The sequence below is a fragment of the Pseudomonas sp. FH1 genome, assembly GCF_000510895.2.
GTDB lineage: Bacteria > Pseudomonadota > Gammaproteobacteria > Pseudomonadales > Pseudomonadaceae > Aquipseudomonas > Aquipseudomonas azotoformans_A.
Genome location: NZ_AOHM01000046.1, coordinates 1 through 52927, shown reverse-complemented (window position 1 = coordinate 52927; position 52927 = coordinate 1). Strand labels below are relative to the sequence as shown.

The window sequence follows — 52927 nt, the reverse complement described above, 5'->3', positions numbered from 1 at the left end:
GGTGAGCACGGAAGGTGCCGCGACAATCGCGGTGGGCAGGTCACATTGATCGGGCGGCAGGCCCCAGCGGTTATCCAGGGCCAAATCCATCAGTCGGCTGGCCAGGTCGCAGGCGTCAAAGGGCGCCGAGCCACTGACGACCGTAGCCCTGAGTGAAACCGACAAGGCATGCGCCTTGCGCCCGGCAAGGGAGCGAACGCCCGGGCCATTGCGCTCCACGCTGATCACGACCCGTAGTTGTGGGAACGCGCGCTTCAGCGCGTCTCCAATCGCCACAGGCAGTTGGGAAGGTTTTTCGAGAAGTGTCATCTGCTTGCATCCTTGCAGCGGTTACTGCTGATCCGGGCGAGAGGTTGGGGTCTCGTTGACCCCGATGCGCTTGGCCGCCCAGCGTTCATAAAGGCCGATGGCCACGTCCGCACCGGCCATGGCCGTCAGGCAGCCAATGGCGCCAGCGGTCCAGATCGACATGCCGGCGGCGTAGCACAGCATCAATGCCGAGACTCCGCAGACCATGCATGCCCCGGACCGCAGCGCCAGGCGCCGGATCAGTGACCAACCACGGGCGCCCTCCTTGTCGGCGCGCCACATTTCGCCGGATACACCGCCAATCAGCGCCAGTACGATCACCAGCCAGATAGGCATTTCCGCTAACGCTTGCTGCTCGTTTGTCATGTCACGCCTCCTGGCTGAGCACTACCGGCACGGGGCCGGCTCTTGGGTAAATCCATGGGTAGGTAGGCATTCCAAAAAGCCCGGTTGCCCGGGCTTTTCAGTAATACGGTCCTCAGTCGATCTTTCGGCGCTACTGGCGCGGTACGGATCTTTCCTCGATGTTTTTCCGACCACGATCCCTGTCTGCCGGATAACTGCTTCTGGTGCTTTACGCTGCACACCCGGGTCAGTTGCCAACCCTCTGAACCGTTAAGGCCGGTTCATCGCTGCCTGCTTGTTAAGCGGTGAAACTAAAGAGCGTCGGCATCCTTGCCGGTGTTGCTGGCGTCCTTGCCATCGCTCGGATGGCGTCCTTGCCGGTGTTGCGTGCCTTCCTTGTATTGACTGGCAGCATCCTTGCCGCCTCCACCAGGCCTGGCTGGCTGGCTTGAGATGGAGAATATGCATGTATGCATATACAGTCAATGCACAAATGCATTTATTTTCAGATAGCAAATGCATGAATGCATTCTCAACCTTATGGACAGCGGGTTTGGTGATTTTTCACAGGCGAAAAAAACCCGCTCGTTGGCGGGCTTTGTCTTACAGAAGGAGGTTAACGAGCGTACATACCCCACCAGAACACATGACCCAAGATGCTGATCTGCTCATCCTGGATATCCTGGAAGCTGTAGTCTTCATCCGGGTGTTCATCGCGATTGAAACTGCGTAGGCGAATCCCGGAAGGCAGGCGGTAGAGCTGTTTCACCCGCAATTGGCCGTTGTGGTTGATGGCATACAAGTCGCCATCGACGATGTCGCCAATGCCACTCTTGCCCGCATTCACCCCGACTGTCGCGCCATCGCGCAGCACCGGCAACATGCTGTTGCCGCGTACCGTCACGCACTTGGCCTGGTCGAACTGCACACCGTTATGTCGCAGGCTGCGCTTGCCGAACCGCAGACTGGCCTTCTCGCTTTCCTCAATGACGAATCTTCCTGATCCAGCAGCCAATTCAACCTCGCGCAGAAAGGGGATCGACACCTCGTCGTCATTGACGGGCGTGTCATCGTCCCACAGGCTTATGTCCTTGAGTTCCGAATGCATCGGGTCGCGCCCGTCCTCCCGCGAAACGCCCACCGCTGCGCGCCCGCGCAGTTGATCGGTGCTCACACGGAAGTACTCGGCGATGCGGGAAATGTGCTTGTCCGACGGATCAACGATCTTGCCGCTGAGGATCCGAGACAGCGTGGATTGAGGCACGCCGGTACGCCGGTGAAGCTCCGTGGGGGAGATCCGGTCGCGGTCCAGCAGTTCGCGTAAGACGATAGAAACGTTGCGTTTTTGCATAACGGGGATAGTGACGGGAGATTTTGGGGTTGGCAAATGCTAATTTGCATTATTTATGCAAACTCGATGCATTTCCTGGGCTATTTCAAGTGGGGTGATGTGGACTGCGAACGGCAGACCTCGCGTGTTAACCTTGCGCCCATCGCAAAATCGCAGGGCGGAATGCCCCACCTTTGCCCCACTCCTTTCAACGAATTTGCCTACGACCCAATGAGTAAAACCACTTCAGACCTGTCCTCCCACACCCCAATGATGCAGCAGTATGGGCTGGAGCAGTGCGTAGGCCGCCAGCAGCTTGGCTTACAGCGATCCGCTGTCTAAAACTCTACCGTCATTTGGCCAGGGTTTTGGCCAATGAATGCGCAGTAGGTCAAGGTAGTATTAGACATCAAATTGCTCCCTCTTCCGGCGTCCTGCCGATCGAACACAGCTCCCAGAGAACTCTTAGTGCTACGCTGCTCACTCCAAGTGAGTACCAGCCATGCCTAATTCAGATTTACTACCTACCCTTTTTTCCAAGCTCAACGAAAACCAAGTCGCCCTAGGAGCCGCCATCATGGAACTCGTGCAATGGGTCGAGCGACACGGCGGCGTCGAAGCAACAGCAAACGTCCGTGGCGCACTAGAAATACTTGATTACAATGACGAATTCATCAAGCTAACTCTTGCTGTCCTGATGACTCCTGAGTGATAGGCAGACAGTTCAGCTGAAGAGCCACATAACGCCAATCACCGCAATTACCCAGCAGAGAGTCAACAAGAACGATAGCCCCGCCAGTCTTTTATCCACAAGGTCCTTCCCGTTTGGATGGATGTTGATGGCTCTCACTGTAGGCCGACCAACTCAGCGTAGCCGACTCTGTGCGCCATCATAAGCCCGGGATCCTCAGAGCGCGATCAGACCTTGATCGCCCCGCCGACCGATTACAATCTCCTATAGTCGTAGTGAAATATCCGAAAGTCGCTGGTAATCTCCCAGCCACGTTCGTCAGCCATTAAGGGATGGAGGCGAAAATAGAAGCTCTGGAGCCGCGCACTCCGGGGCTTTGCTTTCCAGCAATTCATTCGTGCAATTGGCTTTCATCAAATCATTTGCTACCGTGCGCTCACGCTCACCGACATTGAGGGATGGTGGTGGGAATAGAAGCTCCGATGGTGTGGCGAATCCGGGGCTTTGCTCTTCTACTTGGCCGCTATGTAAATGATAAGCGCAATGGCGACCATCCAGGCGATGACCAGCAGCACTCCCAGCCCTACAAAATCCTGACCCATAGCCTTTCCTTGTGCGCGATTCAATCCATTCGGTCTAGCTTAACGCAACACAGCCCTGACGTACGCCTGGCACGCCCGTAGCGCGATCAGTCCTTGGTCGCCGGCATCGGTGATGCCGATAATTCGTTGAGCATGCGCTGGGTCAAGTTGGGCTCGCGCGGCTCCATGAACCACGCCGACGGCGCCGGGGGCGGAAGGCACGTTGCAGCCACTGGCTGGATCCTCGGCAAGGAGGACTGACAGGCGCACATCAGCAGTGGCAAGGCGATCGCGCAGAAGAGCCTGGCTGCGTTGGGCATCGGATAATTCCTTGGTGTGTTGATGGTCTTGGGCGGCGAGCTTCTGCTCTGTGGCCAAGCGCTTGTCCTGCTCGGCGCGAGCCCCAGCCGCCGCGGCATTGCCGATTGAGGTCAGGTCGGCCTCAAACTGGGCGCCCTGCTGTGCCAGTACCTTTCCGAGGCGCCATTCCTGCACCTGCCAGGTGCCGGCGGCGCTGATCACCATCGCCAGCAGTATCGCAACCAGGATCTGCCCGGGCGTCATGCCAGCACCTTCAGCGCCTTGTCGTACAGCCCCAGGCGATCGGTCTGGCCGGTGAGCCCTCCATTGATTCGCCTGGTGATCTTCGCGAACTCCACCTGATCAGCGAGCGTGTTCAGTCCTCTGGTGGACCAGAACCAAGCCGCCGACATCGCCGCGTGCTGGGGCAGCTCCAGCAGCTCCGGCTTGTCGATCAAGTTCAGGCCCAGCGCTTCCCCGCACGCCGCATAGTTCGCGCGCCCGGTGATCTGGATCAGCCCACGGCCGCGATACTTGGAGCCGTCGCCCTTGACGGTGTTGCCCAGCTCGGCACGGCCTTCGTACGTGAGCTGCTGAGCCGTTGGCCCCCAGATCTCACGCACATAGCGTAACTGGCCGGACTCATGACCGACTTGGGCGATGAACGCAGCAGCGCGGGCCGTGCCAACGATCCCGTAGCGGTTCATGGCCGTATTCAGGGCGGGAACAAAAACGCCGGCATTGCGGCCGGCGTTCGGGAGGATCTGCAGCAACTGCTGCTCGGTGATCGGCATGACTTTCTCCAGGCAAAAAAATACCCGCTAATGGCGGGTGGCGGTGTTCGGGTAGCGATCAGCTCGGCGCGACTGGGCGCTTGCTGCTGTCGGGGAAGTCCGGATTGTCAGCAGTCCACTTGCGCAGGGCCAGCCAGTACTTCTGCCACTGCTGGGCAGTGCCTGGTATATCTTCCTCGCCGTACTCGATCGCGGTCACGTTCTGCTGTGCCTTCGGCATTTCTGATTCGCGCCATTCAACTTCGCGATAGCTTGCTTGGGACGGGCTTTCAGACCATCCAGGGAATAGCCACGTCTGATCTGCGTACTCGGGCGAATCTTCCGCAGGTAGCAGAATCAGGGCCGATACATCGTAAGGCGCTGCAGCCTCATCGTCAGGGGCGGCCTCACTGTCATAGTTACCAACGAAGCTGCCATTAGGGCGAACATATATAACGTTACTCATCCTAGAACCCTCAGACGCAAATCGGCCATAGCTGGAGTTACCGCGAATGTCGCGCCTGCCGCGTCGTAGCAATACAAGCCCGCTGCGCCGATTTGAATCTGGGCAGAGGTAGGCGTTAGTTTGCGTAGATCGCAACCGTAATAAGTTGAATTCACATAGTAAGCGCCGCAGCTAATAACCATGATCTGCCCCACCGCCATTCCTGCTACTGCTTGCTTAAATACCAACTCCATCGTCACAGCTTTAGGTTGACCAGAGGTATGCGTAAAGTTGACCTGACCGCCGTTTGTCCATCCCTGCCCAGCAGTCACGGTCTCTTTTGTGATTATCGATCCCTTCGCATCAAGGGCCGCCTTCAGGTCCGTCTGGTCTGCCAGCAACCCCGTAATCCCGCCCCATGCTGCACCTGTTGGCAGCGGCACCCATGTCCCTGCCCCGCTCAACACCTTCAGCCGATCGGCCACCGAGGGCGCAGGCACAAGGCCTTTAACCCCGACCGCGCTAGCAGTTGCTCCAACCATCGCCACGATGCCCTGGCGCAGGCGGTCGAATCCGTCAGCAGTGAGTGCGCGCAGCGATGTGATGTCGTTGTTATCGCCACTCGCAGCCTTGCCTTCCGTGACCTCTTCAGCTCGGTCTGCCGAATCTTTCGCTGCTGCAGCTGATACGGCGGCGGCCTGCTCCGATTGGATGATGGAATCCCTGGCCGTTTCTGATCGGTCGGCTGCCGCGCCAGATGCCTGCGCAGAGCCCTGGCTTTGCTGGGCCGCCAGTTGCGCAGCTTCCTTGATGCCGGTTGAAGCTTCAGCCGCAGCAGTTGCAATGCCTGCTTGCTCGGTGGCCACCGCTTTGGATTGTCCAGCAGATTCAGCGGCCTCTGTGGCGGCTGCAACCTGCTCTTGCATATCGGTGACGCCGCTGGCAATCACCTGAGTTGCTGCACGCAGCGCATCAGCAGACTCTTTCACGTATCCCTGCAATGGGGCGAGAGCGTATGCAGAAGGATCCCCGTAAGGTGGAGCGATCGAAAGCGCCGTGTCGCTGGCGATGTTGGTTACTTCATACCAGCCACCATCGGGACCGCGAAATCCATCCCCCACGCGCGAGTTCGCAATGAAAGCAGTGCCAGTGCCGATTACAGCATTGCTGCCAGGCGTAACCGCGACAGTACCCGTCTTGTACCAGGTCATGTGATACCCCTAAGAAATTGGTTTGGCCCAGACAACAGGCGTATATAAGGTGGTTTGAATATCCACCCCCACCACCTGCATAACTAATCTATTGTTTTCGTATTCCCATACGGCGTATTGGTTGCCCTGCCGTGAGGTGCTACCGGCAACGTCCATCGCGATATTATTGATTAGCATGTATTCGCCTGTATTAAGAGGTGTATAGGCTGTCCAGCTAAGTCGCAGCGTCCCCTGACCGGTCTGAGAGGCGCCAAGGTAGCCCCATGACGTAATAGTCTTGGTGAACTGTGCACAAGGATTAGAACTATCAAACAAAAGTGTTGCCGCCCCATCCCACAGCCTCAGCCCGTAAGTTCCAACCGGCGAAGCCCTAAACGCAGCAGCGAAGTAACTTCCTGAGTAACCCTGCCCAACGAGCCCTTTGAACGAGAAGCCAGTCCATGCCCCTGGCGACCCATTTATCAGACAGAAACACATGGTGCATGATGAGCTTGGCCTAACAAAGACAAGTGGCGGCTCAGATGAAGTAATTACTGTCGGAAATGAAACGCTTGCACCAGAGCCTCCATTTGTAAAACTTCCTTTATGGAGAACTACAAGCCTTGCAAACTCAGAGTCTAGCGTAACGACATCACTGCCGTTAACAAAGTTTAGACCGAAAGACATTACCGATACCTCGTAACAACAAGCCTTTGAGCTCCAATACCAAGTGGCGCACCTTCGTTTGTTCCAGGCTGCCCAAAATACAAAGTCACCCCACCATTACCAACTATCGGTATGTATTGAATTGATGCAAAGTTTTGAGCTGTAGTGTCATAAGCACCTACCGGAAAACAAACAGCTGAATGCGTAGCCGGAGCGATCCCAGGAATGGATATGAATCTTGTTCTACTCTCTCCCGCCGCTTTTTGGACTACGGCGGAATACACAATCCTAACGGTGAACGAATTTTCATCCATTTCTAGGAAGCCCGTAGGCCCCCAAATTCTCATCCCGAAGCTCATGCCGTCAGATCTCCGAGCTGTACGCGCTTAACGTTGTTTTCGTCATAAACCTTGATCGCGCGATTGGTCATCGTCAGGCGCCCACCACCAGGTGCGGGTCCGTTGAACTCCAGGTTGCCCGCCTTATCAAGACGCCAGCCTTTTACCCCCGCAACGTAATCGTCGGATTGCAGAGCCTGGCCGATCTTCAGCATGGTGATGCTGCCGTCCTGTATGAACGCCGAGCGCATGAAAACCTGCCCGTTATCCACCGTGAACGGCGTGAATGCCTGCCCGCCTGCCAGCGTGCTGACAATCGCGAAACGGTCAGCACTCACCAAGAACTGGCTGCGAAGAACTCCCTCTTCGTCCTGCTCGATACCCAGGCCAAACCCGGCAGCGACCAGTTGGCCGTCGGCGTTGACCTGCATCTTCACGGAGTACATCGTGGAGAACTTGCCGTCGGTGTCCGCCTGGGCCTGGCTCACGGTCTGGATGTCTGCCGAATTGTCGTCAATCTTCACGCCGATCTGCTGGATCGCCTGAGCGGTCGCTTCACGGTCGCTGACTACCACGCTTTCGAGCTCGGTTACGGTGCCGGCGACATCACCCACCGAAGCGGTGAGCTCGGTCTGCCGCTGCACCATGGCCGCGTTCTGTGAGGCGCGTGTCTTTACTTCCTGCGCGAAGCTCGCCGAAGCGTTGTAGCCCTGAAGCGCATCGGCAAGATCGCCCTCGCCGGTGTCATCCCTGTAGGCCGACTGCAAAGCCTGTAGGCTCGACGCGGCCGCCGTGACCACGCCGTCCAACTCGGTGATGCTGGTGGTGTTGATCTCGACCTGACGCGCCAGGCCATTGGCAGTGACCAACACCTGGCCGACGTCCACCCAGTAGTCCGCGTTCGGCGGCGAGGTATCCACAGGCACCAATTGCGTGGCCTGGTAGATCCGCTTGCCGACGACCACCAGGTCGCCCTCGAGGTACACCGACTCAGGGTCATAGGCCGACAGCCCATCGAGCGCATCAATCTGCGCCTGCAGCCCTGGGATCTTGTCGATCTCGTCGTTGATGTCCTGACCAAGCTCCGTGCGGCCGACTTGCCCCGCGATCAGCTCAAGCACCGGCGCCGCATCGGCACTGGCCATCCCCATCACGCCGTTACCGACGGGATAGAACGGGCCAACGTTACCGGTCCGGTCGACCAGGCGCGCCCAAAAGAAGAACTGCGCGCCTGCCTGTAGGGCCTGCATGCTGTAATCCGCCTGGGGGTAGGCCAGGTCTGCCAGTTTCGATGCCACGGACACGTCATTGGCCTGTCCGTACCACAACTCGGTGCGCTGGGTATCCTCGGCGCCAGCAGGGAAACCCCAGCGAATGCCGATGCCGAACAGTTCGCTTGTGGTGGTCAGGAACGACACCGCCGGTGGCAGACCGACCTTCCCTTCCAGGTTGGTCAGCGCAGACGTAGTAGGAATAGACGAAACGTTGAGCGCACTCACCGCCCGAACCCTAGCCATGTACTGACCGGAGTAGATCCCGCGCACGTCGACCATTTGCTCAGGGGTGCGCGGTACGGTGATCCACTCCCTTGCCCCCCACTTCCATTCGACGTCATAAGCCACGGCGCCGGGCGCCGCATCCCACGCGATCGACATGACCGTCACAGCAATGCCCTGCTCAATCACGACGTTCTGGCTGAGCATGACGCGTGCGGGTGCGTCCTGGCTTCCCACTGGAATGCCTGTGATCGGCCGAATATCCACCACCGCGCCGCCGTCGATAGCGGGAAATTTGCTCGGGGCGTGCTGGATCACCTCGAGCTGGAACTGGTGCCACTCTGGACGCGTGACGTTGCGGACGTAAAACTGCATCAGTTTCAGGTCTTCATAGTCGAGAACCCAGCCGCACTCGGCTTGGGGTTGCTCGCTGTAATCGGCCATCAGCGTGACGTTGCGGCCGACAACTGACTTCACCACCCGCCCCTCGGACTTGCCGCTGGGAAGGTTGACCATCAGCCGAGCGCCGACCGGCACAACGGTGTCGCGATCAAGCGTAACGACTCGACCCGCGGCTGCCGCTATCCGGCCACCATTGTTCCGGCCAACCAGCATAGGATCGGCCACAGCAATGACCTGGCCAGGCTTCGGGATGTCACCATCCAGGCCCACGCGAAAAACGCCGCCCTGTGTCTGCAGCTTCTCGGTGAATGCCGCCCACTGCCCGGCGCGCTGCGCCTGACCGAGAGAGGTACAGCCGATCGCGCCAACGGTGGTATCGCGGACGATGCCACCCAACTCGACCATGGCCTCATCATCAAAAACCGGCTCCTTGTCGGTCTCGAAGCCCTGGTCCGGGTTATCCCACGACACCATGTAAAGGGTGTGGCGATCACGCGCGCGGGTGCCTTCGTACTTGATGGCGCCGTTATTCAGGATCTGTGTTTGGTTGTAGGTGTACACAGGGTCGCCAGGCATATCGGCGTTGACCACGATCTGACTGCCATCCCAGTAGGCCAGGCCGTGGAAGATCGAGGCCAGGTCCTGAAGAACCGCGTAGGCCTCGGCCTGCTTCTGAAAGTACAGGTTGCAGGTGAAGCGCGGCTCCTGGCCGCCCTTCCCGTCCGGCACCATCTGGTCGCAGTACTGTGCAATGCGATACAGCGACCAGCGATCAACCATCGTGGCATCAATGCGGTCGCCGAGTCCGTAATACGGGTGCAGTACCAGGTCGTAGAAGATCCACGCCGGGTTATTGGTGTAGGCCTCTTTGAAGGTTCCATCCCAAATACCGTTGCTTGTACCGGTGCCCGATGTTGCGTAGGTGCGCGTGGCTGGGTCGTAGTTGGTCGGTACGCGAATGATGCGTCCACGCATCAACACAGCGATCTTGGCGATGTCACCGCCAAAGGTCTGGGCGTCGTACTCCAAGCAGCTGACGGCCGTGAGCGGGTATTCCTGATCGCTATCGACCACCTCGGCGATTGCCTTAACGATCATCTGATCAACGACCAGGTCGGAGTTGGCATTCGGGGTAAGGCGGCGCACACGAATCGTCCACCGGTTGCCGGCTGGCAAATCCAGGCGGTGCGCACGCTCATACTCCGTGATGTTCTTGCGATCTACGGCCGATAGCAGTACCTCTACGTAAGGTCCGTTGTCGGTGGAGATGTCCACGGCGTAATCGATACGCACGCCATTGATGTTGCCGGAGGCGTCCTGGCTGCGAAGCGTTGGCCAACTCAGGCGAATGCGCACAGCATCGATCATCGAGTTGGTGATGGTGTGCAACCACGGCGTGCCGAAGACCAACTCTTTCTTAACGTCGATCTCGTTGCTTGATTCCTGTATGCCCTCCAGGCGCTCCTGATTCAGTTCGCCATTGCGGAACTGCCACTTGGCGCTGGGGTAATTGATCGTGCCGTCCGGAGCCTGGACTGCAGTACCGTTCAGCTTGACCGAACGCAAACCATCAACCGGGCCAACGATGGGACCCCAACTCCACAGGTAGGTGATTCGCGCCGTAGAGATCGACGGCACGCTGTTGGACGCAATACTGGGCTGCTTCTGTTTCGCCTCGCCACCCTTGCTGCCGATCACTGGCCTACGCTTGCGAGGTGCTGCGCCGAGCGCCTTCTTTGCTACTGCGCCCATGCGCCCTCCAGAATGCAAAAGCCCGCCGAAGCGGGTTGGTTGTATTGGTTGAATCAGTTGTTGTCTTGGGTGTAGATCCCGCCCGACTCGACAGCGCCACCAACCTCTCGCTCGCCGTACAGCAGCGGGTAAGGGTTGCCCTGGGCGATGGTCGTGACCGCACCGCCGAAGCCGTAGCTCGGGTTGTTACCGTCGTCGTTCTTGCCCTCGGCGCTGGCCTTGGTGGTCGGTGACAGCATTTGCACCACACCGCCCAGGCCAACAGCAGCGCCGGCGGCGAGCAGCCCCATACCTAGCGTCGAGGTGGTGCCGCCGGTGAACAAGCCGGCCACGATCAAAACCACGCCGAGAAGCGTCTGGAACATGCCCGCCTGCTTACTGCCCTGAATGATTGGCTGAATTCGGATATCGCCTTCGCACCGGCCCACCAGGTCAAGCTCCTGCTCGCCAAGATTCCGCTCATCAACGAACACAGCGAATACAAGGCCGCGCTCTTCGGCGGTGCGCAGGTATTTCTCGAAACCTGGCTTCATCATGCACAGCGCGGCCATGGCATCGCGAAAGCTGTGCACGTCCAGGGTGTACTGTTTGCCGAACTTCTTGCCCAGCACGCCGCCGAGCTTGATGGTCCGCATGGTCATGGGCGGTAGTCCTTGTGCCGGAGAATGAGCTTCACTCGGTTGGCCATCGACCAGCCGTAGATTTCACGGGCTGCCAGGCGCCCGGGCATGTGGTGGTAAATGAACGGGCCAGACCCTCCAAGCTTCGGCGCCGGTTCGCTGGTGAGCGCCGGCTCATCGCCCAAATAGATCACGGCATGATTCGGGAAATAGCACTCCCGGCCAGGCGTCGGGATCTGCAACACCAGCATGTCGCCGCGTCGTGCTTCGCTGACCTGGTAGAAACCAGTGGCCGCGAAGTTGTCTTCGTAGAGGCTCGGACCGTCTTTCTGCTCCCACCAAAGGTCGGAGCGCTCGAAGTTCGGCAGCTGCAACCCAGCTTCGCGGTCGTACCAGTCGCGGCACGCCGCCCAGCAGTCCAGCAGGCCATGGGAGAAGTCGCGGCCCAGCAGCGGCGCCTGGAAGCCCGAAGGCTTGAACCACTCGAAGTCACCACCAGGCCAGCCGACAATGCCCCAGGGCAGTTCGTGCAACTCGCAACTGACGCGGTCAGCCATGCTCGGCGTCGGCGCCTTGTCAGGGTGGCTGTGGATGATCGCCAGCACCTCGCCCCGATCTTCCGCCTGGGCCATGTCCTTGTGATCGATTTGGAAGTGTTCGCGCGGCGAGGTGGCCAGGTTGCCACAGGGCACGTACTCGCGCCCGGCGGCGGACTTGATCACCACCCCGCAGGCCTCTGCGGGATAAACAAGTTCGGCGTGGGCGCGGATCTCGTCCTGCAATTTTTGATTGATGCGCATCGCTACCTCGAACTTGCTATCAGGCTTGCGCCCATGGATCCGCCAAAACGGCGGGTGTTGCCCCGAAGCTTGCAGCTGCTCCACCAGCCGCCGCAGCGGTCCAGCGCGGGGTTGTCCGTGGGCTGGTTCTTCTTGTCGAACATCGCCGCACCGGTATAGGCGCAGGCCTCCTGCCGGTAACCGCCACGGCAGGCCCACCGGCAGAGCTTGGTGATCTGCTGCGCCGGCAACATCTGGCCTTCCATGTCCGTAGGGCTCGACAGCGAGAACGTGACCGAGATGCTGGGTAGCGCCTCGGTCTTCTGCTCGATAAACCAGAGGTTGGTTTTGGATTGGTCGCTGGCTTCTGGGTTGCCGTCGGGGAAGTTGGCGGCATCCAGGAAGTGGCGGAACGTCTCGATCACCTTGACTCTGGCCCCGGCCAAGTCGCGGAACTGGAAGCACAGGGCAGTGATCGCGCCGCGCACGCCGCCAAGTTCGTCGTCCACCTGCAGCGTCGGCGAAGCTGGGCGCCCATCCCCACGGATGTCGAAGTCCTTGGCCTCGATCTGGAGCGGCGAATACAGTTGCCCCTGCCAAATGATGTCGCCTTCTTGGGCGTGGCCGTGGAAGCGCCAGAGCAAACCGCCCAGGGGCGTAGCGTCCAGCTCGTAGAGCCGAATCTGGTTACCCGGCTCAAGCTTTTGAATATCGGTGTTGTAATTCATATGGCCCCAGGAACAAGAAACCCCGCACTTAGCGGGGCCCGGTGAGGTTTTCGGAGGTTTTTGGTTATGGCGTATAGGTCTGTTTGAAGGTAAACGAGAGCGTCCACAGGCCAGCGCCGAGCGGCTTGGACTTGTAGCCCTTGCAGCGATATCGGCCCGGCACCCCGCCCGGCGGCGTCCACATGAATGACCTGTAGCCTTCGTGCCGGTCGATGAAATCGCGCACCTTCAGCAACTCCTCACCGGGAGCCATAACGCCAGAGTGCGTCAGGTTCCAGTTCTCGCTTTTGGTATTGATGCCAATGCCGCCAGCCTGGGTGTAACCGTCGCCGAAATCGTTCTCCCATGTGCGCTGGTCAATCTCTCCATCGCCACCCAATTGAACGCAGTAGCTGAATGTTTCCGCCATCAGACTCGCCTCCAGAGCAAACCGCCCTGCCCCATTTCGCCTTGAAGCACTCGGCGTATTTCAGAGACCAGGCCCTGACCCATCGCCTCGCCCTGTTTGCGAGCATCGTCACCACTCATACCTGGCTGGGCCTGGACGCTGACAGGCGCATTGATGTGAATTCCACCTCTCCCGCCGGCACCACCATCACCAACACTTTCGGTTGCCGCAGTCTGCCGGGCCAGGAAGTTAGTCAGGTCCTTGTTCTGGGCCGGTGCTACCACTCGCTCGCCTCCGTCGAGAAGCCAAGTGCCTTCTTTCGGGATATTACCCATACCGTCGTGCGCCATGCCCGCAAGAGCAGCACTTGCAACACCGGCTACCATGGGCGCCGTGGCTGCAGCAGCAGTTGCCGCCGCCAAAGGCGCAGCCGCAGGGCCAACAATTGGGATGGCTGCGGTCGAAGCATAGGCCGCCAAACTGGCCTGGAAGGCAGTCGCCTGAGCATTGGCCACCATCGCCGGAACTGCGCTGGCCTGAGCGGTTTTACCAACCAGCAATTGCACTGCCTGGTAGACCAGCCACTGCGCAGCCATGTCAGACAGCGCCTGCAATGTCGATTTGGCGAAATTCCCTACCAGGTCCCCTAGCGCATCACCGGCGTCCTCTGCGCCGCTCGCAACATCTGAGAGGAAGGTGCTTAGACTGCTTTTCGCCCCGCCGAGTATTGAGGATGTCGCCTCTGCCGCCATCGCGGAGTAGTCCGTTGCCGCATCGACATAGTTCTGCCATGCACTACTGACACCATCCATCCAGTTCGCTTGGGATTCGTCGAGCTGGTTGTAATAGTCCTGCTGGATAACGATTCTCTCGGCCAGGGCCTCCTCCAAGAGAGCGGTTTCCTTGTCGTAGTTCTCCTGTGCATCAGGATCGCCAGCCAGCGTTGCGTCCTTGTACTCCTTGTACATTTCCCGGCGCTGTTTGTTGAAGTCCTGGTCAATCGACAGAAACTCTTTCAGACGTGCCTTGTACTTGTCGCCCTCCCCAGCACCAGCCAGCTCCTGGTCGAAACCGTCCCTTGCTGTCTGGTTGCTTTCCTTAAGGTTGTAGCCAAGCGCAGCGAGTTTCGCGGCGTCCTGGTTGGCCTTTACGAGGGCCTTTTTCGCGTCGAGATCAGCGGCAAGCCCTTCAAGCTCTTTCTTGCGCGCCTCGCTGAGCTTGGCGTAGTTGCCGCTGGCTATTTCAAATGCCAGCTTCTCAACCTCGGTCGCCTTCTGCTTTTTCCCTGATGTTTCGTCAATCAGCGCGATCTGGCGCTTGTAATTCTCCTCAGCATCTTCGAAGGTTTTGAGGTTCGCCTTCAGTGCAGAGGTGTGGTTCTGGGTTTCTTTGGTGGCGGCCTTGTTCGCTGCTGTTTGGGCGTCAGATGCATACGCGGCAGACATGATTGCCGTCTTGTCCGCCTCCGACAGACCGGTGTGCTCAGCTATGTAGCGGCTTGCCTCTTTAACAGCATTATTGTTGTCCTGAAGCTTGCCGAGTTGCGTTTGCAAGGTTTTCAGATACTTCTCACCTTCGGCGGTCATTCCTTTGGTCGCCTGAGTAGCACCATTCGTGACCGCCACCCCTTTGTTCATCTCGCCGTTCAGGGCGTTCAGGCGATCACGAGCCTCGCTTTGCGCATTTTTAACTACCGATAGTGCGCCGGCCTGCTTGACCAGAGAATCAACGACTTTCGGGTCAACCAGGCTGTTAGATCTCAGCTCCTCGAGAATCGGCGAAAGATCCTTGCCTGCGGCGGACGCCTCACCAATCCTCTTTGAGTATTCGAGAAAAATCGCAGTACCGCTTGCGCTTGATCGAGGTCCTACAAGACCTGTTTTGAGGATCTTCTGGAACTTGTCGTATTCCTCGCTGGTTGCCTTAATTGCATCGGCCTCGGCCTCTCCCCAGCGGATCAGGGCTGCCGCTTTTTGGTCACGGGTAAGTTGCTGAAACTTCGCAATTACTTCGTCCAGTGGCCCCTTCAAACCCTCCAGACCTTGAGCTGCTTTATCAGCATTGCTGCGGAAGTCGGCGAACGAAAGTGCAACGGCTCCAGCCACGAAAAGTAGCCCAACCGGTCCGCCCATCAAAGCCAGTAAACCACGGCCTGCTGCGGCCATCACACCAAATGCACGACCGGCGATACTGGCGGCAGCGGCAGCTCTGTCGGATGCAACCGCAGCAGCATTAACGACCGCAGTGGTTTCTCCGTACGCTAATGCAGCAGCTGTTCTTTTCGCATATGCCGCCTGTATCTCCAGCGAGGTCGCAACGGTAGTCGAGGCAAGAGAACGCTCGGCCTGCTCAACTTTCTTTGTGACTGCAACTTCAGCGAGTCGAAGTTCCGCAATGCGCGAGATCGACGCCGCCCGGCCGGTATCATTTATTTGTGCCGCCAGCCGCTGCTGCTCCAGCAAGCGCTCTGCGGCCAGGGAAGCCTGGACCGTCGTGATGTTTGCGAGTTCAGATGCCTGTCTGACACGGTCTGAAGCTACCTTTCCTTGCGCGGAGGTGATTTCAAGATTGGCACGTTGAAGCAAAGCCTTCGCATCAATTTGCTTGGCTTGGGCAGCGTACAAGTCTCCCTTTGCTGTAGCGGCAGTGGCGGTCAACAGCGTTTGATTTGAGGCCGCTGCGTAGAGTGCTTGAGCCCCTTGCTGAGCGAAACCGCCGGTGATTCTGCCCAGCGCCACATACAGCCCGGTCGTCATAACTTGCGCGAGCGCTTCTGAGTTGTTGCGCAATGACGCAAGCGAGCCAGGCAGGCTTCCGTCAATAGCCTTTGACAGCCCAACGAATTCGGCAGCCACCTTCGCACTTGCACCGGTTGCCTGATCCAACTCACCGATAAACCGCGTCATTGAGTTGCTGATGGCGGTAAAGCTGTTGCCGATTGTCGTGGCGGTCTTGGCGAACAGAGCATCAACCGCGCCAGCTTGGCTTTGTAGCGCCTTGACCACTGCCTGCGCAGTAAGCTCTCCGGCAGCCCCCATTGTCCGCAACTCGCCGACTGTTTTGCCCATGCCCGCCGCAATTGCCTGGGCCAGCGCCGGAGCCTGCTCCATGACTGAGTTAAGTTCTTCGCCGCGCAGCACGCCGGAAGCAAAAGCCTGACCAAGCTGGATCAGCGCTGCGTTTGCACTCTCCGCTGAAGCCCCCGAGATTGCGAGGGTCTTGCTGATGGTCCCAACGACCCCGGCAACGCCCTCTCCGGAAAGCTTGAGAGCAGCCTGGTTTGTGGCGATTCGCTGATAAAGCTCAGCAGTTGCTGACAACGGCTGTCGAGAGTTTTGAGCGATATCAAAGACCGCTTTTTGAGCTGTAACCAGTTCGTAAGAGCCGGTTGTTACGAGCTTAAGACGGTTGGTTAGGGAGCTGTAAGCTTCAGTGGCCTGATATACGCTGTTCAGGCTGAATGCCGCAGCCAAAGGGCCAGCAATCTTTGATGCAATGCTCGATAACGAGAGAAATTGGCCCTGTAGTGCGTTTATTCGCGCAGATGCAGCATCAGCAGCGGCGCCAGTGCTCGCGACAGACCGAGAAGCCCGATCCATTCCCTGCTGGAAACCGCCGATGCGAGCGATCAGGTCCAGCGTCAGCGTTCCGAGCGACCGAGATGCCATTTACTTTTCTCCAGACGTTAAAAAGCCCGCTCATTGGCGGGCCCTTTGAAGCTTTAGCTGATGGAGCTAAGTTCTAAGTTTTGCGGTACTCAAAGCATCCAGGAAAGCGCGAATGTTTTTCTGAACGGCTCTGTTTATGGATTCTTTGATGCGTGTAGAGCCTAAGAATGCATAGGAAGCAGGAACTGACCCAACAGTAGAAATATCTCGTTCGTATAGAACCTTGCCAGACTTTCTACTCACAACCTGATAGGTCGCTCGAGCCTCTGTAGTCATCTCAAAGCCACCACCGGCAATGTCGAGTTCTGTGACTTTTACAAAGATATTTACCTTTTGAGGAGAGTCATCATCGAAGACTGAAATACGATTGACCCCTTCGCTCAATGCGCTCTCCCAGTAACCAGGTACCTCCTCACCGCTTGATGGAATTTCACCGCGGGCTTCATTTGGTCCAGCAAAAGAGACGGAAATAGATCTTAAGTCTGCGTCAATTTTGCTATTTGAAACTCCCAGACCCTGCACAGAGAAATTTAACGGAGGTGCCGATGCGCAGCCGGCCGTCAATAAAGCAAACATCACCAAAACTACAACTCTCATCCTGATCCCTCATGGTGTTTTGACAGCAATCTACCACCATCCATGGCGATGATCACACCCACTCTTCCATGGCCTGCTCAAGCTGCATCTCTTTCGTTGCGGCATGTGGCATGAAGTCCACGAACTCCGCCTTGCCTCCGGCCCCGCGATTCACCTGAAGGGCGATAATCGCGGCCGATACTTCCATCCGCCGGCCGAGATTGAGCGTTCCATGCTTATCGCGATACTCGGACCAGGCCAAAACCTCCGCGTAGGAGATATTGGCCTTGGCTTCCGCGATGGTGCACCCGCCGACTCCGTTCAGCACCAGTTCGTGCCAAAACTCATCGGCGGGAGTCAGTTTTTTACGGGATTATTGACCTCGTTCACTGCTTGCAGCAGGACAACGCCCAGGCCGGAGTCGAGATTTACAGCATCTTCGAAGGGCAACTCCTCTTCACCGGTGTCGCCAAGCATGATGCTGGCCGAAAGGTACCGGGCGTTTTTGAAGCGCTCGGCCTCTCCACCAGCAAACATTGCTTCCATGACCCCAAAAGCATGCCGGCGAATGTGCACCTTGAATTTGTCGGTCACTTCCTTACCTTTGGCGTCGAAGTGCTTCCACTCGACATCGCGCTGCACCAGGGCGTCAGCAATGACGCCCCCTTTCTTTTTCAGTTGAGCCAGGTTCATGCGAGCCCCTTAAGCGGTTTTGCGAACCCAGGCGGAACCGCCCGAGCGCTGAATGGTGGCGGCGGTGCTGACCACGGCATTGGCGGCGAAGTCGAACGGGAAGTCACTCACGTAGCCTTCGAAAACAAACCAGGTGCGGGTTTCCGGAAGCTCGAAGCTGTCACCAGCCGAAATGGCGGCGGTGGCTGTTGCCCCGGTACCGGCGCCCGTGAAAGCAACCGTGGGAGCGCTGGTGTAACCGGTGCCAGCGTTGGTGATCGTGACGCCGGTCACTGCGCCGCCGGATACCGTGGCGGTACCAGCCGCGCCGGTGCCGCCGCCGCCAGTGAACGCTACCGTAGGGGCAGTCGTGTATCCGGTACCACCGGCACCGATCGTGACTGCGCCCAGCGCACCGCCAGCCGCGACCGTTGGGGCCGCCTTGCCATCAGACCAGCCAACCGCCCACTGGATAGTGGTGTCGCCTTCGGTTTCAGACAGCTGGTGCAGGCGAATATGGCTCGCGTTGTTCGGGTCAGCGTTGACGGTCAACGAAGCCTGCCCCGGGGTGCGCAAGCCCTTCTTGTAGCTGCGCGAGGTGTCTTCCAGGCACGTGTCCTCAATCTGATCCGCCGGCGAACCGCCCGGGCTGAATGCAGTGGCGCACTCGATGGCGAGCACGGTTTTAGGGCCGGTGCCGTTCAGTGGCGGGACGAGTGCGTAAATCTGGGTTCCTTGGGAAAGGATCGACATGGCGTTCTCCAAATGTCGGGCATAAAAAAACCCGCACTCGGCGGGTTGATGGGGTGATGCTCTATCGAAGGGTGATCCAGTCGATATCAAAGCTGCGGTGGTAGTCCTTCGTCGTCGGATCTCGGCCTGAAGCCCCCCAGCGTGTGATGTTGGCCTTCAGTTCCAGCGCATCCCGCAAGGCACTGGTGACTTGCGTTACCTGGCCGGCGTTCGCGGCGTACACGTCCACCTGCAACGTGAAGCCGTCAGCATCGGGCCGCCCAGCGAGGTAGTTTTCTGGATTACCGTCAATCAGGTTCCACACCACGTAAGGCTTCACGACGCCTTCGGGCGCCTCGCCGAATGAATAAATTCGGCAGTCAACACCAGAACCGATGAGCGCGGTAACCATCGGATCGGTTGAGCAAACCAGAAAAATAGGCGGACCCATCAATTCCCCCTGAGCGCGGCATCAATCTCGCGGCCAAGGCTCGCGACAAACCGTTCCGTGACCGCATTGACGTTCTGCGAGAATGCCGGGCGCATGAAAGGCGCTGGCGGCGTGAACTGGGTACCGAACTCGATATAGCGCCAGTGCCGCGTGTCGCCCCCGGGGTTTCCGCTTGCGTCCTTGCTGTGCTGGTTAGAACCGGCACCGCCTCGAATGCCGACGCGCATCACCACGCCTCCCTCACGTCTGGATTGCTTGGTCGCTTCCTGAGTGATCACGTTGCGCCAGATTTTTTCCTTGGTATCAGGATCATCTAGGGCTTTGGCGCGGGCTTTCGCGTCGTCGCGGATGATGTTCATCGCTTCACGCGCAGCCCGACGAAGGCCTTTTTTCTGAAGCCGCGGCGCCAGGCTCCGCATCTTGTCGATCGTCGACGCGACGCCTTGGAGCTGGGCAGAAATCGAGCTAGCCATCCTTTACCCCCTTCGAAACCAGCAATGTCAGGTATTCAAGGCCGGACTTCTTGTCGGCAAGCGGCGGACCTTCAATGCTGTAGGTCTCGCCTCGATGGATCACACGCATTGTCGGCAGCACGCCGACCTGGTAGCGAATCACCATCCGCCCAGTTACCTGGGACTGGCCTGCCTTGGCGGCGATCATGTCACGGGCCGATAAATCCTCAACCGCCGCCCAAACCTTGGCAAATTCCACCCAGGCCGGGGTAAGGAAGTCGCCAGTAATAGGGTCTCGCGGCGTGATTTTGTGTTGAATTTCGACTGGGTGGCGAAGTTTTCCGGCTTCCATCAGAAACGCTTCCTATACCAGAGCAAACGCTCCACCGCTGTCGGAGTCACGCCGGCGGCGGCGTCTTCGCGATTTTCGTACCAATGCCCCACCAACAGCAGAATGGCCTGCTCAACGTCGGCGGTGATTCCCATCTGATAAGGCTCGACCGGGGAACCCTCGACCAGCTCACGATCACAGTGCATGGCAATATGGGACTTGGCGCCCTCAATGTATCCGGTGATGAGGGCATCTTCCTGACCACCGTCCACTCGCAGGTGGAGCTTCACGCGCGCCAGGTCGATCATTACTTGGTCTCGTCGGGCTTAGATTGCTTATTGGCCTTGGGTGTGGAGCCTTCCTTGTCGAGTGCAGCCAAACCCTTTCCGATCAAGCGATGAGCGTATTCCTCATCTTCCAGGTCGAGAACCTCGCCGGCGGATACTCGGCCGTTGTTCACCTTGACCTTGTCAGGGTCGCCTTCGAAGCCCCACAGAACTTTGACTTTCATAACCTTCTCCACAAAAAAGGGGCCGTCAGGCCCCGGGATAAATTCGACACAATCAAGCCTGAGGCTTGAAGCGGCCCTTCACGAACGCGTAAGGACGGCGCACCGCCAGCCCCAAACGTTCCTCGACCAAGATGGCGCGTTTGTTCTTGATGAAGTCGTCGTTGATCATGCCGACCTTGATGGTGAACGCCATGCGGTCATAGATCCGTGCGCCCTGCGCGAAAGAGCCCGTCAGGAATTCGCCGCCGGTGGTGGTGCCATCGCCTTCGTCCATGCTGTCGGAGGCCACAACCGGGCGCCCCCACAGGATCGGAGTAACCAGGCCCTGCAGATTGGCGAACAGATAGCGGTTCTGGGCGTCCTTTTCCAACTCGATGTTCATCCAGTCCAGATCAGTCATCACCACGGCATCGGCCGAACGCTTCGATTGCTTGCCAACCTGGTACAGCGCGCGGCGGACGGTGTCGATAGCGGTATCATTCGCCTTGCTCAGGGCAGCGTTGAAAGCTGTCGCCTGAGTCATGATGCCGTTCATGTTCTTGCCGATGCCATCGCCCTTGAGGATTTGGCCTTCCTTCTTCAGCTTCAGGTCGTAACGCAGCAGCTCCTGAATGTAGCTGTAGAGCTGCGGCACGTCGTCCAGTGCCTCGTCGGTTACCGGCATCCAAACCGCGATCTTCTTGATGGTGTCGGTGGCTTCTTCGAAGGTCACGTCGCTGGAAGGCTTCGCTTCACCCTCACCGACCATGCCTGCACCCAGGGTGTGGAGCAGTTCCTTGAAGTAAGTGAAGGTGGTGCCGGTAACCGGCGTCGACGGAATCAGATCCTGGATCACCAGGTTCTGCCGTGGCTTGTCCTGAATTACTGGGTCGTACTGAGGTGCCACCAGGCCGGCGCTGGTCACCTTGACTTCGGACATGGTCGCCATGGCCGACTTGGTGACTTCGATTTCGGCGCGGTCCTGCTTCTTGTCGAGCAGCGCCTTGTAGTCGTCGTTGCCTTTGACAAAGTCGATGAAGCCCTTCTGCTCGCCGCCCAGGGAGCGCAGACGAACACCCTTTTCTTCGAGCTTCTGCACCTGCTCGATGACGCGCTCGATCTCACCCTTTTGGTTTTCGATCTGAGACTTAATGTCCTTGGTTGCAGCGTTGCCCTTTTCGAGCTCCGCCGACACATGGTCATATTTTTGTTGCAACCCGCCGAAGCCCTCGGAGAGTTGTTTTTCCAGGGCTTCGCGAATTTCTTTAACATCAGCGGTCATGGCTGAACTCCAAATTGGTTTTTGAACAGGTTGGATATTTCTTTCAGCTCATCCACGATCGCCGTGGCCGCCGTCCCACCATCACGGTGTACGGCGGAATAGCCGAGCGAGGCGACTGCTGCCGCCTCCTTTTGCGAGAGCCCCATGCGTTCGCGCAGGGCTGCTTCAAAAAGTCTGATATCCGACTTCACGTCGGTAACCTTTGCCTCCGGGTTCATCCCGAAAGGCACGATTGAGGCTTCCCACAGTTCAGCAGCACTGATCAGCCGCACAGTGCGACCATCACGCTCTTCGAACGTGGCTTTGATGGTGTTGAAGCCGATGGACATGCTGTCCAGCGTCTCTTCCTTCATGAGCTCGTATGCATCACGGGCATAGCTCACAGCCAGGTTGATCTTGCCTTTAAGGTAAAGGCCATGGTCGTCTTGAGTGAATGCCGCAGAACCCACAAGCCGGGTCAGATCATGGAACAGCGCCAGCTTCAGGCGTCCCCCGCGAGTGGTCTTTACCTTCGTGAAGGCACCCGGCAGGATCACGTCGTCGCCCAGATCGATGTTGTTGAACACCGCGGCGTAGCCTTCAAAGTTGCCCGCGTCGTCCATCCCTTTCAGTTCAAACGGGACTTCAATCTTTGACATTTGTTTGCATCTCCCACCGGGTGACCCGGTCGTATTCTTCGCCAGCCAGGCGGGGCTCGTTTTCTTTCTCTCGGACGGCGTTGATACTTAACCAGCCAGAGCCACCAGAGCCGCCAAGCGCAGCCTTGTAATAGGCCGCCCGGCCCGCGCTATCTGCGCGCAGCAAACCCTCCACAATGAACTCCACAAACTGGGGTTTATCGCGGAAGAGCTTGTCGTTGATTTCGTCCTCGATCGCGTCGAGGTAAGGCTTGAGGCCAAAGGTCACGTAACCGCTGGTTTGTTGTTCCAGGTTCGATCCCATGATTGAGGTCTTGCCGGCGCGGTTGGCCAGGTACAGAGGGACGCCGTAGCAACCGGCAATCGCTTCCTCCTGAAATTGCTGGGACTCAATGAACTGGCTGTCCTTCTGGCTCAGCCCGGCAGGCACGATCTTCGGGCCGCCCTGCAAAACCCCCATCGAGCCGATGTCATTGACGTCGCCTTTCCGGACGTCAGGGAATTTAGCCATGATCTGTTCCTGCTGTGCCTTGGTCAGGAACTGTTCATAGATGACGTAACCGCCCGTGAAGCCGCCTTTGCGCATGAACATCGCAGACCAGTTCTGCGCGGTCTTGGCAAGCCCCATCGACTCAGCTTGATACTCAACAGGTGAAAGTCCGTTGATACCGTCCATGCTGAACAATTTGAAGTGCAACATGTTCTCCGGCGATACCGGGAACCGCTTACCACTAATCGTGACCCAATAGATCAGGTCATCGGAGGTGTCTACTTCAACGTTATCGGCGCTCACAGGAATGAAGCCGATCCAGTCACCGTTATCGGTACGTTCAATGATGCTGTAAGCATTCCCCCGCAGCGCCATGTTAACCACGGCACACTTGAGGAAGTTGAGTTTGGTCATGTACGGGTTGGGCTTTCTCAGTACCCGGGCCTGCCGCGACTTGGTATCAGCCAGCACGCGACCTGATGGCGTGTCCTCAAAGATCTTGAGCGGCAGACCCGCAGCAGACTCGCTCAGGATCTTCACGCAAGCCCAGACGATCGGGATCGTAATTGCTGACTTTGCTGTGACCTTCACGCCCGACTTAGTGCGTTTCCCGCCGGCGACCATGTCGACTTCAACGTAGTCGCCAGTCGCCGGGTCGTTGTAGCCGAACATGCGCCATGACAGCGGGTTGTACCAACGAGATGCCATATTCAGCCTATGAGTTCGAGCCGATGAGTCCGAAGAACCCATCAGCCAGGTAATTGTCGAGCCCACTTTGGGCTTGAGGATTGAGCGACAGCAGCGAGATGGCGTTGAAGGCCGCCATCAATGGGTCGATCTTCGCCAAACCCGACGCCTGCTTGGTGATCAAGATGGCGTTACCGGCTGGTACCACCCGGGCATTGCCGCAGCACCAGGCCATCATTGGTTGTCCGCCATGGACCAAACCGCCCTCAGCCAGCTTTCGCTCAGTGGTCTTGATTGCGCCGTTCAGCTTCCAGCCTTGGCTGATGCCGATGATCTTCTCTTCCGGAATGCCGGCCTCGGCCAAAGCGTCAAGAATGGCGCCGATGCCTGACGGATCGAGACCGACCTTGTCGAGCAAGCCCGCCGCCTCCACCCTGGCCACCAGTTCGGCAACGTCTTGCACGTCCTCACCGATGGTTTCAACCAGGGTCAAATCACCGTCGCTGGCAAAATCCCGAAAGCGCGGGGCCTCGCTTTTACGGCGCTCCAACACTGATGGGTGAGCCCAGGCATGTGTCCATACCAGCCATTGCCTGGTGAGCTTGTCGCGGCCAGCAGCGGCAAAGCCGAGCAAGTCATCCAGGCCCCCGCCATCGATGCCAACGTCGACAACCTCAGAGCGATCAATCAGTTGCTCGAAGGTCAGGCCTTCCGGTGCCGCCTGAGCCTCCCAGAACTCAGCGCCGGCCCATCGATCCGAGCGTAGGTTCAGCCCTATCTCGATGTTGAGATGCTTAGCCAGAAACTGTTGAAGGGTGCCATCGGAGGCGCCCTGTTTCTTTTTGAGCTCGTCACCCAACCACTCAGCACTAACCGAACGGCCTATGTTGGGGTTGGTGATGTAGAAGTTTTCTGGCCTCAGGTACGCCTTGTCCTCAATCATCTGCAAGGGGAATTCGTACAAGATACCCAGTGTTTTGCGATCCAGGATTTTGCCGTCCCGCACATTCCGCCAGTAGCTCAGCTTTTCCTTAAACACACCAGCGGGAGGGTCATCGCTTTGGGTGGTCAGAAAGATGACCCACCCTTCTTCGCGGGAGATCTGACCGCCGAGCGCTTCCATAAACATGGATTCAGCATTGGAGCGCTTGCCGAAGACCCAAAGCTCATCGACCAAAACCTTGCCCGACTTCTTGCCTGACACGGTATCGGTATCAGCTGCAACGACCTTCAACGAGTTTCGCGTGGTGCGGTCCGTGATGGTCCTGATGTGATCTTGGATATGGAACATTGCTGACAGCTCTGCGTCAGCCCTGACCATGGCCGCCGCCGGCTTGAATGCGTTGTCAGCGACCTCGCGGGTTGGAGCCAGGATCAGATGCTCTTCTTCCTCCCGCCAGCACAGGATCAGTGCGGTGAGCATGATGCCTGCGGCGATGGTGCTCTTCGTGTTCTTCTTACTGATCAGTAGGCCGAACTCTCGTATCAGCTGCTTGCCAGTCTCAGCATCGTAGGCCCCGAAGATGCAGCGAACGAAGTTGAACACCCACTCATCACAGCAATCCGCCATCCGTGGCTTACCTGGCAGATCTGGGACGCGTAGCTCCTTGAATATCTGCAGGGCGCGCTCGGCCTCCTCTACGAAGATCGGCGGCGGGATAATCGAGTCGCGGGCGACCAACCGCCGATCCCAGTCGGGGCACGCTGTCGACCACTCCATAGTTAAACCTTCTTACCGTTCGTTGCGACTAATTTGGGTGGTGCCTGCCGGGAGAATTTCCCAGCGGCATGCTCGGCTGCTTTCTGCTGCTCGTCCTTCTTTCCACCGTCTGCCTTTTTGACATGGGTGTATTGAACAGCGGCAATTGCTGCCCGAACCTGTATTGGGCTGGCATCCAGCTCGCCGAGGGCGATCTTGGTCAACAAGGACAGCATGTCCATCTCTGGAGCTTGGACCGGCACCGCCCTTTCGCGCTTCAGCGCACCACCATGTGGCTGCGCCTCGAACTCCACGGACACCGCCGAGGAGTTTGCTGATTCCGGATCAACCTTCTTTTTCCGGCCAGCACCCGGCCGAGCGCCGCCAGAGTTGGGGCGAGCGCCCCCGCTCTTGCCTTTGACGCCTGCCATTTGCTGAATTCCTTTTTCAAAAAGGGGAAAAAATCTGCGCGTGAGAGGGGGAGTGGTCTGGAGAAAAGTCGGTCTCCATAATTTGACCGCCCCCTGGTCTCGACGCGGGGAATTGGCGTGCCGCATCGGGGATGTGACGTGCCACACATGGGTTCAGGCTCCCTGCGCCTCCTCGCGCTGCTTCTTCGAGGAGTGACAGGTGCCGCATAGGCTCATCCAGTTGGTCCGGTCCCAGAACAGCGTCATGTCACCGCGGTGAGGGATGACGTGGTCGACGGTGTTCGCCGCCGTCACCCTGTCCTCGCGCTGGCAGTAGACACAGAGCGGGTTCTCGTTGAGGTGTACCAGTCTGGCCTTCTGCCATTCGTAGTTGTACCCGCGCTGGCTAGAGGTGGTCTTGCCAGTCCTCCACGAACCAGGTGCCGCGGTTGCCAGTCTGTTGCCTTGGGTGGCGACCCTATTACCCAGGGTCTGGAGGCGAGCCATCAGGTCACCTTGCTCCCATCCATGTAGGTCAGAGGCAATGCGTCAGGGTCTTGCTCGGCTTCATCATCAGCCAGGGCCTGAATCAACAGGGCCAGCAGATCGTTGGTCTTCGCTTGCTCTACCAACTGCTGTTTGAAGATCGTCAGGAACTCCTGCTCCCTCCCCTTGATTATTGCCATCTGATCCGGTGTCAGCCGGCACAGGTTGAACCCCAAGGATTCCTTTTGCTCGCTCATATGCCAGCTTCCTCATCTTGTTGAGCCACTCGCGCCGGGCGGCGCATCCACTGCAAGCCATCATGGCTCCAGGGAAAGCTTGATGCTGGCCAGGACCACGCCAAGCGCTGCTGACTGAGAGGTCTTGGCCAGCTCTACCACCAGGGCCTCTACACGGGCGACTTCTGCCTGCTCATCCGCCGGCATATCACTGACCATGCCCTTGATCTGGTAATACTCAGCACTGACTGTGCTCATGGGTTGTTCCTCGTTGCGCGCCACGATTTGGCACATTCGAAAACGTGGCGCGGATTACAGCGAGTCAGCCTTGCGACCAATAAACCTGTCTGAGTAGTCGCGCAGCTTCTCAACACCTACGAACCCAACCGCGCCACCGGCGAAGGTAGCCATGCCCTGAGGCAGTCCCATCCACTCCAGTAGCGGCACCAGAGCCAGGGTAATCAGCCCGCACAGGGCGCCCTCAAGGATCATCTGGCGACGAGTGCCGCCGCCATACACAACCCGCAGGATGGCAATGAGCACCGATAAGCCAGAGGCATAGAGTTGCGGCTGGTGCGCTGCAAGCCAGGCAAATGCAGCGGCCCACAAGTTAGGGTCTTTTTCGGGCATGGGAGCCATCTCAGTTCCTCCCCTTCAGGGAGTTAGGAAAAAAAAGCCCGCTGGGTGGCGGGCATATGGCTCCGTGCTATCGTCGTGACTCCTACAATCGCAACAACGGATGGAACCATGGCAAATTTTATCGTGACTTTTGAGTTTAAATCTGACGACTCACGCCAAGCTCGATACGACTCGTTCGTGAAGAAAGTTAACGAACTAACGGCTTACAAACACTGGGACGAAACTACGTCCTTTTACTGCTTTGAGCTGGATACGACAGCAGAAGATCTATGCTCGACCTTGTATGTCGGTAGCGACTTCAACTCAACCAAGGACATCATGGTTGTGATTGATGTCACCAACAAAAAGAAAGCCACAAAAGGCCCATTGAAGTATCCGAGCTTGCTCGATTCGTATCTCGGATTCTGAGTCACCCTAAGTATTTAGGTCATCTGCGACTCAAGCTCAGCGACTCGGCGCTCGTACCGCTCGAGCGTCTCCTGATTTAACCGCAGAGCTTCCGATAACTGCTTCTCCCGAGCTGCGGCATCAGCATGCAGCTTAGTCACCTCTGCCAGCTTCGACTCCTGCGCAATGACAGCCTCGACAGCTTGGCGGTATTCGCTCCTCATGCTCAGCTCCAGAATTTTTAGATTTGACTCAGCTCCAGCAACACTCCCAGCTCGGAGCAATGGGTGTGGCGGGGCCGAAAACGAAAATGCCCGCTCAGTGGCGGGCCGGGGATTAGCGTGAGCGGTGGAGCAAGCCGCCAGGCATGAGCTCCTTGCGGATCAGCGACTTGACCCGATCGTCGAGATTAGAGCCCAGCAGGTCAACCTGCTCTTTCAGTTCTTGGCCAAGCTTGGTCTCGCCGATCTTGCCTGCGATGTCCTGGAGAATGTCAGAGGCGCTTCGGTCATTGATGGCGAAGCGATCAGCCGAAACCACGAACTGCGATGGCAATCCAACGCCCATGCCCGCGGCGTACAACTTGCCGTTCTCGCCGAGCTGCATCCGCACGCTCCAGGCAGCGGGCCATGGCGACTTTATGATGCCGTCCTGAATCAGGGCCTCACGGATGTAGACCTGGTCGCCATCAACCTTGAGGGGTTCAGGCTGTTCAGGCTCTGACTGGTCCAGATTGCCGAACCGCACCCGCACGACACCATCACAAGTGATCGCGGTGCAGCCGCCGTTGTGTACGATCCGCGTGCCTGCGAATTTCGCCTTCGCGAGGCGATCAGCAAGCTCTTCCTCGGTTTCAAGTCGGGCGTAGCTCAGGAACAGGCGGGAATTGAACGACTCATCGCCATAGCTCGCATCGAACTCTTCGAACTCGGCGGCGTGACGATATTGCTCCGGCACCCGCTCAAGCTCTGCCTGCATGAACTGGAGCAGGTTGGCGGCATTCTTGGGCAGGTCGTACTTGCTCCAGCTGGCCACTTCGACCGACACCATCTGGCGCTCTGGCGCATTGGCCGCGCTGCCGATGGTGCAAGAGTTAATCTCGAAATCACCGGTGGCTTGATCGAGCTTCCAGCCGGAAACGCCCGGCACGTAGTTGCTGGATTGGATAGAGCCGGACATTTTCCGTGCCTCATAACGAGAAAAGGCCCGCCGATATGGCGAGCCTTGGAATAGGTTGATGGTCTTTCCCATCAGTCCGCCAACACCACCCCGCAAGCACAACTGAGGACTAGGGTGTGTTGGCTGCCGGTGTTCTTTCGTAACGCGTGACTACCGGCGATACCGCGTCCAGGCCCTGCCCGAAGGCCCACCCTGGCTATGGCTAACGCCCACATCAAAACTGGTGCTGCCTGATGGAATCGAACCACATAGCACTCGGCGCAGGATTTACAGTCCCGTGTGCGTCCCAGCGCACATTCAGTCAGCGAAAACTTGGCGGAAGGCGAAGGAGTCGAACCCTTACCGTTTCCAGCAGCTCCGGGTTCAAACCGTATTGCCCACCACTGAGCGCCGCCTTCCAGAAACGAAAAAAGCCCAGCGGGTTAGGCTGGGCTTTTGTCTGGTGTCGCGCTTGAAAAGCTGAACACGTTGCCATGAAAACAAGGCTATTCCGCGAGTGCAAGTTTTTTATGCGGCGTCGATAAGTTTCTCCAGCGAGCAGTCAATCCAGCCGACGCCCGTCTTGATGATCTCCCTGGCCTTCGCCTCACTCATGTCGTACTTATTGCCGATTCGCTTGGCTGGCCACTTGGCCGCGTAGTACAGCCAAACGAAGTCGCCCATCTCCGGGGCCCGCTTGCACAGCCTCGCGACAGCGCCATCAACGACGCTGGCCAATTCGTCCGTGATGACGTAGGACTTGCTCGTCGATGGGATCATGTCCCGCATGATCGCCCAGGACGGTGACACATAGCTCGGGACGCCCATGCCGTCCATGCGCCAGTAGCCCCACTGCTCAAGCATGTACTCGGTATCGCCCAGCGGCAGACGTGAAGGCTTTCTTGTATTCATGCCGCTTTCCTCGGTGTCGGTTCATTCAGGCCAAACAGCTCTCGGAGCATCTTGTCGGCGATTTTGTTCTTGGCGTGCCCCTCAGTGATCCACCGGCGGGCGTAGTCCGGGAACCCAAGACTGCCACGGTGGTTTCCCCAGTCTGCGACCAGGTCCATCAGCGCGGCGGCGCCGATACGGCCGTTGGGCTTGTCGAGCAGCAGCCGGTTGCCCTGCTTGAGGAAATCGCGCTCGTCAGAAGTCAGAACTTTGCGCGGCAATGCCGCCGTTACGTTACTCATTTGCGGCACTCCCGAGGCTTTTACAAACCTCCACAATCACAATTTGTGGATGCTGGGCGCAGGCCCCGCAATCCGTGGCTTGTAGCGGAAAACGTGAATATTGGAATCTAACGCCTGTCTGTTCGGAGCCAGCGCTTTGAGCGATCCGGTCTAACGCTTTGCGCTGGGTCATAGCGTTGCACTCCGAACCTGCAGGTATTCATTGGGCTTCATGTCGTTGCGAGCCTGGGAGGAGATAGCGTGGCTCCAGGATCGATATGCCTCCTCGGGCGAATCTCCAACACCGGCCCACGGGTGTTCCTTCGAGTAGCACCAGAACGTGCCACTGCGGCCAGTGATCCGCGCCTTCGGTAGTCGCCCAGTGAACCCGACCTTGTGCCGCGCCAGCCAGCACTCGACCGCCGGCCAGATGATCTCTTGCTCGGGCTTGGAGAAGTCGCCCTTTCCTCCGTTGCTGTAGACCTCAGCCAGGCCGTAGTCCTGATTTGCCACCCACAGGACAAAGCCGCTTGGCGTGTGGATCATCTTGTAGCCCTTCATCGTCCAACCCCAGTCTTCGGGAAAATCCCGGATTGAGGCGGCGATACGCTCTGCTTCGGGATGCTTGGGCACCGGAACGACCACAGTCCCTTTCGGAAGGATGCAAGGCTTGCCCGCCTCCATGGCAGACTGCAGGGCGCCCAATGCTTCACCGGCAACGAAAGGTGCGGGAGCGGCGCTACGCCCCAGCAGGCGATCAAACAGCTTAAAACTTCTCATCGTTCTTCCTCCCTTTGAAGCGACTGGCGAGCGGGCGGCCCATCTCGACCTCTTCTTCTGACGGATATGGGTTGCCGATCAGCTCGACAAATCGGTGGTACGCACCCTGATGCTGAACGCGACATGAGCCGGTCGGGCCGTGACGGTTCTTGTCTACGATTAACTCGGTAACCCCGGCTTTGCCTGCGTCGGACTCACCGTCGCGGTGAACCAGGATCACCACATCGGCGTCAGCCTCGATCTGCCCTGAGTCGCGCAGATCGCTTTTGGTCGGGCGCTTGTTGGGGCGGCTGCTTGGACCTCGATTGAGCTGGGCAAGCACCACGATGGGCACCGCCAGCTCTTTTGCCAGTCGCTTCAATCCTTTGCTGATCTCGGTGACCGTTTCGTATCGGCTCGACGACTTGTTTTCGCCATTGACCAGTCCGATGTAATCCAGGGCGACGAATGCAAGGCCGTGCTCGCGCTTCACCGTCCGGCAGATCTGCCGAATGTCACGCAGGGTCAGTGATGAGTCGTCGCACATGATCAGCGGGGCATCCATCAGCTTGTTCACCGCCGAGGTAAGGCCAGGCCAGTCAGCGTCGGTCATCGAGTGACCTTCGCTGATGTGCTTGAGCTGGACGCTACCGACCGAGGACAGCGAGCGGTTGGTCAGTTCCACGTCCGTCATTTCCAGCGAGAACACCAGCGCCGGCTCGTTCTTGACCAGGGCGACACGCTCGGCAATGCCAAGGCCCAACGTGGTCTTGCCGCTGCCGGGCGTTCCCGCCACCACCACGACGTGACCAGGACAGATGCCTGGGATGAATTCGTCCAACGACGGCAGGCCCGTATCAAATCCAAGGCTTGCCGTCCGATTGAACCGGCGATCAACGCCATCTATCGCCTCGGGCAGGATGTCCTTGATGAACCGGTACCGGCGGCGCGAGTCGAGCCCTTCCGCCTCAAGCGACACCCAAGCCTGCTGGCCCTGGCTCATCACCTCGTCCAGCGGCTCACCATCGATCAGGCGCTGACTCATGATTTGCGCTGCCGCGATTACACGGCGGGCGACCGAGCGCTGTTTGACGATTCGGGTGTATTCGTTGAAGTTCGCCGAGCCGGGGGTGTTCTGCACCAGCAACCCCGCTACCGCCAGAGAGCTTTGACCATCAGCAAGGTGCGGCCGGGCCTCGAAGATGGTCACCACATCGACGCCAACACCTTTTGAGCGCAACGCCGTGACCACGCCAAACAGCTCCGCGCACGCAGGGTGATCAAAATCCCCCGCGGTCAACTTGCCCGCCGCCTCATCGATCAGATCCGGCCATTGGATCATGCTGCCGATCAGGGCGTATTCAGACTCATGGCTACGAACTTTCGACTCAAGAACGTCTTCAATGGGCGGCAAATCAATCGTGGCGTAACCTTTCATACTGAACCTCCCGAACGTGCCGACTTCCAGGTGAACGGCGCCAACAGACCGCCGTTCTCACGCAGTCGGTCGGCGGCGCGCGGGCCGATGAAGCTGTGCAGATCCTCCGGTTTCTGATTGCTCACCAGGATGGTTGGCTTGATCAACTGGTAACGGCGGTCGATCACCTCGTGCAACAGGCCGGGCGTGAAGTCCTTCCCAGGCTTCGCGGTGTGCATACCCACCTCATCGATCACCAGTAGATCGACAGATGCCAGCTCGTTGATCAGATCCGTCTTGGATGGCCCCGAGTTATTGCGGAAGCTATCGGTCACGGCCTGTGTGATCGACTCCGCGGTGACGATCAACCCGGTATACCCACCAGTGTGGACAACGTGCTGCAGGATCGCGCAGGCCAGGTGCGTCTTGCCGGTACCGATCTCGCCCATCAGCATCAGGGCGCGGCCGGCGGTCAAGTGCTCCCCGAAGCCCTCGGCGTACTTGCGGCAGATGCTCAAGGCGCGCTGCTTGTCCTTGTCGTTGCCAGTGACGTAGCTGTCGAGGCTGCACTTGCGAAAGCGCGGAGTGATGCCGGTGGCCATGAGGTCGCTGTTGAGGCGATCAGCTTCGACTTGGGCCACGGCCTGCAAATGTTCCTCGCGATCCTTGGGCGTGTTGTACAGCGCTTGCCAGCGGCAGGCCGGGCAGGTGTTGAGCTTCCACGATCCGTCGAACTGCTCCACCAGCGACTGCTTGAACGCGTTGTGCCCAGGAGTACCGCAGGACCTTTCGCGGGTATCAGCCAGTTCCGGCGCCAGGATGAATTTAGAAACGGTCATTGGGGTACATCTCCTGGGTATGGGTTGGCACGCTGAGGACGGCGCTTTGACTTGAGTCGCCCCCATTGGCAGGCTTGAGCACGTCCGTCCAGCGCTCGCCGTTCAGCCAGGTCGATGCCATCGGCACGTATTGACCGTCGTCCTTGGCCCAGTCGCGGGAAATGCGGTGATTGCCAAGAGCGGTCATCAGGGTCATGCGAAGCTCCGCGCCTGGCTTGAGCTTTTCCCAAGCCTTTCGAGCGTCTTTCTTCGATTTCTTATTGGGGTACAGCTTCCAGAAAACTTCGAAGGCTTCGGCCATGTCCTTGTCCGCCATAGGTTTTTCAATCCTTGCTGCTTTATTCAGTCCTTGCTTACCTTCAATACTTACTAGGGGGGGATTTACCGGCGACGGTTCCACCGGGCCCGGATAATCCGTCGCCGGTGATTCCGACACGGTGTAGGATCGCCCTCCGAACTCGCCACCCTCGGCGCGCTCAAGGAAGATTTGCAGGTAGCCAGCCTGCTCCAGTTCGCGGATCAAGCCACGAACAGCATCCCGGCCGGATGCCTTGCCCAGGCAGTCCTTGGTCTGGCTGATCAGGTGGTGCGTGGATACTTCCCAGTGGTCAGGCTTACCCAGCAGGAATACCAACATCCCGCGGGCGGCCCAACTCAGTCTCTGGTCCTCGCTGATCGCCTTGTTGAGCAGGTAGAAGTTCCCCTCAGGGCGAGGGGCGCGAATGATGCTCATATGTCCAACTCCCGCGTTACCCGAGCAATGAACGCGTCATAGGTTTCGGTCATGACGACGCCACGATCCTCCAGGGCGCCGCGGGCAGCTTTGGCCATGCCGTAGACCTCCCAGCGGTCACGCTCGGGCAGATGGCGGCAGTTGGAATAGCAGGGCCAGGGGCCGGCGACCACTTCGGCGGTGGTGGGGGTAACTACCGGAATCCCGGTAGTTGATTCCATAGGGGTGGTCATTGCAGCGTCTCCGAGCCTGGAGCATTGGCAATTGGCGTCTCGCCGCAGGCAATCGAAGCCACGCCGCCCGACAGCCTCTCGATCAGGACAACAAGCGCCCCCATGGCGTCAAGCGAGTGCGCGCGGGCGAGATCCAGCTCAATGAGTTTCGGGCAGTTACCCTTGATATGCTCATGCGATCGATTGACGTAGTTGAATCCGACCTGAGCCAGATCTGCAGTCGAAAGGGCTGTGAATGCTGCGGTTGGTAGCGGGCTGAGCGCTGGAGGCCGAACGGGAATAGGCAAGGATTTGGACTCCAGCCCTTCCATCAAGCACTTCCTCTGGTGGTCGAGATGGTCAGCCGAGACTTGCTGAGCTTCATGCCCAGTCCTGCGCCTGAACATCACGGCCAGCGCCATGCATACCTCCATCAACCCAACGTGACTACAATCCCGCTCGGTGATTCCTTCACCTTCAGAGACCGCCTCTACCGCGTCTGCGGCCAGCTCAAAGCACATGAGCAGCAGTGCCGCCTCATCGAATTTTTCGAAGTGGGCCTCATTGATGATCTCAACGGGTGCCGGTGTTGGAAAATTCAAGACTTTGCTCATAGCGCACGCTCCAAGCGCTGGATCAGCGTCCGCATTTTGCGTTTGGTACTGGTGGTCAAGTAGCGAGCTGCAAGCCAGCGCTGGAACGCAGCATCGGTAAATCGCAGCACGCCACTGAACCGTTCATCCTCGGGGTCGATACGCTTGCGCGGCTCATTTGGGTATGGGTGCCCGTAGGCAGTGAAGTAGGTCTTGTAGAGAGCATTCAGCTCGCGGCGCAGGCTGTTGCGCTGGGTCTCGGCCTGCTGGTAACTCACCGCAGCATCGGCGATCTGCCCCATGAGTTCTTCGTAGGTAATTTTCTTGCTCATAGGGGTGACTCCGAAGTGAATTTGCTAACGGTGAATTTGCCGTCCCAGGTCTGTTTCATGGGCAGCTTCTCGGCGAGATACATGTCGTGCAGCCGGCGGGCGCCCTCCTCCAGCATCACCGGCGTGTACTTGATAAACGGCAGAATCCCTTCGCCGCGAATCGTGATCGGCTTCTCTGTCAGCCAGTGCTTATCGCGCGGGATGGCGTAAACCCTGTATTTCGGAGAGCTATCAGGATCGCGTTCGGCGTTGAAAACCCATTTGATTTCGATGAGATACGCCAGCATCTGCTGGGAGTTGACGCCGTTGAGGCGCTTAGCGAACTGAGGGACCGTCTCGCCTGGCATGAACAGGTTCTCCAGCGCTTCGATCTTCTTCGCCTGCTGCTGATTCTCCAGCGCCAACACCTCGTTCTGCTCCTCCAGATCGGCAGCCAAGCGCATTGCCTCGGCACGGGTCTGCGGAACGGGGAACGGTTGAGGTCGGAAGTAGTTGCTCACCAGCTGGCGCTGGACGGTCCACGCCAGATCATCGGTCAGCGACTTGACCAGCATCAGGTAGCCTTGCTCTGTAAGGACGATCAAACCGCGATTGGGTACGTCCTGCTCTAAACCGCGAATTTCGCTGTTTTGAGATCGGGACAACACAAAGTAATCAGCCCCATCAATCAGGCGGTCACGGTGCTCGCGGAAATTACGCCCCGCCGTGTCATCTGGTCGCTCATGCACCTGGTCGATCATGGCGAGCGTGACAACACGCTGGCCGCGATACTCGACGATCGGTAGCTGGGTCTGGTGGATGGTGATCGTGTTCATTGTCCACCCTCCAATCCGAAGGCGAGCCAGTGAATATCCACTAGACAGGCGCGAGCTATTTCTGCGAGATAGGAGGTGCGCTTTGTTTTGCCACTTTCGATTTGGCTGATTGAGGTCTGGCGCGTGCCGACCAACTTCGCGAGATCGGCCTGACTGAGGCCGGCAGACTCCCGCGCCAGCAGGACGCGGTCGGCAAGTGAAGCCTCAAGCCCCACCGGGATCCGCGCCACGTTTTCGGGTTGCGTACTTTGTGGCGCGGATTCGCCGAGTGTCTTGAACTGGTCGATGGCGCTATAAACTCCGCCGAACCCTGTGTCACTGAAGTACTTCGCCACCTCAAACAAGGTGCCGATTCCTTGCTCGCCCTCGTGCAGGTGGTCTAGGTGGATGGCCTTGATCAGTGCGTGCTGCCACTCGAGCACATCTTTGGCTGCACACAGCTGAAACTCAGCTTCTTGCGAAGCCTCTTGCATGGTTGGTAGTGGCTCGTTCATTTGGCGGCTCCCTGGTGAGGGATGTTCTGAAGCTTGTAGGCGGCGGCAGCGCCGGCCTCGGCCATGGACATGGAGAGCAGTGCAAGCGAATTGATAAGCCAGCCGGCACTCATGGCGAGTTCATCAGACAGTTCGCCGTGATTCGCGGCGTGCACGATGAGTTCACCTACGGCCGCTACGCCTTGCAGCGTACTGATCTGGAAGTTGTCGTTGGCGTTCTCAACGCACTGCAGCTGTTCGACCTGGGCAGGCGTGAGCTTTGCCCCTTTCGCGAAGGTGGATGGAAACTCGCGCTCAACGTTGACCAGCAGCTGGTTCCACATTGGAGGCTTCATTGTGCGTCCTCCGCTTCGTATGCTGCCTTGAGCCCGCGCTCAGCTGAGCGGGTGAGCGCAGATACAACATCACCTATGAAGCCCAGGGTGCGAACCTCAGATAGGTACGCGAGCTCCCCATCGTTGATTGCATAGGCGAGTCGGCCACATAGCTGGCTGATGCCGTCGGCCAGATCCGAAGCCACGGACAAAGCCTCGATAAGGTTGGCATCCGCTTTAACGCTAAAAAGGTCGGTGTATTCCACGCCAAACTCACAGGGTTTAAGTTTCGGCAGTTGCACTGTTTGTTGGGTGGTGCTATTTTTCGTTTGCATCTTTTGTCCCTTCGAAGACAAAGAATCACCAAAGCCACCAGCTCCACACTGGTAGCGACTAAGAACCCGCCTCCACAGCGGGTTTTTTATTGCCTGGAGTTCGGGCTAGCCAGAAAACAAAAGGTGGATCGATGCTGCCATTGTGAAACTCCAATACTGGATGCCTAAACAGGCCATTTGTAGGCTGTTAGCAAAATGCTTGTTTTCAGGTGATAATCACACCGTGGTTCAGGGTGAGGCGAAGTAGCCGAGGAAAGAAGCTGATAGCAGCAACCTCACCTTTGGTAGCTAGGTGGATTGCTTCCGCCAACGCCTCAGAAGGCCGTCGCGTGCCGCAGGAAATCTGTTTGAGGTAAGCAATGCTGGTGTCGCAGGCCTTGGCCAGTTCAGCTTGCTCGCCTGCGCTACGGCCTTTCATCCAGGCCGCCAATGTGTGGTTGTCCATGGGAAACCTCTTTTGAGCGATGCTGGGAAGATTAGCAAAACGCTTAATTTTGGCAACCATTATTTAAGCAAGCGAGGAACTGATGCTCGATTCAAAGCAGATACGCCGCCAAAATCTTGAGCACATCCAAAAGCACTTCGTGTCCCGAAAGATGCTGGCGGTCGCGCTTGAGGTAAGTCCGGCAATGCTCAGCCAGTTATTGTCGGCGACCCCCAAGCGGGAAATCGGCGACAAATTGGCCCGTAAAATTGAGGAGATGCTCTACCTGCGAAGAGGATGGATGGATACGCCTCATACCGAGGAAGAGGTCCGCAATCTCCGAGAGCTGAGCCCTGGCTTCCCCGCCAAAGGGGAAACACCAGAGCAGTACGCTGAGGGGATGATTTCTACCAAGGCAATGCGGGCGAAACTCGAGAGAATTGGCCGGGTTCTGGGCGAAGCTCTAACTGATACCCAAGAGGCCGATCACGCGGAACTGGTACAGATATCGACGTGGGACGACGAAACCCCATTGGACTACGACGAGGTATACATCCCCTTCCTGAAGGAAGTAGAGCTTTCTGCAGGGAGCGGTCGCACGGTGATTGAAGAAAGTAGTCATGCAAAGCTGCGGTTTGGAAAACATAGCCTTAAGCGACACAACGTTGACCCAGCAAATGCTGTCTGCGTGCCAATCAAGGGCAACAGCATGGAACCCATCCTAAAAAATGGAGCAACCGTTGGGGTTGATCGTGGAAATCGGACCATCACAGACGGTGATCTCTACGCGATAAGTCATTCCGGACAGCTCAGGGTCAAGCAGCTCTACAGAACCCCTTCCGGCATCAGAGTTCGCAGCTTCAACCGGGATGAGTTCCCGGATGAGGAATACACATGGGAACAGATTGAAACCCAGGAACTGATGATAATCGGCCGGGTTTTCTGGTGGGCGATGTTCGCGTAAAAAATTAAGCAAAAAGCTATTTACACAATTAAGCATTATGCTAAAGTCCACTCCATGAACTTTTGGAGATGGACAGCATGAACGCACTCACCTATGGCAACTGGAAGGCCTTTACCGACAAGGGCCTCGCAGTCATGGAGCTTATGTCCTTAATGGGCAAGGCTTCCGGCAAGACTGCCAAACAGGTTGCTCGCGACCTTGATCGCTCCCATCACACTATCGTCCAGCGCATGAAGTCCGTCCGTTTCAAGCTGAAAGCTGTTTCGGAGTCGGCCGCAGTTGCTGAGGCTATGCGATTAGGAATAATCGCGTTCTGCATCACCTCTTCACCTAATCCAGAGCACACCCCTGAAGATCATCAGGCCGAGCAAGGCGTGTTCGTCGCTTAAAGCAGCGGCGAGCGCCTTCATTGAGGGCGTTGTCCGGTGCTAAGGCATCACGCGGCGAGCCATGGTGCGGCTAGGCATGGCTGGGTCTGGTAAGGCGTGGCATGGGCTGCAAAGCAGCGTACAGAGCTTTCACTGAGAGCTCTGTGCGATGCGAAAGCATCACCATGGCGCTGCGCGGTTTGGCTTGGCGCGGCTTGGCGCGGTAAGGAATGGCGGGGCGTGGGCTGGATGTATCAGCGTACTGGTCACCACTTGGTGATCAGTGCAGTGAAACAACCATCAAGGTAGGGTACGGAAAATGCAGACGATCAAACTCAAACTCATTGGCCAGTCGCCGCTGCTGATGCACAGCGACCGGTTCGCCAATCCGTTGGACGAAGCGACCAAGGGTCACAAAGTGCTAACCAGCAAGCGCAAAAAGCTGGATGAGGACCACGCCGATATCGCCAAGTCGGAATGGCTCGGAGCGCTATATCATGATGCAGAGCTCGGTCCATTCCTGCCCGGACAGAACATTAAGTCAGCACTCGTTGGTGCGGCAAAGATCCAGCGCCTGGGTGCTGCGTTCAAGCGTGCTGTGCTGGTTCTGGATGATCGTTGCAAGCTCGAATACACCGGGCCGCGCGACCAAGAAAAGATGTTCGCCAACCCACGCTTTGTAGATGCGCGCAGCGTGGTGGTGGGCACCTCCCGGATTATCCGGTACCGCCCTAAGTTTTCGGACTGGACCACCACCGTTGAAATTATGTATTCGCCCGAAATGATCGAGCGCGAAGATGTAATCCGAGCCGCCGAGAACGCAGGCCTGTTCGTTGGTCTCTGCGACTACCGCCCAGAGAAAGGTGGTGCGTTCGGTCGCTTCAATGTCGAGGTGATGGAATGACCAATACGACACTCCACCCTGAATGGCGCCAGGCAGCTAAAGATATTGCCGAGAAGTTCAAATATGGCGATCTGGTGAGCATGGTCTGGCTCCAGGAAGCATTTCACCTGCAAGAGCCAAAATGCATCGATGAATTCAAGTCTTACCAACTTGATTTTCTCGCCAGCATGGATGCCCTTCGCCAGGAACTTCTTGAAGAGCATAAGTTGGTTCTTCGTAATGTTCGCGGAGCCGGCTATGAAGTAGTTGAGCCAAACGAACAAGTTGAGTTCGCATGGCACTCGGCATTCGGAAAGGTAAAACAAGAGCTGGGCAAGTTGGCCGGTGCAATTCGCAATATCCGCTATGACGAGCTTTCAGAAGAAAAGCGCCGGGAACATGCTGACGCCCAGGCGAAGCTGTGTGGCGTAACGGCTTTCGTGCGACGCGAAGGCAAACGAAAAACAGGACTGCTCAAAGCGTCCTAACAAAAAGAATTAACCAATCTTCACTGATTTCCATATATCGGCGGGCCACCCGCTTGCCTGAAAAAGGAGTTTGACCATGTTGATTCTCACCCGAAAGCCAAGTGAAAACATCCGGATCGGCGACGACATCATACTTACCGTGCTTGGCGTCAGCGGACAGCAGACACGGCTGGGCATCACTGCCCCTCCTGGGGTAGCAGTGCATCGTCAGGAAGTCTACGAGCGCATCCGCGCAGAGACGGTTGCTGCGGGGCAGTCTGAACAAACCGCCGACACCCACGACCCTGATGCATCAGTGAGCATCGATGAGCGCGTGAAGATGGCGGCAGACGCCAGGCGCTACCGCCACCTGCGAGATAGGGCTCTGATCGAAGATGTCGACAACGACCTGCTCGTGTTGCGAGGCGACCGCTACTTAACCGGCGAGGAGTTGGATCGGGAAATTGACAATGCCCTGCGCCTGGCCCGCCTGCTGGAGTCGCACCCATGCGCCGAATGATCGCTATCGCCCTGCTGCTGGTAATCGACCAGGCCGCCGCAGGCGAGCAGCTGATCGATGTACAGCACGACAGCGTGCGCTCGGTCACCTGCTGGATCATCGCGGGCACCGGCATCAGCTGCTTGCCGGACAGTTCGCTCCTACAGCAGGGCACGACCACCGCCACCCCAGAAGATGAGGCAGCACGGGTCTCTCTGGTAGTTTCTGCCGGCGAGATTGGGCCCGCCACCGCCGCCCCACTCCCACAGGAAAAGAGGTTCCAACTATGAACCGCTGCAACGGTACCAAGGCCCAGCGTTTGATCGAGCTGTTCAACGCCCTACAGCGCCGGGAAACCACCTTCGGCCAGATCTACAAGCTGTCGGAATCGTGCGGCATCGACGCGCGCCGGGTGCTGGCTGACCATTTTCAGCGAGGCGCGAGCCATGACTGACTTGATCTGTCGTAAATCAATGAACCGCTGCCAGACGCCTGGGATGTGCTCACCGCACGGTGGTTGCCAAACGCCAGAAACGGCTTCTGCATTCCGCGCCCTGCTGGCCGAGCGAAACTCGCTGGCCTATCTGCTCAAGCGTTTTGTGGATGGCGAGCACGACCAGGGCGAGAACCAGGCCGAGCGCCACATGTACCACGACGAGGCGCAGACCTTGCTGGCGTACTTAGGTGGCGAGGTGCAAGGCCATACCTTGGTGCCGGACGAAGCCCTGCGAACACTGACCGCTGAACGAGATAAATTGATCGAGGACTACGACAAGGCCTGGCGCCACGACCTGAACGACAAGAAAAATTATGTGGTGCTGAGCGCGGAGGTCGTTCGGCTGAGCGCTGAGCGCGACGTACTGCGAAAAAGCCTGACAGATGTGTTCAACCACATCGAGGGTAATACCGAGTGCCTGGTGCGCGATCTGGTCAATTGGGGAACGCCGAAGATCGACCCGAACGACTTCTATGCCGAGTGCGAAACCATCAAGGCGATCGCCAGCGCCGCGCTCAATTTAGATGTCGCGACACCATCCACGGATAACGAAACCGTGTCGCGACACGAAGCATAAAAGTGATCCAGGGTCACAATTTAAAGGAGGTAGGTATGTTTCTAACAGCAGAGGAAGTTGCCGACCTGACCGGCTATAAGAAACCAGGGGCTCAGATAAAGTGGCTGACCGCCGAACGATACGGGTTCGCGGTAGGTGGTGATGGGCACCCAAAGGTGCTGCGCCAGGTTGTCATCGGGCGCCTGGGTGGTATTCAATCAAGGAAGGGGCCGGAGTTGCGGCTGTGCTGAGGTGAGATAGATGCGACCGCGCAAGAAGGACCGGCACCTGCCGGCGTGCATGTACCAGAAGCACGGCGCGTACTACCTGGTCCGCAAGGGCAAGTGGTTGCGCCTCGGCACCGAGTTTCAGGCGTCTCTCGCCGAATACGCCATGCTGCTGGACAAGCGCAGCCTGGGCGGGATGCCTAAACTGATCGACGACGCGCTCGAGCATATGCGCACCAGGACGAAGCCGGCGCTGAAACCGAACACGCTCAAGCAATACGAGGCGGCGGCCGAGCGATTGAAGGAAAACTTTGCCGACTTCGAGCCACGCGAGGTGCTGCAACGGCACGTCGTCGCGCTAAAGCTGCATATGGCAGACACGCCGAACATGTCGAACCGGGTGATCTCGGTGCTTCGGGCAGTCTTCACTTACGCCCTGGAGCAGCAGATTGTCGATTCGAATCCGTGCATCGGCGTGCGCCGGCACCTGGAGCACAAGCGCGACAGGTACATAACGCACGGCGAGTTTCAGGCGATCTGCGCCAACTCAAGCGACAACATGCGAGTCATCTATGAGATGTGCTACCTGACAGGCCAGCGCATCGGTGACGTGCTGGCCATCCGGTTGGCCGACATAAGCCCCGAGGGCATCGCCTTCAAACAGGAGAAGACGAACGCGAGGCTGCTGGTGCAGATGACGCCAGACCTGGAGGACTTGGTGGCCCGGGCAAAGGCGCTTCCACGGAAGATCCGCGGGCTCACGTTGTTCTGCTCGCCTCGCGGCGGAAAGCCGGTGCACTACAGTTCGGTCAAGGACGCATTTGCGATCAGCTGCAAGAAGGCCGGCGTCGAAGATGCCAGTCTCCACGACCTCCGCGCCAAGTCGCTTTCCGACACCGATGATCAGGGCAACGACGCACAGAAGCTCGGTGGCCACACCGACGCCAAGATGACGCAACGTTATCTGCGCCTGCGCAAAATCAACGTAGGCCTACCTCCGACAATGCCTAAAAAAACTCAAGAATCGCAGTGAGACAAATTAAAGGCCAAAAAAAACCCCGCTAATGCGAGGTTTTTTTGACTGTTGAATGCTATCAAGCAGCTTTCTTTTCGTCCACATGAGACTCAAGCGCCAAATCAATGGCGTCTAGCTTGGCTTCAATGGACTCGAGAATAGCGGCTGCTTTACGAGCAATGGCGGCAAATTCGAAGTCAGATAGCTTTTTCACAGGAAAGGCCTCGCGTCTAGTTGTTTCACAAATTCGTTAAGGGCAAGCGCGTCGTCAGCGTCAATAGCTCGAGCAATACCCTCCATGCAAGAAACGTACTCATCAGCCTTGTCACCTGTCAGAGAATCATCAATCTCATCTGCCAAAAAGCTGATGAGAAGGGCGACTTGTCTGAAATGCTCGGCGATTTCAGCGTATGTCGGGTTTTCAAGCTGAAGCACGCTGATGTGGAAGTTCTTGGCTTGGTGCAACACTCGGTTTGCGGCGTTGAGGAGCGACTCATACAAATGCCGTACTGCCTCAACCTTTTCCGTAGGACTCATCCCTGCAAACCCCGAATTCAAAATAGTCGCGGGATTCTACAGGAGGAACCACTTGTGTCAACCAAGCACACCTACAATCAACCACACACACACGCTTCGTCAATAGTATTTTCGTGAATTATTTAGATAGAGAGAAATGATTGGAAAACTCAATTCCGAAACGTTTCTCTCCAACCAACCTCCCACAAGTACGACATTAGCGCATTGTTGGGGTTCCGCCAGATTCAGCGGAAAATATCCGTCGCGCTTGGTAACTCATCGGCGAAATTGAATTTTTCTTTAGCCATGGGGCCTTCAATCTGTCGGCGCCCGCCTCCGACAATGCCTAAAAATCCCTGTAGTATTAGACAGATGTGAATTGTCAAATAGACAGGCAGAGCTGAACCCCCCGTATGACCGACCTCTCCAGCCACACCCCGATGATGCAGCAGTACTGGCGCCTCAAGAACCAGCACCCTGATCAGTTGATGTTCTACCGCATGGGCGACTTCTACGAGATCTTCTATGAAGACGCGAAGAAGGCCGCCAAGCTGCTGGACATTACCCTGACGGCGCGTGGGCAGTCGGCGGGGCAGTCGATTCCGATGTGTGGGATTCCTTACCACTCGTTGGAAGGTTACCTGGTCAAGCTGGTGAAGCTGGGCGAGTCGGTGGTGATCTGTGAGCAGATCGGCGACCCGGCCACCAGCAAAGGGCCGGTGGAACGTCAGGTGGTGCGCATTATTACGCCGGGGACGGTGAGTGATGAGGCGCTGCTGGATGAGCGTCGCGATAACCTGATCGCGGCAGTGTTGGGCGATGAGCGTCTGTTTGGCCTGTCGGTGCTGGATATCACCAGCGGCAACTTCAGCGTGCTGGAGATCAAAGGCTGGGAGAACCTGCTGGCCGAGCTGGAGCGTATCAACCCGGTTGAGCTGTTGATCCCGGACGATTGGCCGAAGGATTTGCCGGCGGAAAAACGCCGTGGGGCCAAGCGTCGTGCGCCGTGGGATTTTGAGCGTGACTCGGCGCTGAACAGTCTGTGCCAACAGTTTTCAGTGCAGGACCTTAAAGGCTTCGGTTGCGAGACCCTGACCCTGGCCATCGGCGCCGCCGGTTGCTTGCTGGGCTATGCTAAGGAAACCCAGCGCACCGCCTTGCCGCATTTGCGCAGCCTGCGCCATGAGCGTCTGGACGACACCGTAGTACTCGATGGCGCGAGCCGTCGCAACCTGGAGTTGGACACCAACCTGGCCGGTGGACGTGATAATACCCTGCAATCGGTGGTCGACCGTTGCCAGACCGCCATGGGCAGCCGTTTGCTGACCCGTTGGCTGAACCGCCCGTTGCGCGACTTGAGCGTGCTGCAGGCGCGTCAGACTTCTATTACTTGCCTGCTGGACGGCTATCGCTTTGAAAAGCTGCAGCCACAGCTCAAGGAAATCGGTGATATCGAGCGCATCCTGGCGCGGATCGGCCTGCGTAATGCGCGTCCGCGTGACTTGGCGCGCCTGCGTGACGCCCTCGGTGCCTTGCCACAATTGCAAGCGGCGATGAGCGAACTGGACACACCGCACCTGCAACAGCTCGCAGTCACCGCCGGTACTTACCCGGAACTGGCGGCGTTGCTGGAAAAAGCCATCATCGACAACCCGCCCGCAATCATCCGTGACGGCGGCGTTCTGAAGACCGGTTACGACAGCGAGTTGGACGAACTTCAAGCTCTGAGCGAAAACGCCGGGCAGTTCCTGATTGACTTGGAAGCCCGCGAAAAAGCCCGTACCGGCCTGGCCAACCTGAAAGTCGGCTACAACCGTGTGCACGGCTACTTCATTGAGTTGCCGAGCAAGCAGGCCGAGTCGGCCCCCATCGACTACCAACGTCGCCAGACACTGAAAGGCGCCGAACGGTTTATCACCCCAGAGCTGAAAGAATTCGAAGACAAGGCACTGTCGGCCAAGAGCCGTGCCCTGGCTCGGGAAAAGATGCTCTATGAAAACCTGCTGGAAGACCTGATCAGCCAGTTGGCACCGCTGCAGGACACCGCCGCCGCCTTGGCTGAGCTGGATGTGCTGAGCAACCTGGCCGAGCGCGCGCTGAACCTTGACCTGAACTGCCCGCGTTTTGTCAGCGAGCCGTGCATGCGCATCGTGCAAGGTCGCCACCCGGTTGTAGAGCAGGTATTGACCACGCCGTTCGTCGCCAATGACCTGTCGCTGGACGACGATACCCGCATGCTGGTGATCACCGGTCCGAACATGGGCGGTAAATCCACCTACATGCGTCAGACCGCTTTGATTGTGCTGTTGGCGCACATCGGCAGCTTTGTGCCGGCGGCCAGTTGCGAGCTGTCCCTGGTGGATCGCATTTTCACCCGGATCGGCTCCAGCGACGACCTGGCCGGTGGCCGTTCGACCTTTATGGTAGAAATGAGCGAGACCGCCAACATCTTGCACAACGCCACTGAACGCAGCCTGGTGCTGATGGACGAAGTGGGTCGCGGCACCAGCACTTTCGACGGGCTGTCCCTGGCCTGGGCGGCGGCCGAGCGCCTGGCGCATCTGCGTGCCTATACGTTGTTTGCCACCCACTATTTCGAACTTACCGTGCTACCGGAAAGTGAACCGCTGGTGGCCAACGTGCATCTGAACGCCACTGAGCACAACGAGCGCATTGTGTTCCTGCACCACGTGCTGCCGGGGCCGGCCAGCCAGAGTTACGGTCTGGCCGTGGCCCAACTGGCCGGTGTGCCGAATGACGTGATCACCCGCGCCCGCGAACACCTCAGCCGCCTTGAAACCACGGCCCTGCCCCATGAAACCGTGGTCGCCAGCCCAGCCAAAGCCTCCAGCAAACCGGCCGCACCGCATCAGAGTGATATGTTCGCCAGCCTGCCCCACCCGGTGCTGGATGAGTTGGCAAAGCTTGACCTGGATGACTTGACGCCGCGAAAAGCGCTCGAAATGTTATATGCACTGAAGACTCGGATATAACGCTGACGCTTGCAAGCTGGTAGACTCTCGCGCGGTTTGGGATGCTGCAGGCTATTAGCCTGGCCTGCAGACTATCGCTCCCGAACCTCGCGAGCCCTGCCACAAAGGGTTTCGCTGCCGCCGCCTGAGGAGAAAATTAGAAATGACCTTCGTCGTCACCGACAACTGCATCAAGTGCAAGTACACCGACTGCGTGGAAGTATGTCCGGTGGACTGCTTCTACGAAGGCCCGAACTTCCTGGTCATCCACCCGGACGAGTGCATTGATTGCGCCCTGTGTGAACCTGAATGCCCGGCCGTCGCTATTTTCTCCGAGGATGAAGTCCCGGCAGGTATGGAGCAGTTCATTCAGCTGAACGTCGAGCTGGCTGAAATCTGGCCGAATATCACTGAGCGCAAAGACCCGATGCCGGATGCTGCGGAATGGGATGGCAAGACGGGTAAAATTGCTGACCTCGAACGCTGATAGCGTCGCGTCCAAAAAAGGCCCCTTGCGGGCCTTTTTGCGTTTCTGGAAGGTGGGTGTCACTTTCCTACAGGCAAAAAAAAGGGGCGGTATGACCCGCCCACATTTTTTCCCTAGTCCCTGTATTCCTTTTCATCATCCTGATGAATCGCATCCTGCGATATTCCTTTAACCATCGTTCCTTGATGGCTGTGTCAATCCGTGGACACAGGGCTGATGTTAGAGAGTTCCAAAGGAAGTTCAACGGGATCCATTTCTGCGGCTGACAGGCTTCGACGCTCAACAGACAATAATTAATTGTTATTTTTCAACAAGATAGAAAACTCTTTCACCTAACCGGGACGGACTTGGCGGGTAAAAAACCCAAACGCTTACGAAAAAGTAAGCGAATGCTTACACGACCAATTGCGTAAATGAGAAATAAACCCGCCTTGACCACTGCCCAGACATGAAAAAGCCCCGACACTGTCGAGGCTTTTTCCCTTCAATGCCCTCAGTCGTCGCTGACGGTGATGGTCGGCATCGCTGGCGCAGAGGCTTCCTGCAGCACAATACGCGCGCCCACATGGCGAGCCAGTTCCTGGTAAACCATGGCGATCTGGCCATCAGGGTCCGCCGCGACCGTCGGCTTGCCGCCGTCAGCCTGTTCACGAATAACCATCGACAGTGGCAATGAGGCCAGCAGTTCCACCCCATATTGGGTGGCCAGTTTCTCGCCACCGCCTTCGCCGAACAGATGCTCGGCGTGGCCGCAGTTGGAGCAGATGTGCACTGCCATGTTCTCCACCACGCCCAATACCGGGATATTGACCTTGCGGAACATTTCCACGCCTTTTCTCGCGTCGAGCAGCGCCAGGTCCTGGGGCGTGGTGACGATCACCGATCCAGCCACCGGGACTTTCTGTGCCAGGGTCAGTTGGATATCACCGGTGCCTGGCGGCATGTCGATCACCAGGTAGTCCAAGTCGCCCCAGGCGGTCTGGGTGACCAGTTGCAGCAAGGCGCCGGAGACCATTGGCCCGCGCCAGACCATCGGCGTGTTGTCATCGGTCAGGAAGGCCATGGACATCACTTCCACGCCCAAGGACTCAATTGGCACGAACCACTTCTGGTCCTTGACCTTCGGCCGTGTGCCCTCGGCGATGCCGAACATCACGCCTTGGCTCGGTCCATAGATATCCGCGTCGAGGATGCCCACGCGCGCACCTTCGCGCGCCAGGGCCAGGGCCAGGTTGGCCGCCGTGGTGGATTTGCCCACGCCGCCCTTGCCCGAGGCCACGGCCACCACGTTCTTGACGTTGGCCAGGCCCGGGATCTGCGCCTGGGCCTTGTGCGCGGCAATCACACACCGGATGTCGACATTGGCCGAACGCACGCCGTCGAGGCCCTCGATGGCCATCTGCAGCATCTGCGCCCAGCCGCTCTTGAACAGGCCGGCGGCGTAACCCAGTTCCAATTGAACCGACACCTGATCGCCCTGGACGTCGATGGCACGCACACAGCCGGCACTGACCGGGTCCTGGTTCAAATAAGGGTCGGTGTACTGGCGAAGCACGGCTTCCACCGCTGCGCGATTGACGGCGCTCATGGGCTACTCCCGAAAAAGACTGATTGAAACAGGCGGCTATCCTAACCGTTCCAGCGGCGTTACGGCATGCTTTCGCAGGTTCGGAAGATTCTGAAACAGCGCCACGGGGTGAAATATATTTCCCGGCGCTTTATAGTGGCCGACCTCCGTTTCATCAAGTAGCCGAGCCCCATGTCCGAGCCACGCAAGATCCTCGTCACCAGCGCCCTGCCCTATGCCAATGGTTCCATCCATCTTGGCCATATGCTTGAGTACATCCAGACCGATATGTGGGTGCGCTTCCAGAAGCATCGCGGCAATCAATGCATTTATGTCTGCGCAGACGACGCCCACGGTTCGGCCATCATGTTGCGCGCCGAAAAGGAAGGGATCACCCCGGAACAACTGATCGCCAATGTACAGGCTGAACACAGCGCCGACTTTGCCGAGTTCCTGGTGGACTTCGATAACTTCCACTCGACCCACTCCGAAGAAAACCGCGAGCTGTCGAGCCAGATCTACCTGCGCTTGAAAGAAGCCGGGCATATCGACCAGCGTTCGGTGACCCAGTATTTCGACCCGGAAAAGAGAATGTTCCTGGCCGACCGCTTCATCAAGGGCACCTGCCCGAAATGCGGCACCGAAGACCAATACGGCGACAACTGCGAGAAATGCGGTGCGACCTACGCGCCCACCGAGCTGAAGAACCCTAAGTCGGCAATCTCTGGCGCTACCCCGGTGCTCAAGGATTCCCAGCATTTCTTCTTCAAGCTCCCGGATTTCCAGCAGATGCTGCAAACCTGGACCCGCAGCGGCACCCTGCAGGACGCCGTGGCCAACAAGCTCTCCGAATGGCTCGACAGCGGCCTGCAGCAGTGGGACATCTCCCGCGATGCGCCGTACTTCGGCTTCGAGATCCCAGGCGAGCCGGGCAAGTATTTCTACGTGTGGCTGGATGCGCCGATCGGCTACATGGCCAGCTTCAAGAACCTGTGCGACCGCACGCCGGAGCTGGACTTCGACGCGTTCTGGAACAAGGATTCCACCGCCGAGCTATACCACTTCATCGGCAAGGACATCGTCAACTTCCACGCGCTGTTCTGGCCGGCCATGCTTGAGGGGTCGGGCTACCGCAAGCCGACCGCCATCGCGGTGCACGGCTACCTGACGGTTAACGGCCAGAAGATGTCCAAGTCCCGTGGCACCTTTATCAAGGCACGTACCTACCTGGACCACTTGTCGCCGGAATACCTGCGCTACTACTACGCCTCCAAGCTGGGCCGGGGTGTCGATGACCTGGACCTGAACCTGGAAGACTTTGTACAGAAGGTCAACTCGGACCTGGTCGGCAAGGTCGTCAACATTGCCAGCCGTTGTGCCGGGTTTATCCACAAGGGCAACGCGGGCCTGCTGGTGGCCGAGAACGCTGCGTCGGAACTGACTGACGCGTTCCTGGCCGCCGCGCCAAGCATTGCCGATGCTTATGAAGCGCGCGACTTTGCCCGCGCCATGCGCGAAATCATGGGCCTGGCCGACCGTGCCAACGCCTGGATCGCCGACAAGGCACCGTGGTCGCTGAACAAGCAGGAAGGCAAGCAGGCGGAAGTCCAGGCGATCTGCGCCACGGGCGTCAACCTGTTCCGCCAACTGGTGATCTTCCTCAAGCCGGTGCTGCCGTTGCTGGCCGCCGACGCCGAGGCGTTCCTCAACGTGGCGCCGCTGACCTGGAACGATCACACCACGCTGCTCAGCAACCATCAGTTGAACGAGTTCAAGCCGCTGATGACCCGTATCGACCCGGTGAAAGTTCAGGCCATGACCGACGCTTCGAAAGAAGACTTGGTTGCCAGCCAGACCGATACCGGTTCGACCGCACCTGCTGGCAATGGTGAGTTGGCCAAGGACCCGATCTCTGCGGAAATCGACTTTGATGCTTTTGCTGCCGTGGACCTGCGTGTCGCGCTGATCGTCAAGGCCGAAGCCGTGGAGGGTGCCGACAAGCTGCTGCGTCTGACCCTGGACCTCGGTGGCGAGCAACGCAACGTGTTCTCCGGGATCAAGAGCGCTTATCCGGACCCGTCCAAGCTTGATGGTCGCCTGACCATGATGATCGCCAACCTCAAGCCTCGGAAAATGAAGTTCGGCGTTTCCGAAGGCATGGTGATGGCGGCCGGCCCTGGTGGGGAAGAGATCTACCTGCTCAGCCCTGACAGCGGCGCCAAGCCGGGCCAACGTATCAAGTAAGCCTGCACGGTCTGGGGGTGTGGTTGTAGTGAGCGGGCTTGTCTGTGGTGAGCGGGCTTGCCCCGCGCTGGGGCGCGAAGCGGCCCTAAAACCAGCCACCCGGTTCTATCTGTAAAGACCGCGGTGGCAATGATGGGGCTGCTTCGCAGCCCAGCGCGGGGCAAGCCCGCTCACCACAAAAGCCCGCTCTCCACTGACAAGCCTGCTCACCACAAGAAAGCACAACCACTCCAACCAAGTTTGCATAACCGGCCTACCCATGATCACCCCATGAACCTCATTCAACGTATCGACGCGCTGCTGCCGCAGACCCAATGCGGCAAATGCGGGCACCCTGGTTGCAAGCCTTACGCCGAGGGTATTGCTCAAGGCGAAGCGATCAACAAGTGCCCGCCTGGCGGCAACGAAACCATTGCCGGCCTTGCGCAACTACTGCGCGTGCCGGTGTTGGAACTGGATACCAGCCGAGGGGATGCCCCGGCCCAGATCGCCTATATACGTGAAGCCGAGTGCATCGGTTGCACCAAGTGCATCCAGGCCTGCCCGGTAGACGCCATTGTTGGCGCCGCCAAGCTGATGCACACGGTCATCGTCGATGAGTGCACCGGTTGCGACCTCTGCGTCGCGCCCTGCCCCGTTGACTGCATTGAAATGCGCCCGACAGCCACGGTCTTGCCAATCGTCGGTGGCCTGGCGACAAATGATCAGCAACGCCATGAACGCCACCTCAAGCGCGACCGGGCAAGGCGGCGGTATGAGCAACGCAACGCGCGGCTGCAAAGAGAGGAAGCGCAAAAAGTCGCCGAACGCCAGGCGCGGGCCAAACGCTCAGTGCCGGTTTTACCCGTGCAAGCCGATGCAGCACAGGATGGCGCGATCAAGAAAGCCAAAATCACAGTCGCCATGAGCCGCGCCCAACTGCATAAGTCCTTGAAGGCCTTCGGTCACCCGCCAACCTTTGAACAACAATCGCAGTTGATCGTCTTGCAGCAGCAGTTCGAAGCGGCAGAACAAGCGCTGACGACGCTAGAGCTGGGCACCGCGCCGAAGACAATGGCAGCAACCGGTAATACTGCCGACCTGAAACGCGCGAAAATCCAGCTAGCGATGCGCCGCGCAGCGTTGAAGAAAGCCCAGGACTTGAACGCCAGCCCGCAGCAACTGGCCGAAGCGCAGCATGACCTCGACGAGGCGCAACGCCAAGTGGATGCCCACGGCAACGCCTGACCCGCAAAGCCTGTATTGCTACAATCCCGCCGATCGACTGCCAGGAAAAACCCACCCCATGAACGCCGCAAAACGCCTGGAAATTTTCCGCAGGCTCCACGAAGACAATCCAGAACCCAAGACCGAACTGGCCTACACCACGCCGTTCGAGTTGCTGATTGCGGTGATCCTGTCGGCCCAATCCACGGACGTCGGCGTGAACAAGGCCACGGCCAAGCTGTACCCCGTGGCGAATACGCCAGAGGCGATCTATGGCCTGGGTGTGGAGGGGTTGTCGGAATACATCAAGACCATCGGCCTGTACAACAGCAAGGCCAAGAACGTCATCGAAACCTGCCGCCTGCTGGTGGAACTGCACGGCAGTGAAGTGCCGCAGACCCGCGAAGCCCTGGAGGCCTTGCCAGGCGTTGGCCGCAAAACCGCCAACGTGGTACTCAACACCGCGTTCCGGCAACTGACCATGGCCGTGGACACCCACATCTTCCGGGTCAGCAACCGAACCGGCATCGCCCGTGGAAAAAACGTGGTGGAGGTGGAAAAGCAACTGATGAAGTTCGTACCCAAGCCGTATTTGCTGGATTCGCACCATTGGCTCATCCTTCATGGCCGCTACGTTTGCCAGGCCCGCAAGCCGCGCTGCGGCAGCTGTCGCATCGAAGACCTGTGCGAATACAAGGACAAGACGTCCGACGATTAAGGGATCATTGGTTTTCTCGATCAGTCGATTGAAAAAATCTTTTTTACCGGATCATGGATTATCGTTATAAGGAGCGCCAACGGCAGTCTTAGCCCGGAGTGAACCTTATGAGCACTGGCAAAGAGCAACTGGAAGTGGAAGACGACCTCGTTGAGTCGGACGACGAGGGGGCGGAGACACCTGTGGCAGAGGTCGCCAAGACCAATTTGAGCAAACGCCGCACTATCGACAATCTACTGGAAGAACGACGCTTGCAAAAACAGCTGGCCGATTACGACTTCGATCTCTGATCGAGCGAGCGACAGCCGGAAGCCTCCTTCAGGGAGGCTTTTTTCTGCCGGTGACCCGGGCAATACGCTGTGCTTTACCCTCCTCTATACCAAGCCGTTGCGCTGGGCCAGTTCGATCAGGTCCACCAGCGAACGCGCATTGAGCTTGAGCAGCAAACGCGTCTTGTAGGTGCTGACGGTCTTGTTGCTGAGAAACATGCCGTCGGCAATCTCCTTGTTGGTCCTGCCCCGCGCCAACTGCTGCAATACCATCATTTCCCGCCCGGACAGGCGCTCGACCATATCGGCTTCACTGGCATTGCCCATGGTGGAGCGTACCGAGTTGAGCGCCTGGTTGGGGAAGTAGCTGTAGCGCCGACTTCTATTAAAACGTAAATATTTAGGAGGGAAATATAA

At 58.2% G+C, this 52927-nt stretch carries 68 protein-coding genes, 1 tRNA gene and 3 pseudogenes (1 of these 72 cut by a window edge); 18 read left to right on the top strand and 54 right to left on the bottom strand.

Going from position 1 to position 52927, the window contains the following annotated elements:
* The 3 genes from H096_RS16135 to H096_RS16125 form a co-directional block, all read right to left on the bottom strand.
* Positions 1-309, bottom strand: partial view of a hypothetical protein gene (locus tag H096_RS16135; protein ID WP_033899914.1) — the 5' portion only. It extends 204 nt beyond the left edge of the window; only the first 309 of its 513 coding nucleotides appear in the window; its start codon is at positions 307-309; its stop codon lies off the left edge, out of view.
* 21 nt (positions 310-330) lie between these two features.
* Entirely contained in the window at positions 331-675 is a 345-nt protein-coding gene (locus tag H096_RS16130; protein WP_016977943.1) for a phage holin family protein, read from the bottom strand.
* 595 nt (positions 676-1270) lie between these two features.
* Entirely contained in the window at positions 1271-2005 is a 735-nt protein-coding gene (locus H096_RS16125) for an XRE family transcriptional regulator (protein WP_010212723.1), read from the bottom strand.
* A 481-nt stretch (positions 2006-2486) separates the two neighbouring features.
* Between H096_RS16125 and H096_RS16115 the strand changes: the two genes are divergently transcribed.
* Entirely contained in the window at positions 2487-2696 is a 210-nt protein-coding gene (locus tag H096_RS16115; protein WP_033899909.1) for a hypothetical protein, read from the top strand.
* 620 nt (positions 2697-3316) lie between these two features.
* Here H096_RS16115 and H096_RS16110 read toward each other — a convergent pair.
* From H096_RS16110 to H096_RS15975, 30 genes and pseudogenes are all read right to left on the bottom strand, one after another.
* A complete protein-coding gene (locus tag H096_RS16110) occupies positions 3317-3820 on the bottom strand; it encodes a lysis system i-spanin subunit Rz (protein WP_033899907.1) in 504 nt (167 codons plus the stop codon).
* Positions 3817-4350 carry a glycoside hydrolase family 19 protein gene (locus tag H096_RS16105; protein ID WP_033899904.1) on the bottom strand — a complete coding sequence of 178 codons (534 nt, stop codon included), beginning with the start codon at positions 4348-4350 and terminating at the stop codon, positions 3817-3819. Before H096_RS16105 ends, H096_RS16110 begins: the two co-directional genes overlap by 4 nt.
* Positions 4351-4408: 58 nt before the next feature.
* Positions 4409-4570 (bottom strand): hypothetical protein, encoded by a 162-nt coding sequence (locus tag H096_RS34125; protein ID WP_162240119.1) that lies wholly within the window; start codon positions 4568-4570, stop codon positions 4409-4411.
* Between the two features lie 221 nt (positions 4571-4791).
* Positions 4792-5985 carry a hypothetical protein gene (locus H096_RS34555; RefSeq protein WP_051422080.1) on the bottom strand — a complete coding sequence of 398 codons (1194 nt, stop codon included), beginning with the start codon at positions 5983-5985 and terminating at the stop codon, positions 4792-4794.
* Between the two features lie 9 nt (positions 5986-5994).
* A complete protein-coding gene (locus tag H096_RS34550) occupies positions 5995-6162 on the bottom strand; it encodes a hypothetical protein (RefSeq protein ID WP_241495511.1) in 168 nt (55 codons plus the stop codon).
* Positions 6163-6985: 823 nt separating this feature from the next.
* Positions 6986-10618: a phage tail protein gene (locus H096_RS16085; protein WP_033899902.1), complete on the bottom strand. Its 3633-nt coding sequence runs from the start codon at positions 10616-10618 to the stop codon at positions 6986-6988.
* Positions 10619-10671: 53 nt separating this feature from the next.
* Complete coding sequence (locus H096_RS16080) at positions 10672-11259, bottom strand: tail assembly protein (protein WP_033899900.1); 588 nt, start codon at positions 11257-11259, stop codon at positions 10672-10674.
* Positions 11256-12038: a C40 family peptidase gene (locus tag H096_RS16075; RefSeq protein WP_033899898.1), complete on the bottom strand. Its 783-nt coding sequence runs from the start codon at positions 12036-12038 to the stop codon at positions 11256-11258. Before H096_RS16075 ends, H096_RS16080 begins: the two co-directional genes overlap by 4 nt.
* Before the next feature lie 2 nt (positions 12039-12040).
* Positions 12041-12745: a phage minor tail protein L gene (locus tag H096_RS16070; protein WP_033899896.1), complete on the bottom strand. Its 705-nt coding sequence runs from the start codon at positions 12743-12745 to the stop codon at positions 12041-12043.
* Positions 12746-12809: 64 nt separating this feature from the next.
* Entirely contained in the window at positions 12810-13154 is a 345-nt protein-coding gene (locus H096_RS16065) for a phage tail protein (protein ID WP_033899894.1), read from the bottom strand.
* Positions 13154-16801 (bottom strand): phage tail tape measure protein, encoded by a 3648-nt coding sequence (locus H096_RS16060; protein ID WP_033899892.1) that lies wholly within the window; start codon positions 16799-16801, stop codon positions 13154-13156. Before H096_RS16060 ends, H096_RS16065 begins: the two co-directional genes overlap by 1 nt.
* 66 nt (positions 16802-16867) lie before the next feature.
* Positions 16868-17398: a UDP-N-acetylglucosamine acyltransferase gene (locus tag H096_RS33280; protein WP_082461599.1), complete on the bottom strand. Its 531-nt coding sequence runs from the start codon at positions 17396-17398 to the stop codon at positions 16868-16870.
* A gap of 52 nt (positions 17399-17450) precedes the next feature.
* A complete protein-coding gene (locus H096_RS16055; RefSeq protein WP_033899890.1) occupies positions 17451-17705 on the bottom strand; it encodes a hypothetical protein in 255 nt (84 codons plus the stop codon).
* Between the two features lie 29 nt (positions 17706-17734).
* Positions 17735-18070 carry a phage tail assembly chaperone family protein, TAC gene (locus H096_RS16050; RefSeq protein ID WP_033899888.1) on the bottom strand — a complete coding sequence of 112 codons (336 nt, stop codon included), beginning with the start codon at positions 18068-18070 and terminating at the stop codon, positions 17735-17737.
* A gap of 9 nt (positions 18071-18079) precedes the next feature.
* Positions 18080-18244 (bottom strand): annotated as a pseudogene (locus H096_RS34545) (phage tail tube protein); the annotation flags it as partial.
* Between the two features lie 228 nt (positions 18245-18472).
* Positions 18473-18802: pseudogene (locus tag H096_RS34540) on the bottom strand (phage tail tube protein); the annotation flags it as partial.
* Positions 18803-18863: 61 nt separating this feature from the next.
* Positions 18864-19232, bottom strand: a complete 369-nt coding sequence (locus tag H096_RS16040) for a DUF3168 domain-containing protein (protein ID WP_033899884.1) — start codon at positions 19230-19232, stop codon at positions 18864-18866.
* The gene (locus tag H096_RS16035) at positions 19232-19705 is read right to left on the bottom strand and encodes an HK97-gp10 family putative phage morphogenesis protein (protein ID WP_033899882.1); all 474 of its coding nucleotides are present in this window, start codon (positions 19703-19705) and stop codon (positions 19232-19234) included. Before H096_RS16035 ends, H096_RS16040 begins: the two co-directional genes overlap by 1 nt.
* Positions 19698-20036: a phage head closure protein gene (locus H096_RS16030; RefSeq protein WP_033899880.1), complete on the bottom strand. Its 339-nt coding sequence runs from the start codon at positions 20034-20036 to the stop codon at positions 19698-19700. The genes H096_RS16035 and H096_RS16030 overlap by 8 nt, the downstream gene beginning before the upstream one ends.
* Complete coding sequence (locus H096_RS16025; RefSeq protein ID WP_033899878.1) at positions 20036-20323, bottom strand: head-tail connector protein; 288 nt, start codon at positions 20321-20323, stop codon at positions 20036-20038. The genes H096_RS16030 and H096_RS16025 overlap by 1 nt, the downstream gene beginning before the upstream one ends.
* Positions 20323-20526: a hypothetical protein gene (locus H096_RS16020; RefSeq protein ID WP_033899875.1), complete on the bottom strand. Its 204-nt coding sequence runs from the start codon at positions 20524-20526 to the stop codon at positions 20323-20325. Before H096_RS16020 ends, H096_RS16025 begins: the two co-directional genes overlap by 1 nt.
* Positions 20527-20578: 52 nt before the next feature.
* A complete protein-coding gene (locus tag H096_RS16015) occupies positions 20579-21787 on the bottom strand; it encodes a phage major capsid protein (protein WP_033899873.1) in 1209 nt (402 codons plus the stop codon).
* Positions 21784-22425: an HK97 family phage prohead protease gene (locus H096_RS16010; RefSeq protein WP_010564188.1), complete on the bottom strand. Its 642-nt coding sequence runs from the start codon at positions 22423-22425 to the stop codon at positions 21784-21786. The genes H096_RS16015 and H096_RS16010 overlap by 4 nt, the downstream gene beginning before the upstream one ends.
* Positions 22412-23623: a phage portal protein gene (locus tag H096_RS16005; protein ID WP_033899867.1), complete on the bottom strand. Its 1212-nt coding sequence runs from the start codon at positions 23621-23623 to the stop codon at positions 22412-22414. Before H096_RS16005 ends, H096_RS16010 begins: the two co-directional genes overlap by 14 nt.
* A 7-nt stretch (positions 23624-23630) precedes the next feature.
* Positions 23631-25322 (bottom strand): terminase large subunit, encoded by a 1692-nt coding sequence (locus H096_RS16000; RefSeq protein ID WP_051422079.1) that lies wholly within the window; start codon positions 25320-25322, stop codon positions 23631-23633.
* Between the two features lie 2 nt (positions 25323-25324).
* Positions 25325-25732 carry a hypothetical protein gene (locus H096_RS15995; protein WP_051422077.1) on the bottom strand — a complete coding sequence of 136 codons (408 nt, stop codon included), beginning with the start codon at positions 25730-25732 and terminating at the stop codon, positions 25325-25327.
* A gap of 153 nt (positions 25733-25885) precedes the next feature.
* Positions 25886-26218: an HNH endonuclease signature motif containing protein gene (locus tag H096_RS15990; protein ID WP_033899865.1), complete on the bottom strand. Its 333-nt coding sequence runs from the start codon at positions 26216-26218 to the stop codon at positions 25886-25888.
* Positions 26218-26454 (bottom strand): hypothetical protein, encoded by a 237-nt coding sequence (locus H096_RS15985; RefSeq protein ID WP_033899863.1) that lies wholly within the window; start codon positions 26452-26454, stop codon positions 26218-26220. The genes H096_RS15990 and H096_RS15985 overlap by 1 nt, the downstream gene beginning before the upstream one ends.
* Positions 26455-26514: 60 nt before the next feature.
* On the bottom strand, positions 26515-26691 hold the full coding sequence (locus tag H096_RS34255; RefSeq protein WP_191983008.1) for a hypothetical protein: 177 nt from the start codon (positions 26689-26691) through the stop codon (positions 26515-26517).
* 54 nt (positions 26692-26745) lie between these two features.
* A complete protein-coding gene (locus tag H096_RS15975) occupies positions 26746-27072 on the bottom strand; it encodes a phage holin, lambda family (protein WP_010564181.1) in 327 nt (108 codons plus the stop codon).
* A 108-nt stretch (positions 27073-27180) separates the two neighbouring features.
* On the opposite strand from H096_RS15975, the gene H096_RS15970 reads away from it, so the two are divergent.
* On the top strand, positions 27181-27480 hold the full coding sequence (locus tag H096_RS15970; protein WP_033899858.1) for a hypothetical protein: 300 nt from the start codon (positions 27181-27183) through the stop codon (positions 27478-27480).
* 14 nt (positions 27481-27494) lie between these two features.
* Here H096_RS15970 and H096_RS15965 read toward each other — a convergent pair whose 3' ends face one another.
* The 17 genes from H096_RS15965 to H096_RS15890 all read right to left on the bottom strand — a co-directional run bounded on the left by H096_RS15965 (position 27495) and on the right by H096_RS15890 (position 37077).
* The gene (locus H096_RS15965; RefSeq protein WP_033899856.1) at positions 27495-27683 is read right to left on the bottom strand and encodes a hypothetical protein; all 189 of its coding nucleotides are present in this window, start codon (positions 27681-27683) and stop codon (positions 27495-27497) included.
* 112 nt (positions 27684-27795) lie between these two features.
* Positions 27796-28710, bottom strand: coding sequence for a DUF1983 domain-containing protein (locus tag H096_RS15960; protein ID WP_241495510.1), 915 nt, complete (start codon positions 28708-28710; stop codon positions 27796-27798).
* Positions 28711-28859: 149 nt separating this feature from the next.
* Positions 28860-28934, bottom strand: a tRNA-Tyr gene (locus H096_RS33935).
* 211 nt (positions 28935-29145) lie between these two features.
* Positions 29146-29529, bottom strand: a complete 384-nt coding sequence (locus H096_RS15955) for an antiterminator Q family protein (RefSeq protein WP_025858898.1) — start codon at positions 29527-29529, stop codon at positions 29146-29148.
* Entirely contained in the window at positions 29526-29810 is a 285-nt protein-coding gene (locus H096_RS15950; RefSeq protein ID WP_033899852.1) for a hypothetical protein, read from the bottom strand. Before H096_RS15950 ends, H096_RS15955 begins: the two co-directional genes overlap by 4 nt.
* 168 nt (positions 29811-29978) lie before the next feature.
* Positions 29979-30569, bottom strand: a complete 591-nt coding sequence (locus H096_RS15945) for a hypothetical protein (RefSeq protein ID WP_033899850.1) — start codon at positions 30567-30569, stop codon at positions 29979-29981.
* Complete coding sequence (locus H096_RS15940) at positions 30556-31986, bottom strand: replicative DNA helicase (RefSeq protein WP_051422075.1); 1431 nt, start codon at positions 31984-31986, stop codon at positions 30556-30558. The genes H096_RS15945 and H096_RS15940 overlap by 14 nt, the downstream gene beginning before the upstream one ends.
* Positions 31983-32804 (bottom strand): ATP-binding protein, encoded by an 822-nt coding sequence (locus tag H096_RS15935; RefSeq protein WP_033899848.1) that lies wholly within the window; start codon positions 32802-32804, stop codon positions 31983-31985. The genes H096_RS15940 and H096_RS15935 overlap by 4 nt, the downstream gene beginning before the upstream one ends.
* A complete protein-coding gene (locus H096_RS15930) occupies positions 32791-33537 on the bottom strand; it encodes a hypothetical protein (RefSeq protein WP_051422072.1) in 747 nt (248 codons plus the stop codon). The genes H096_RS15935 and H096_RS15930 overlap by 14 nt, the downstream gene beginning before the upstream one ends.
* The gene (locus tag H096_RS15925; RefSeq protein ID WP_033899845.1) at positions 33534-33770 is read right to left on the bottom strand and encodes a hypothetical protein; all 237 of its coding nucleotides are present in this window, start codon (positions 33768-33770) and stop codon (positions 33534-33536) included. The genes H096_RS15930 and H096_RS15925 overlap by 4 nt, the downstream gene beginning before the upstream one ends.
* On the bottom strand, positions 33767-34363 hold the full coding sequence (locus H096_RS15920) for a hypothetical protein (RefSeq protein ID WP_033899843.1): 597 nt from the start codon (positions 34361-34363) through the stop codon (positions 33767-33769). The genes H096_RS15925 and H096_RS15920 overlap by 4 nt, the downstream gene beginning before the upstream one ends.
* Positions 34360-34674 (bottom strand): hypothetical protein, encoded by a 315-nt coding sequence (locus tag H096_RS15915; protein WP_033899842.1) that lies wholly within the window; start codon positions 34672-34674, stop codon positions 34360-34362. Before H096_RS15915 ends, H096_RS15920 begins: the two co-directional genes overlap by 4 nt.
* Entirely contained in the window at positions 34671-35489 is an 819-nt protein-coding gene (locus H096_RS34535) for an ORF6N domain-containing protein (protein WP_033899833.1), read from the bottom strand. Before H096_RS34535 ends, H096_RS15915 begins: the two co-directional genes overlap by 4 nt.
* Positions 35486-35983, bottom strand: coding sequence for a helix-turn-helix transcriptional regulator (locus H096_RS34120; protein ID WP_051422071.1), 498 nt, complete (start codon positions 35981-35983; stop codon positions 35486-35488). The genes H096_RS34535 and H096_RS34120 overlap by 4 nt, the downstream gene beginning before the upstream one ends.
* Positions 35980-36306, bottom strand: coding sequence for a hypothetical protein (locus H096_RS15900; RefSeq protein WP_051422069.1), 327 nt, complete (start codon positions 36304-36306; stop codon positions 35980-35982). Before H096_RS15900 ends, H096_RS34120 begins: the two co-directional genes overlap by 4 nt.
* 8 nt (positions 36307-36314) lie before the next feature.
* Positions 36315-36632, bottom strand: coding sequence for a hypothetical protein (locus H096_RS15895; protein ID WP_033899831.1), 318 nt, complete (start codon positions 36630-36632; stop codon positions 36315-36317).
* A 205-nt stretch (positions 36633-36837) separates the two neighbouring features.
* Entirely contained in the window at positions 36838-37077 is a 240-nt protein-coding gene (locus H096_RS15890; protein WP_033899829.1) for a hypothetical protein, read from the bottom strand.
* Between the two features lie 82 nt (positions 37078-37159).
* Here H096_RS15890 and H096_RS15885 point away from each other — a divergent pair, with 82 nt between their 5' ends.
* The 10 genes and pseudogenes from H096_RS15885 (at position 37160) to H096_RS15845 (ending at position 42549) form a co-directional block, all read left to right on the top strand.
* On the top strand, positions 37160-38020 hold the full coding sequence (locus H096_RS15885; protein WP_051422067.1) for a helix-turn-helix transcriptional regulator: 861 nt from the start codon (positions 37160-37162) through the stop codon (positions 38018-38020).
* Between the two features lie 77 nt (positions 38021-38097).
* Positions 38098-38409, top strand: coding sequence for a helix-turn-helix transcriptional regulator (locus H096_RS15880; protein WP_162240121.1), 312 nt, complete (start codon positions 38098-38100; stop codon positions 38407-38409).
* Between the two features lie 298 nt (positions 38410-38707).
* On the top strand, positions 38708-39292 hold the full coding sequence (locus H096_RS15875; protein ID WP_033899827.1) for a hypothetical protein: 585 nt from the start codon (positions 38708-38710) through the stop codon (positions 39290-39292).
* On the top strand, positions 39289-39759 hold the full coding sequence (locus H096_RS15870) for a hypothetical protein (protein WP_033899825.1): 471 nt from the start codon (positions 39289-39291) through the stop codon (positions 39757-39759). Before H096_RS15875 ends, H096_RS15870 begins: the two co-directional genes overlap by 4 nt.
* Positions 39760-39835: 76 nt before the next feature.
* Positions 39836-40024, top strand: a pseudogene (gene csrA, locus H096_RS34820) (carbon storage regulator CsrA); the annotation flags it as partial.
* A 221-nt stretch (positions 40025-40245) separates the two neighbouring features.
* On the top strand, positions 40246-40527 hold the full coding sequence (locus H096_RS15860) for a hypothetical protein (protein WP_033899824.1): 282 nt from the start codon (positions 40246-40248) through the stop codon (positions 40525-40527).
* Complete coding sequence (locus H096_RS34240) at positions 40524-40691, top strand: hypothetical protein (RefSeq protein ID WP_191983007.1); 168 nt, start codon at positions 40524-40526, stop codon at positions 40689-40691. Before H096_RS15860 ends, H096_RS34240 begins: the two co-directional genes overlap by 4 nt.
* Positions 40684-41310: a hypothetical protein gene (locus H096_RS15855; RefSeq protein ID WP_156717488.1), complete on the top strand. Its 627-nt coding sequence runs from the start codon at positions 40684-40686 to the stop codon at positions 41308-41310. The genes H096_RS34240 and H096_RS15855 overlap by 8 nt, the downstream gene beginning before the upstream one ends.
* Positions 41311-41345: 35 nt before the next feature.
* Positions 41346-41540 carry a DUF4224 domain-containing protein gene (locus H096_RS15850; protein WP_005785292.1) on the top strand — a complete coding sequence of 65 codons (195 nt, stop codon included), beginning with the start codon at positions 41346-41348 and terminating at the stop codon, positions 41538-41540.
* A gap of 10 nt (positions 41541-41550) precedes the next feature.
* A complete protein-coding gene (locus H096_RS15845; protein ID WP_033899818.1) occupies positions 41551-42549 on the top strand; it encodes a tyrosine-type recombinase/integrase in 999 nt (332 codons plus the stop codon).
* A gap of 61 nt (positions 42550-42610) precedes the next feature.
* Here H096_RS15845 and H096_RS34740 read toward each other — a convergent pair whose 3' ends face one another.
* Together H096_RS34740 and H096_RS15840 are read right to left on the bottom strand one after the other, a co-directional pair.
* The gene (locus tag H096_RS34740; RefSeq protein WP_277621471.1) at positions 42611-42745 is read right to left on the bottom strand and encodes a hypothetical protein; all 135 of its coding nucleotides are present in this window, start codon (positions 42743-42745) and stop codon (positions 42611-42613) included.
* The gene (locus H096_RS15840; protein ID WP_033899817.1) at positions 42742-43068 is read right to left on the bottom strand and encodes a hypothetical protein; all 327 of its coding nucleotides are present in this window, start codon (positions 43066-43068) and stop codon (positions 42742-42744) included. Before H096_RS15840 ends, H096_RS34740 begins: the two co-directional genes overlap by 4 nt.
* A 392-nt stretch (positions 43069-43460) precedes the next feature.
* On the opposite strand from H096_RS15840, the gene mutS reads away from it, so the two are divergent.
* Both mutS and fdxA read left to right on the top strand, forming a co-directional pair.
* Positions 43461-46040 (top strand): DNA mismatch repair protein MutS, encoded by a 2580-nt coding sequence (mutS, locus tag H096_RS15835; protein WP_033899815.1) that lies wholly within the window; start codon positions 43461-43463, stop codon positions 46038-46040.
* A gap of 142 nt (positions 46041-46182) precedes the next feature.
* Positions 46183-46506, top strand: coding sequence for a ferredoxin FdxA (gene fdxA / locus H096_RS15830; RefSeq protein ID WP_033899812.1), 324 nt, complete (start codon positions 46183-46185; stop codon positions 46504-46506).
* Positions 46507-46999: 493 nt separating this feature from the next.
* On the opposite strand, the gene apbC is transcribed toward fdxA, so the two are convergent.
* Complete coding sequence (gene apbC, locus H096_RS15825) at positions 47000-48094, bottom strand: iron-sulfur cluster carrier protein ApbC (protein ID WP_033899810.1); 1095 nt, start codon at positions 48092-48094, stop codon at positions 47000-47002.
* A 171-nt stretch (positions 48095-48265) separates the two neighbouring features.
* On the opposite strand from apbC, the gene metG reads away from it, so the two are divergent.
* The 4 genes from metG to H096_RS15805 all read left to right on the top strand — a co-directional run bounded on the left by metG (position 48266) and on the right by H096_RS15805 (position 52531).
* A complete protein-coding gene (gene metG / locus H096_RS15820; RefSeq protein WP_033899809.1) occupies positions 48266-50317 on the top strand; it encodes a methionine--tRNA ligase in 2052 nt (683 codons plus the stop codon).
* A gap of 270 nt (positions 50318-50587) precedes the next feature.
* On the top strand, positions 50588-51544 hold the full coding sequence (rsxB, locus tag H096_RS15815; RefSeq protein WP_033899808.1) for an electron transport complex subunit RsxB: 957 nt from the start codon (positions 50588-50590) through the stop codon (positions 51542-51544).
* 58 nt (positions 51545-51602) lie between these two features.
* Entirely contained in the window at positions 51603-52241 is a 639-nt protein-coding gene (nth, locus tag H096_RS15810) for an endonuclease III (protein WP_033899807.1), read from the top strand.
* Between the two features lie 107 nt (positions 52242-52348).
* Positions 52349-52531, top strand: coding sequence for a hypothetical protein (locus H096_RS15805; RefSeq protein ID WP_033899805.1), 183 nt, complete (start codon positions 52349-52351; stop codon positions 52529-52531).
* An 84-nt stretch (positions 52532-52615) separates the two neighbouring features.
* On the opposite strand, the gene H096_RS15800 is transcribed toward H096_RS15805, so the two are convergent.
* On the bottom strand, positions 52616-52927 hold a 312-nt coding region (locus H096_RS15800), incomplete at its 5' end, for a response regulator transcription factor (RefSeq protein ID WP_162240120.1).

Bases quoted from the DNA above. Each gene is read 5' to 3' on its own strand.
- H096_RS34120 (WP_051422071.1), bottom strand. From the start codon at position 35,983: ATGAACGAGCCACTACCAACCATGCAAGAGGCTTCGCAAGAAGCTGAG.
- H096_RS16035 (WP_033899882.1), bottom strand. From the start codon at position 19,705: ATGGCTAGCTCGATTTCTGCCCAGCTCCAAGGCGTCGCGTCGACGATC.
- H096_RS16025 (WP_033899878.1), bottom strand. From the start codon at position 20,323: ATGATCGACCTGGCGCGCGTGAAGCTCCACCTGCGAGTGGACGGTGGT.
- H096_RS15950 (WP_033899852.1), bottom strand. From the start codon at position 29,810: ATGAGTAACGTAACGGCGGCATTGCCGCGCAAAGTTCTGACTTCTGAC.
- H096_RS34555 (WP_051422080.1), bottom strand. From the start codon at position 5,985: ATGACCTGGTACAAGACGGGTACTGTCGCGGTTACGCCTGGCAGCAAT.
- H096_RS15960 (WP_241495510.1), bottom strand. From the start codon at position 28,710: ATGGGAAAGACCATCAACCTATTCCAAGGCTCGCCATATCGGCGGGCC.
- H096_RS16075 (WP_033899898.1), bottom strand. From the start codon at position 12,038: ATGCGCATCAATCAAAAATTGCAGGACGAGATCCGCGCCCACGCCGAA.
- H096_RS15900 (WP_051422069.1), bottom strand. From the start codon at position 36,306: ATGTGGAACCAGCTGCTGGTCAACGTTGAGCGCGAGTTTCCATCCACC.
- H096_RS34550 (WP_241495511.1), bottom strand. From the start codon at position 6,162: ATGCTAATCAATAATATCGCGATGGACGTTGCCGGTAGCACCTCACGG.
- H096_RS16000 (WP_051422079.1), bottom strand. From the start codon at position 25,322: ATGGAGTGGTCGACAGCGTGCCCCGACTGGGATCGGCGGTTGGTCGCC.
- H096_RS16060 (WP_033899892.1), bottom strand. From the start codon at position 16,801: ATGGCATCTCGGTCGCTCGGAACGCTGACGCTGGACCTGATCGCTCGC.
- H096_RS15935 (WP_033899848.1), bottom strand. From the start codon at position 32,804: ATGACCGTTTCTAAATTCATCCTGGCGCCGGAACTGGCTGATACCCGC.
- H096_RS15965 (WP_033899856.1), bottom strand. From the start codon at position 27,683: ATGAGGAGCGAATACCGCCAAGCTGTCGAGGCTGTCATTGCGCAGGAG.
- H096_RS15930 (WP_051422072.1), bottom strand. From the start codon at position 33,537: ATGAGCATCATTCGCGCCCCTCGCCCTGAGGGGAACTTCTACCTGCTC.
- H096_RS16125 (WP_010212723.1), bottom strand. From the start codon at position 2,005: ATGCAAAAACGCAACGTTTCTATCGTCTTACGCGAACTGCTGGACCGC.
- H096_RS16085 (WP_033899902.1), bottom strand. From the start codon at position 10,618: ATGGGCGCAGTAGCAAAGAAGGCGCTCGGCGCAGCACCTCGCAAGCGT.
- H096_RS16070 (WP_033899896.1), bottom strand. From the start codon at position 12,745: ATGAATTACAACACCGATATTCAAAAGCTTGAGCCGGGTAACCAGATT.
- H096_RS16005 (WP_033899867.1), bottom strand. From the start codon at position 23,623: ATGGCATCTCGTTGGTACAACCCGCTGTCATGGCGCATGTTCGGCTAC.
- H096_RS15920 (WP_033899843.1), bottom strand. From the start codon at position 34,363: ATGAGCAAAGTCTTGAATTTTCCAACACCGGCACCCGTTGAGATCATC.
- H096_RS15970 (WP_033899858.1), top strand. From the start codon at position 27,181: ATGGCAAATTTTATCGTGACTTTTGAGTTTAAATCTGACGACTCACGC.
- H096_RS16050 (WP_033899888.1), bottom strand. From the start codon at position 18,070: ATGAACCTGGCTCAACTGAAAAAGAAAGGGGGCGTCATTGCTGACGCC.
- H096_RS15860 (WP_033899824.1), top strand. From the start codon at position 40,246: ATGCGCCGAATGATCGCTATCGCCCTGCTGCTGGTAATCGACCAGGCC.
- H096_RS15870 (WP_033899825.1), top strand. From the start codon at position 39,289: ATGACCAATACGACACTCCACCCTGAATGGCGCCAGGCAGCTAAAGAT.
- H096_RS15885 (WP_051422067.1), top strand. From the start codon at position 37,160: ATGCTCGATTCAAAGCAGATACGCCGCCAAAATCTTGAGCACATCCAA.
- H096_RS16105 (WP_033899904.1), bottom strand. From the start codon at position 4,350: ATGCCGATCACCGAGCAGCAGTTGCTGCAGATCCTCCCGAACGCCGGC.
- H096_RS16015 (WP_033899873.1), bottom strand. From the start codon at position 21,787: ATGACCGCTGATGTTAAAGAAATTCGCGAAGCCCTGGAAAAACAACTC.
- H096_RS34255 (WP_191983008.1), bottom strand. From the start codon at position 26,691: ATGAGCACAGTCAGTGCTGAGTATTACCAGATCAAGGGCATGGTCAGT.
- H096_RS15850 (WP_005785292.1), top strand. From the start codon at position 41,346: ATGTTTCTAACAGCAGAGGAAGTTGCCGACCTGACCGGCTATAAGAAA.
- H096_RS15880 (WP_162240121.1), top strand. From the start codon at position 38,098: ATGAACGCACTCACCTATGGCAACTGGAAGGCCTTTACCGACAAGGGC.
- H096_RS16010 (WP_010564188.1), bottom strand. From the start codon at position 22,425: ATGTCAAAGATTGAAGTCCCGTTTGAACTGAAAGGGATGGACGACGCG.
- H096_RS15915 (WP_033899842.1), bottom strand. From the start codon at position 34,674: ATGAGCAAGAAAATTACCTACGAAGAACTCATGGGGCAGATCGCCGAT.
- H096_RS16115 (WP_033899909.1), top strand. From the start codon at position 2,487: ATGCCTAATTCAGATTTACTACCTACCCTTTTTTCCAAGCTCAACGAA.
- H096_RS34240 (WP_191983007.1), top strand. From the start codon at position 40,524: ATGAACCGCTGCAACGGTACCAAGGCCCAGCGTTTGATCGAGCTGTTC.
- H096_RS15845 (WP_033899818.1), top strand. From the start codon at position 41,551: ATGCGACCGCGCAAGAAGGACCGGCACCTGCCGGCGTGCATGTACCAG.
- mutS (WP_033899815.1), top strand. From the start codon at position 43,461: ATGACCGACCTCTCCAGCCACACCCCGATGATGCAGCAGTACTGGCGC.
- metG (WP_033899809.1), top strand. From the start codon at position 48,266: ATGTCCGAGCCACGCAAGATCCTCGTCACCAGCGCCCTGCCCTATGCC.
- H096_RS16030 (WP_033899880.1), bottom strand. From the start codon at position 20,036: ATGGAAGCCGGAAAACTTCGCCACCCAGTCGAAATTCAACACAAAATC.
- apbC (WP_033899810.1), bottom strand. From the start codon at position 48,094: ATGAGCGCCGTCAATCGCGCAGCGGTGGAAGCCGTGCTTCGCCAGTAC.
- H096_RS15875 (WP_033899827.1), top strand. From the start codon at position 38,708: ATGCAGACGATCAAACTCAAACTCATTGGCCAGTCGCCGCTGCTGATG.
- fdxA (WP_033899812.1), top strand. From the start codon at position 46,183: ATGACCTTCGTCGTCACCGACAACTGCATCAAGTGCAAGTACACCGAC.
- H096_RS15995 (WP_051422077.1), bottom strand. From the start codon at position 25,732: ATGGCAGGCGTCAAAGGCAAGAGCGGGGGCGCTCGCCCCAACTCTGGC.
- H096_RS33280 (WP_082461599.1), bottom strand. From the start codon at position 17,398: ATGAGAGTTGTAGTTTTGGTGATGTTTGCTTTATTGACGGCCGGCTGC.
- nth (WP_033899807.1), top strand. From the start codon at position 51,603: ATGAACGCCGCAAAACGCCTGGAAATTTTCCGCAGGCTCCACGAAGAC.
- H096_RS15975 (WP_010564181.1), bottom strand. From the start codon at position 27,072: ATGGCTCCCATGCCCGAAAAAGACCCTAACTTGTGGGCCGCTGCATTT.
- H096_RS15925 (WP_033899845.1), bottom strand. From the start codon at position 33,770: ATGACCACCCCTATGGAATCAACTACCGGGATTCCGGTAGTTACCCCC.
- H096_RS15855 (WP_156717488.1), top strand. From the start codon at position 40,684: ATGACTGACTTGATCTGTCGTAAATCAATGAACCGCTGCCAGACGCCT.
- H096_RS16065 (WP_033899894.1), bottom strand. From the start codon at position 13,154: ATGGCGGAAACATTCAGCTACTGCGTTCAATTGGGTGGCGATGGAGAG.
- H096_RS16080 (WP_033899900.1), bottom strand. From the start codon at position 11,259: ATGACCATGCGGACCATCAAGCTCGGCGGCGTGCTGGGCAAGAAGTTC.
- H096_RS15955 (WP_025858898.1), bottom strand. From the start codon at position 29,529: ATGAATACAAGAAAGCCTTCACGTCTGCCGCTGGGCGATACCGAGTAC.
- rsxB (WP_033899808.1), top strand. From the start codon at position 50,588: ATGAACCTCATTCAACGTATCGACGCGCTGCTGCCGCAGACCCAATGC.
- H096_RS34535 (WP_033899833.1), bottom strand. From the start codon at position 35,489: ATGAACACGATCACCATCCACCAGACCCAGCTACCGATCGTCGAGTAT.
- H096_RS15890 (WP_033899829.1), bottom strand. From the start codon at position 37,077: ATGGACAACCACACATTGGCGGCCTGGATGAAAGGCCGTAGCGCAGGC.
- H096_RS15895 (WP_033899831.1), bottom strand. From the start codon at position 36,632: ATGCAAACGAAAAATAGCACCACCCAACAAACAGTGCAACTGCCGAAA.
- H096_RS16040 (WP_033899884.1), bottom strand. From the start codon at position 19,232: ATGGGTCCGCCTATTTTTCTGGTTTGCTCAACCGATCCGATGGTTACC.
- H096_RS34125 (WP_162240119.1), bottom strand. From the start codon at position 4,570: ATGCCGAAGGCACAGCAGAACGTGACCGCGATCGAGTACGGCGAGGAA.
- H096_RS16020 (WP_033899875.1), bottom strand. From the start codon at position 20,526: ATGAAAGTCAAAGTTCTGTGGGGCTTCGAAGGCGACCCTGACAAGGTC.
- H096_RS15805 (WP_033899805.1), top strand. From the start codon at position 52,349: ATGAGCACTGGCAAAGAGCAACTGGAAGTGGAAGACGACCTCGTTGAG.
- H096_RS15840 (WP_033899817.1), bottom strand. From the start codon at position 43,068: ATGAGTCCTACGGAAAAGGTTGAGGCAGTACGGCATTTGTATGAGTCG.
- H096_RS15945 (WP_033899850.1), bottom strand. From the start codon at position 30,569: ATGAGAAGTTTTAAGCTGTTTGATCGCCTGCTGGGGCGTAGCGCCGCT.
- H096_RS15990 (WP_033899865.1), bottom strand. From the start codon at position 26,218: ATGGCTCGCCTCCAGACCCTGGGTAATAGGGTCGCCACCCAAGGCAAC.
- H096_RS15985 (WP_033899863.1), bottom strand. From the start codon at position 26,454: ATGAGCGAGCAAAAGGAATCCTTGGGGTTCAACCTGTGCCGGCTGACA.
- H096_RS15940 (WP_051422075.1), bottom strand. From the start codon at position 31,986: ATGAAAGGTTACGCCACGATTGATTTGCCGCCCATTGAAGACGTTCTT.
- H096_RS16130 (WP_016977943.1), bottom strand. From the start codon at position 675: ATGACAAACGAGCAGCAAGCGTTAGCGGAAATGCCTATCTGGCTGGTG.
- H096_RS16110 (WP_033899907.1), bottom strand. From the start codon at position 3,820: ATGACGCCCGGGCAGATCCTGGTTGCGATACTGCTGGCGATGGTGATC.